Origin of the sequence: Oceanobacillus limi (assembly GCF_900111445.1) — a bacterium.
GTDB classification, from domain to species: Bacteria; Bacillota; Bacilli; order Bacillales; family Amphibacillaceae; genus Ornithinibacillus; species Ornithinibacillus limi.
Genome location: NZ_FOHE01000002.1, coordinates 173,014 through 230,684, shown reverse-complemented (window position 1 = coordinate 230,684; position 57,671 = coordinate 173,014). Strand labels below are relative to the sequence as shown.

The following is a 57,671-nucleotide window of genomic DNA, read 5'->3' as shown; positions in this document are numbered from 1 at the left end:
AGCAACAACCCTTTCAACATATTTTCTTTCTCTCATTCGATTCAACTTGGAAAAAGCTTGAAAATACTTTAGACGGTAATTTTTTGTGGTTACCAGGATTTCAATCAGGTGATGTTCATTCTGAAGAGATGCAAGTATTAATTCGTGAGCAAGTAAAACAAATTGTTGAATTAATAAGGTCTTATTGGTAATAACTAAACAATACATATATTAATTTCCAGGTGAAATTAAAAACTTTTCGTAACAAATGGCATTATTTATTGACCAAGCTGATAGTTTGCGCTATCATGGTAATGTCCTAGTAATCTGATTAAAATATTGTCCGTGATTAATGTAAAGAGGGGGGAAAATCATGAGTGAAGAAAAGCAACAAGTGTCCCGTCGACAATTTCTAAATTACACCCTAACAGGTGTAGGTGGATTTATGGCAGCAGGACTACTAATTTCACCAATACGTATGGCAATTGATCCTGTATTAAAACCATCAAGTGCTGGTGAATATGCGAATGTTGGATTAGCTGTTGAAGATATTACAACAGAACCACAACGTGTCGATTGGAAAATTGACCAGGTGGACGGCTGGTATGAATCTAAGGTAAGTAAGTCTGCATGGGTTTTTAAAGATGATAATGATGAGATAATGGCACTGTCTCCTACTTGTACACACCTCGGTTGTGTTGTTTCTTGGGAAGGTAATGACGATCATCCAAATCAGTTTTACTGCCCATGTCATGATGGACGCTACTATAAGGATGGTACAAATATTGAAGGTACTCCACCTACAAGGCCATTAGATTTATATGATCATAAAGTTGAAAATGGAATGTTATACCTTGGTAAAGCAAATGTCAGAGGGGAGGCGTAATTATTTATGTTGCAAAAAATTTATGATTGGATCGATGAACGTATAGATATTACGCCGATCTGGCGGGATATCGCAGATCACGAGGTACCGGAGCATGTTAACCCTGCACATCATTTCTCTGCGTTTGTTTATTGTTTCGGTGGTCTAACGTTTTTTGTCGTTGTAATTCAAATTTTGTCTGGAATGTTCTTAACGATGTATTACGTTCCAGATATTGAAAATGCCTGGAAATCTGTTTACTACTTACAGACAGAAGTAGCACATGGACAAATAGTTCGAGGAATGCATCACTGGGGTGCTAGTGTTGTCGTTGTAATGCTATTGTTACATACATTGCGTGTATTTTTCCAAGGTTCTTATAAAAAACCACGTGAATTAAACTGGATGGTTGGAGTATTGCTTTTCTTTGTTATGCTTGGCCTAGGTTTCACGGGATATTTATTACCATGGGATAATAAAGCGTATTTCGCGACTCAAGTTGGTTTGGAAATTGCAGAGCAAGTTCCATTTATTGGTGATCAGCTAAAAACCTTACTTGCTGGGGACTCTGAAATTGTAGGTGCCCAGACGTTAACAAGATTCTTTGCGATTCATGTATTCTTCTTACCAGGTGCATTGTTCGCGTTAATGGCTGTACACTTTATACTAATACGTAGACAAGGTATTTCAGGACCACTATAAAAAGGAGGGGAAAGCTGTGCATAAGGGTAAAGGAATGAAATTTGTCGGTGACTCTCGGGTAACCGCCGAACGTACTTCACAAATACCGAAAGACTATTCTGAGTATCCTGGTAGAACGGAAGCTTTTTGGCCTAACTTTTTATTAAAAGAGTGGTTGGCTGGATCTGTATTTTTAGTTGGATTCTTATGTTTAACATTAGCACATCCATCGCCATTAGAAGGTATTGCTGATCCAACGAATGCAGCTTATATACCTCTACCAGATTGGTACTTCTTATTCTTATATGAACTTTTAAAATATGAATTCGCTAGTGGACCATATGTTATTATGGGTATATTAGTACTGCCTGGCTTAGCATTTGGAGCACTATTATTAGCGCCATTTTTAGATAATGGTCCAGGACGTAGACCACACCAACGTCCGATTGCAGTAATTATGATGCTATTAGGTCTAATTTCTGTTAGTTGGTTAACTTATGCATCTGCGGCTCATGTTGATTGGGAAACGCGTGCTGAGGAAAATAAACCAATCCCACCGAGTTCTGTAGAAATAGATACGGAACATGAAGGCTACGCGTTTTACGAAGAAAACTGTATGTCTTGTCATGGTGGCGAGTTGGAAGGTGGCGGAGCTGCGCCCGGATTAATTGGAATTGATTATTCAGCAGAAGAAATTGCTGATATTGCTAGAAATGGTATTAACACAATGCCAGCTGATCAGTTCACTGGATCTGATGAGGATCTAGAGAAATTAGTTGATTTTATAATAACTACAAATGAACAAGCAGAATAGTTTGTTGTGAAAAAAGCACCTTTGCCATTAATCATGGTAAAGGTGTTTTTTATACATGATGTAGAGAGGGTTTAATATATGAGTTATTTTAAATATCTATTACTCGATCGTCGATTTTTAATCATTTTATTTATTATTAATTTATTCGGTACCATATATGGTTACATGTGGTACGAATCTCAATTGGCAGTAACACCAACGAAGTTTTTATTATTTGTGCCAGATAGCCCTACAGCAAGCCTGTTTTTTACAGTGTTTTTATTATTTTTTATCTTCCGTAAAAATGTTCCTTACATTGAAGCACTTGGAATGATAACGTTATTCAAGTACGGTATTTGGGCAGTCGTCATGAATTTACTGATGTTAATCGTAAATGGTTCTTTAAGTTGGGAAGGTTATATGCTAATAGCCTCACACGGAGCGATGGCGATTCAAGGATTGCTATATGCTCCTTACTACAAAATTAAATTAAAACACATTGTAGTTGCAGCAGTGTGGACGTTACATAATGATGTTATTGACTATGTATTTGAAATGATGCCAAGATATTCATCCTTGAATGATTACATGGATCAAATAGGTTATTTTACATTTTGGTTAAGCATAGTGTCTATTTATATTGCTTATCAATTAACGAAGCGAAATCAACAGACATTATTTTAGAACTGTTATATCTAGACTCTCACTCACATATATATAGAATAAATAGGAGTGAGAGGTGATCTCTATGAGAAATATACATAAATATATGACAAAGTTGTGGGGGATTGCATTCATAGGGATTGTATTATTTATTACATCCGGATTATTGATTCAGAATCCAGTATATGCAAAAGGGGATTCTACCAAAGAAAACACGGAAATGATGCCGTTTTATTGGATGATTTTTATCGTTGGAGGGTGTATTGCGATTACATTAACTTACGTTAGTTGGAGAAAATATAGAGGTGAAAAGAAAAAAGGCAAGAAAAAAGGTAAAATGATTGACTAACGGGGTATTTTTGACTAAAATTGACCTTAGAAAGAACATAATTAATAAATGGAGGAATGACAAGTGTTCAGTAGTTTCGGTGGTTATTTGATTTATCTAGCCCTCATACTCATTATTCCGATTTGGGCTCAGTCTAAGGTGAAAAGTACGTATCGTAAGTATTCAAAAAAACCGATATCTTCTATGATGACGGGCGCTCAAGTGGCAAGGAAAATCTTAGATGATAACGGGTTATACAATGTAAATATAGAAGAAACAAGAGGAACTTTATCCGATCATTATGATCCTAGAAAAAAAGTCGTACGATTATCCTCCGATATTTTTCACGGACACTCAATGGCTTCATCTGCAATTGCTGCGCATGAAGTAGGACATGCTATACAAGATGAGCAAGGTTATGCTTTCCTACGTTTTCGAACTTCTTTGGCGCCAGCAGCTAATTTAGGTTCGAACATGTCGTTCATTTTAATCCTAGCAGGAATTATCATGGGCGCAATGAATTTAGTGTTATTTGGCATTATTTTTATGTCCGTTGCCGTTTTATTTCAACTTGTAACGTTACCTGTAGAATTTGATGCATCTAATCGAGCGATGGGTCAAATGGTATCTGCGGGAATCATACGAAATAATGAAGAACGTGAAACAAAGAAAGTGTTAAACGCTGCAGCAATGACATATGTAGCAGCTGCACTTGTAGCAGTAGCAGAGTTGCTACGATTTATTTTAATGTTTGTTAATAACGATTAATATGATAACGAAGTGGCTGAAAACAAATTGTTTTAGCCTAAACAAAACCGAACCAGTTCAATTCATCAGAATTTGAATCCGTTCGGTTTTTATTTGTGCATTTTTATGCATACAATTACACATAACGTATATAATGCGCATAACTTTTGGTTTCATCTAATGGAAATATTGTTAGTTAGCCGCTACGGCAGAACGCTTCGCTTTCAGCGGGCACGGCCTCAGCCTCCTCACGGACAAACCACCGTTGCGGGGTCTTCGGACACGTGCTGTTCCCGCAGGAGTCTACGCATTCCGCCTCCGCTGTTGAAGTGGTTCTTATTCTGCGAGAATATACACATGAAACGATGATTATTGATTGAATAATAATCAAAAAAATACCAGCGAAGGAAATACATGGAGACTCCTGCGGGAACAGCGAAGACGCTGAGACCCCACAGGGAACCGCCCTTTGCGAGCGAGGAGGCTCAGCGCGAGCCCGCGGAAAGCGTAATGTATTTCCGTAGCGATTGTCGAAGCTCTGAACAATCGTCCATTAACCTAAGCTACAAAAAGTACGTCGCATAATATATCAACTGTGTATTTCGTTTGGAGAGTTTCGTTCTGTTGTAAATGCAAATTTACTTACCGTTCAATCGGGTTTTTATTTTCATCTAATGTAAATCCTTCGCCTAATACATCGTGCACGGAACTTACTGCTACAAATGCATGGGGGTCAATAGAATTAATAATGTTTTTTAACCGAACAATCTCATTCCTACCAATTACACAGTAGAGAACGTCACGTTTTTCCCCTGTAAAGCTTCCTTTTCCGTCTAAGACCGTGACACCGCGGTCCATATCCTTCATTATTTTCTTAGCAATCATATCACTTTGCGATGATATGATTGTCGCGCCACGAGCTGAATAAGCTCCTTCCTGAATAAAGTCTATTACACGAGCTGCAATATAAACTGCAACAAGTGTATACATTCCTTCTACTAACTCTAATATGGTGAAAACGGAAGTCGCAATAACCACGAAATCAAACAAAAACATTGTTCTACCCATGCTCCATCCAACATATTTATGGACAATCCGAGCAATGATATCCACGCCACCAGTTGTACCCCCATAACGAAATACAATACCAAGACCTACACCGATAAAAACACCAGCAAAAAGTGCAGCTAATGTCATATCAGATTGCAAATAAGTTGGGAATGGGTTAATTTGGAAAATGCTTAAAAATAATGATACAGCTAGTGTACCAATTATCGTGTAAATGAATGTGTTTCTACCAAGAAATTTCCACCCAATTAACAAGACAGGTAAATTCAAAACAATGTTCATAATAGCAGGATCCCATTTAAATGCAAAATACAAAAGAAGCGTGATTCCTGTAAACCCACCTTCACCTAGGTTATTTTGCATATTAAAATGAACAATACCGAACGAAAAAATCGCCGATCCAACAAGTATGAATAGAATATTCTTTAATTTCAAACCGAAAATCATGGAAATACCTCCTATTCTTTACAAAGAAACTCGTGCACTTTTCCCATTATAATCAAATACGATGTTTAATGGAATGAAAATTTACTTTTAGGGGTAAAAAATTTGTCAAAATGAATCCTATTAGCTAACATTAAGGTAGAAATTGATGAAAAGGGGATTATTATCATTAACCAACCTAATTATCATACGAAAGAAATACAAGAACGAGTGGACGCATATATCTCCCAATTTAAAGAAGGATATTTTTCACCGTTAAGTTTAATGGCTAGACTAACAGAAGAAACGGGTGAATTGGCCAGGGAAGTAAATCATTATTATGGTGAAAAACCCAAAAAAGCTACAGAGAAAAGTAAATCAATGGAAGAGGAACTTGGTGATATTATTTTTGTCCTAACGTGCTTTGCTAATTCATTGAACATCAACCTTTCGGAGGCTTTTCAAATTGCTATGGAAAAAATAGAAACACGTGATAAAGATCGTTGGACTAGAAACGATTCATCGCTGGAATAGGAGGAAGACAACCATGACAATAAATGTAGTAATAGCTGGACCTAGAGGAAGAATGGGAACGGAAGCTGTTAAAATGGTAACAAATGAACCATCCTTTAATTTAGTAGCTTGTATTGATCGCAAAAATGATGGGGAAAAAATGAGAGAATATCCAAATTTGTCTCAGCAAAATATCCCCGTATTTGAAAGTCCAGAGGAATGCTTTCATACAAAAAAAGCCGACGTATTTATTGATCTGACAGTTCCTGAAGCATGTTTTGATCATGCTACTTTGGCGATTCAAAATAACATTCGCACGGTAATTGGTACTTCTGGATTGACTGCCTCACAGATAGAGGAATTAACCATTCTGTCGAATAACAATCAAACTGGTTGTATAATAGCTCCTAATTTTGCTATCGGAGCTGTCTTAATGATGCAGTTTTCAAAAATGGCCGCAAAATATTTTCCTGATGTTGAAATTATTGAGAAGCATCATGATCAAAAGTTAGATGCACCATCAGGGACAGCGGTAAAAACCGTTGAGTTAATTAAAGAAACAAGAACAGCTAAATCTCAAGGTCGTCCTGATGAAGAAGAAACGATGCCAGGAGCAAGAGGAGCAGAGGAAGAAGGAATTCACGTACATAGTGTGCGTTTGCCAGGACATGTAGCTCACCAGGAAGTGATATTTGGTAGCAGTGGACAAACACTAACCATTAAACATGACTCAATCGATCGCCAGTCATTTATGTCTGGAGTGAAGTTTGCAGTGGAAAAAGTAATGGATATGAATAAATTAGTATATGGACTGGAAAATATTCTTGATATTTAATACTATTTTCCAAAGTATATTGAAATAGGGGGATGAATATGAAAATAGCGCTCATTGCTCATGATCAGAAGAAGCCAGAAATGATTCAATTTACGATTGCATATAAAGATATATTAAAAGACCATGAGCTATTTGCAACTGGAACAACGGGTAAGCGTATTAAAGAAGAATCCGAGCTACCTATACATCGCTTTCAATCAGGTCCTTTAGGTGGGGACCAGCAAATTGGAGCAATGATAGCAAACAATGAAATGGATATCGTTATTTTTTTTCGTGATCCACTCACGGCCCAGCCACATGAGCCTGATGTTAGTGCTTTAATGCGATTATGTGATGTGCATTTTATACCTTTAGCAACGAATTTAGCTGCAGCTGAAATTATTATACACGGATTAGAGCAAAATAATTTAGAATGGCGAAATGTTAGAGCAAAAGCAAAGGATATTAAAAAATGAAGATCGGTATTACATGTTATCCAACGGTTGGTGGTTCAGGAATCATCGCAACCGAATTAGGAAAGTTACTAGCAGAATCTGGGCATGAAATTCACTTTATTACTTCAAGTTTACCCTTTCGCCTGAATCGAGTTTATCCATCGATTTATTATCATGAGGTAGAAGTGAACCACTATCCCGTATTTCAATATCCCCCCTATGATCTGGCGTTAGCAACGAAAATGGCTGAGGTAATTGATCGGGAAGAATTAGATATCCTACATGTCCATTATGCAATGCCCCATGCTATTTGTGCGATATTAGCTAGAGATATAGCTGAGCGTAATGTAAAGATCGTAACAACATTACATGGAACAGATATAACTGTTTTAGGTATTGATGATACATTTAAGAAGATGATTAAGTATGGAATCGAAAACTCAGATATGGTTACAGCAGTTTCCAATAGCCTAGTAGAAGAAACGAAAGAAAGACTAGGTGTAGAAAAAGCGATTCATGTAATTCATAATTTTGTAAATGAGCAGGAGTATTTCAAAAAAGAGTTGGCTCCACTTAAGCAACAATATGGCATTGAGCCTGGAGAAAAAGTCGTTATCCATATTTCTAACTTTCGTAAAGTTAAGCGTGTCAAGGATGTTGTACGTACGTTTGCTAAAGTAAGAAAACAGGTTGATGCGAAGCTTTTGCTTGTTGGTGATGGGCCAGAGTATTCTAGTGTAAGTCAATTCGTATCTAAACTAGAGATGGACGAACATGTGTTGTTTTTAGGTAAACAGAAGAATATTAGTGACTTATTGTCGATTTCTGATTTAAAAATACTCATGTCTGAAAAGGAAAGTTTCGGTTTGGTGTTACTAGAAGCAATGAACTGTGAAGTGCCTTGTATCGGAACAAATATCGGTGGAATTCCCGAGGTTATTAAACATAACGAAACAGGATTTATTGTTGAATTAGGAGACACGGGCGGTGCGGCAGATTATGCGGTGAAACTTTTGCAGGATGAGTTTCTATTAAACCGATTCTCACAAAATGCGGTTGCATTCGCAGAAAAGAATTTTCATTCATCACGCATTGTTAATCAATACGTTAAACTCTATCAAGAGGTATTACAATTACATGAAGAAGGGTGATTATATGCTTAAAGGCCCTTTTCTGAAAGCATCAGAAATTATAAAAAATATTGAAGCGAACGGTCATCAAGCATATTTTGTGGGCGGATGTGTTCGTGATTTATTATTAGGTCATCCAATTGGTGATGTTGATATTACAACATCTGCTCCGCCAACGGTTGTACAGAAAATATTTGACGATGTAATCCCTGTAGGAATAGAGCATGGAACAGTTATTGTTAGACATGAAAACGAGTCTTATGAAATAACTACCTTTCGTGTAGAAGGACAATACTCCGACCATAGGCACCCGGATTCAGTAGAATTTATTGATCAAATTGACAAAGACTTGGAGAGACGAGACTTTACTATTAATGCGTTGGCAATGGATTTAAATGGACAGATAATGGACCTCTTTGCAGGTAAAGCAGATTTACAAGCAAAAGTAATACGGACCGTAGGAGATGGTGATACGCGTTTTGTAGAAGATCCATTACGTATCATCCGAGCTTTGCGTTTTTCAAGTCAATTGGGATTTTCTATTGAGGAAGAAACATTAAAGGCTATTGATCGTGTGAAGCCAAAAATTCAGACAATTGCTATCGAACGAATAACAACAGAATTTAATAAGCTCGTGCAAGGAAACTACGTAAATAATGGCATTCATTATTTGAAACGAATGCGTATTGATCATTACTTACCAGTGTTCTCAGACAATAAAGGTTTAATCGAAAAATTGCCTAATAATTTGAAACCGCTAGAGTCAATAGCTGAGTTATTTGCATTACTTCATTATGTAGATCCCAGTATTGATGTACATACTTGGTTTAAGGCTTGGAAGTGTTCCAATCGTGTAAGGAAAGAAGCAAATGATTTAAGTAACGCGATATTTAATTTTTCTCGAAACGGAATTAATCTATGGCTCGTATACCAGTTACCAGTTGAATACCATGCAAGGTTTATTCGATTGGTGTCGATTCTATTACCAAATAAGTTTATTTCAATGGACCAAATGGAAGCTTATACACATCGTCTTCCTATTCGATCCAAACGAGAATTGGAAATCAATGGGAATGACCTAATAGCTTTACATCCAACACTTCCTAAAGGTCCTTGGATTCAAAAGTTACTGAATCAAATCGAATATTTGGTCGTGATGGGAAAGTTAGAAAATAATCGTACTAAATTAAAGGAATGGATAAAATGGAATCCACCCGAAATAAATTAATACATTTATTAGAACAATACAAAGAAACTTATATTTCAGGACAATTATTATCAGAAAAACTTAATATTTCTCGTAGTGCAGTGTGGAAGCATATGAAAGAACTAGAGAAAGATGGCTACGAAATAGAGGGTGTCTCAAAAAAAGGCTATCGTATACTCAATTCACCAAATCGTATGAGTGAGAACACCCTCCAATGGGGGTTGAAAACCGATTGGTTAGGAAAAACAATTGTACATAAAGAAGTGACAACATCCACTCAGCATATTGCGCATCAGTTGGCACAAGAAGGTGCGAACCATGGAACCATAGTTATAGCTGATGAGCAAACTAATGGAAAAGGTAGGATGAATCGACAATGGCATTCCTCGCGTGGAAAGGGAATATGGTTAAGTTTAATCTTACGGCCATCGATTTTGCCATACCTAGCTCCACAACTAACGCTATTAGCTGCAACAGTACTAACTGAGGTTATAGAGACTACTACAACTACAAATCCTAAAATAAAGTGGCCAAATGATATTCTAATTGATAGAAAAAAGGTTGCTGGAATATTAACAGAGCTACAGGCAGAACAGGATCAAATACAATATGTAGTAATTGGAATGGGGATTAATGTAAATCACGAACTGGAAGATTTACCTGTTGAAATTCAGAATAAAGCATCTTCGCTCCAATTACAAACAAAGCAAAGTTGGGATATAAAGAGACTGGTCCAACAACTATTATTTACTTTTGAAAAAGAGTATGAAGCTTATATCGAAACTGGCTTTATGGGAGTGAAGCGGAAATGGGAAGCACATAGTTTTAAAATTGGAGAACAAATCAGAGTATCAACTTTAAGAGACAAGTGGGTAGCTGAGTTTTCTGGTTTAGCGGATGATGGAGCTTTGATTATAACGAATCCAGACCATACCACCCAGAAATTATATTCTGCTGAAATCGATTGGTTTTATGAGTGATAATTAAATATCGAACCTTTGTAAAAAATAATAGAGAAATTCTAGATGGGAGGTGGGAATGTGATGGATAAATATGTGGTAGTAGATTTGGAAACAACTGGAAATATTACACATAGTGATCAGATCATTGAAGTAGGAATTGTAGTAATTGAAGACAATGAAATTACGGATGAATTCTCTACCTTACTACAGCCAGGTAAATCAATCCCACCATTTGTTTCTAATTTAACAGGAATAACAGACCAGGATGTCGCATTTGCACCCAAATTTGCCGAAATTGCGCCTGACATAGTTGATATTTTTAAAGAAAGCTATTTAATTGCGCATAACGTACCGTTTGATTTAGGGTTTCTTAATTCAGAGTTAGAATCAGTGGAGCTCCAACGTCTCACAAACCCTGTAATCGATACGGTTGAGTTGACTAGGATTATGTATCCGCAGGCTCCGGGTTACAAATTGAGTCAATTAGCAGAGTATTTACATATAAAGCATAAGGATCCTCACCGAGCACTATCTGATGCTTACGTTACTGCAAAGCTCTTTTTAAAGCTTTTAGAAAAGCTCAAATCGTTGCCAGCTAAGACCATTGCACATTTGCTACGGCTAGAGAAAGGGCTTAAATCAGATCTTTACCATTTACTTCATGATCAGCAGGAACGGCTTGAAAAATCAATTTCGAATGAAAGACGATATGCTTCCTACAGAGGTGTTGCATATAAATCCCAAGTTGAAGAGCAGTCCTCAAATCATGTTCCTGGTTTAAAGTTTGGAGAATTTTTGGACAGGATATATGAGGAAAACGGAACAATGAGTCGAGGAATAGTAAACTATGAGGAACGAACTGGTCAGCGTGAGATGTCGGAGTATATCTATGATGCTTTTCGAATGAATAATCATGCATTGATTGAAGCAGAAACTGGAACAGGCAAAACGGTAGCTTATCTTTTACCTGCTGTATATGAAGCAGTTAATCATAATCGTCGTATCGTGGTAAGTACGTATACTACCCAATTACAGAGCCAGATTTTAGAAGAAGAAATTCCGTTAGTTGAAAAGCTCATTCCCTTTTCCATAAATGTTGCTTTAATTAAGGGGAAGAACCATTATCTTGATTTGGAGAAGTTTGCTAAAGAATTAGACGTAAGTCAATCCGATAATTATGATATAACATTGACAAAAGCTATGATCCTTGTGTGGTTGACAGAAACTGATACTGGTGACATTGATGAATTACTTTTGCCATCAAGTGGTTACTTGTTTTATCAAAAAGTAGCTACGGATTCAGAGAGTGATCAGAGATCAGAGTCTAGAAAAGAAAATTCTTTTTACTACCAAGCTCGTAGAAGAGCAGAAGAAGCAGATCTTGTCATTACTAATCACGCGTTACTGTGCACGGATATATTTTCAGGAGAGAATATACTCCCAGAATATGACCGAATCATTGTTGATGAAGCCCATCACCTTGAAGACTCAGCATCACGTTTTTATGGAATGAAGCTAGACTATGTTACCTTCCAACATACATTGAATCATATTGGATCCACTAATAGTGCAAAAGCTTTTGATGTAATTTTAGAAGAAGAAAATGCTCCTAGAAATTCATGGATAGAAAACCTATCCAAAACAAAATATGAAGTAGATGAACTATTTCGTACATTATATCAATTTGTTTGGAAAGAACATCATAATCGATTTGCAAGAAGTGATACGGGTAGGATCCAATTTCCATTGGTAAGAGAAAATCTTCAAGGAGAACAGTGGAAGGTAATTATTGAGATGGCAAAACGGGTGATTTTCTTCTTAGGAGAATTAAATCACTTATTAGTTATGGTTAAAAATAAAAGGACAGTTGCAGATGTAGAAATAAGGAATAGTATCGATAAAGTAAATGATCTGAAAGAAAAGCTTAATCATTTGTTTGTTAATGACAATAAAGATACTTTTGTGAACTGGATCGAAATTGAAGCTTTTGGAGCTAAAAATGCTGTCTACTTATACAGTGAACCAAGAGATATATCCAATACTATGACCGAGCTGTTCTTTCAAAAGAAAAATAGTGTGATTCTAACTAGTGCTACGTTAACAATGAAAAATTCTTTTTCTTTTATCCAAAAAAGACTAGGCGTACCTAATGAAGTAGTAAAAAAACGGATTCAATCTCCTTTTTCCTACCAGAATCAGGTTAGATTGATGGTTCCGAATGATTTTCCTAATATTAAATCAGGAAATATTGATGGTTTTTTATATGCTACTTGTGAAACCATTCTTTCATTGGCAGAAATCACTAGTGGTAGAATGATGATACTATTTACTTCGTATGATATGTTAAAGCGAGCCCATGAACTTATTAAAGAGATGAGGGAAATGGATAATTATATACTGATTGCACAGGGGATAACAAGTGGAAGTAGGACAAGGCTAAAGAAAAATTTTCAGTCCTTTGAAAAAGCTATACTGTTAGGTACTAGTTCATTTTGGGAAGGCGTAGATATTCCAGGTGATGATCTGTCCTGTTTAGTGATTGTGCGCTTGCCTTTCCAACCACCAAACCACCCAATATTTGAAGCAAAATCAACATATTTAAGAGCACAAAATCGAAATCCTTTCTATGAACTCGCACTTCCAAATGCTGTACTTCGTTTTAAGCAAGGTTTTGGAAGATTAATTCGGTCTTCAACAGACCGTGGAATTGTATTTGTTTGTGATGCACGTTTGATAAATTCTAGTTATGGAAAATACTTTACGGATTCCATTCCAAATGTTCCGATATCATTTAATTCAACTGCTGCTTTAATGGACCAAGCCAGAGATTGGTTTTAAACAAAAGCGCAAGCGCCTTAGGTAGAGATGTACGGAGTGGGACTGTGCGAATTTCTCGCCCCACCGAAAATCTTTTGCACCAGGCCGTGTTGCTGTATGTTAGCTTAACAAAGCCAAATTTTTTATACTTACTTACCTATAAAAAAAATACTGATGCAGATCGTGCATCAGTATTGTAAAATGGTATGGTATGGGTTAGAGTATTTGTTGATTTAAAGTTAAGAAGGCCAAATACGAATTTTTTAAAAACATAGCATGTATTTCCTCTTAATTAATTCAACGTACAATTAGTATGAGCGAAGATAATGAATATATGAGTAGCAAAAATTGATAACAAAAACAACATTTTTACTGGAGGGTAAAAAATGGTCCGGATTTTTTATACTTACTATGAAAAGCTCCAACGAAAATCAAAAAAAGATAATACTTGTTTGGTAAGATTATGAGCAGTAGATACGGTTATCAAGAAAATGATCGATCAAGTTGGTTGAAGTGGAGCTTATTATGCGTAATAATAATTATTATTTCTGCAGTTATATTTAGCGTTTTTGTCTATCAAGGTACCTTGAAAAACAAAACAGAGGGCTATGATGAAACGGAAAAAAGGGTGTTAGAGGATACAGACATGGTTGAAATTCATGATGTAACTCGATTTCATGGAGAAGAATATTTTCATGTAGTTACAGGGGTAACCAAGGATAAGGAAGAATTACTAATTTTTGTCCCTGTTTTAGAAGATGCACAACGAAATGAAGAGGAATATGTCATTCTTGATAAAAATGAAGTGATGGATAAAAGTAAAGTAAAATCGGAATTGGAACAAACGTGTCCAGATTGTAAACTAATTAATATAAGTCCAGGCATAATTAACAATAACCCGTTATGGGAGCTAACTTATATGGATCATTCTAATCGTTATGTAATTGATTATGTATCCATTTACGATGGATCCCAATACGAACGACTTCGCTTGAGGGAAATTTACAATTAGAAAGGTAGATAATGATGAATATATCAAACAGAGTGAAAACATTAACACCTTCGACCACATTAGCCATTACTGCAAAAGCAAAAGCATTAAAAGAAGAAGGATTTGACGTTATTGGTTTAGGTGCTGGGGAGCCCGATTTTAATACTCCAGAATACATAATCGGTGCTGCAAAAGATGCAATGGATCAAGGATTAACTAAATATACTGCTGCTGGAGGAATCTTAGAACTTAAACAAGCGATACGTAATAAGTTTTTACAAGATAACCAACTAGAATATGGCGCCAATGAAATTATCGTTACAAGTGGAGCAAAACATGCACTTTATACATTATTTCAGGTTATACTTAATGAAGCTGACGAAGTAATTGTTCCTTCTCCGTATTGGGTAAGTTATCCTGAACAGGTAAAGCTAGCTGGCGGAAAGCCAGTGATTGTTGATGCATTAGAAGAAAATAGCTTTAAACTAACACCAGATCAATTAGAAGCTTCAATAAATAATAAAACAAAAGCGCTAATTATCAATTCTCCAAGTAACCCAACAGGTATGATGTATAATGAAAAAGAACTTAGACAGTTAGGTGAAATTTGTTTAAAGCATGATTTGCTAATTATTTCTGATGAAATATATGAAAAGTTAATCTATACAGATGATCAACATATATCAATTGCACAACTCTCGCCAGAACTTAAGAAGCAGACGATTGTTATAAATGGCGTATCCAAATCACACGCTATGACTGGTTGGCGTATGGGATATGCAGCAGGACCGGAGAAGATTATTAAAGCGATGACTAATTTAGCGTCACATTCTACATCTAACCCAACTTCAATAACACAATATGCTGCACTAGCTGCATATCAAGGGGAAGTAGATCCAACAATTGAAATGAGAAAAGTATTTGCAGAAAGATTAAATACATTATATGATTTATTAGAAGAGATTCCAGGTGTTCAATGTATTAAACCAAAGGGTGCTTTTTATCTATTCCCGAATGTAACGAAAGCTGTGAAGAATAATGGCTTTGAAACGGTGGACGAATGGGTAGCAGCGTTATTAGAAGAAGAAAAAGTGGCAGTAGTTCCAGGATCTGGATTTGGTTCACCAAATAATATCCGCCTATCCTATGCTACTTCGGAAAACCAATTAATAGAAGCGGCACACCGTATTAAACAATTTGTTATAAAACACCAGTCATAAGTATAATCAATTAGGATTTTTGGAGGTAATGTTTTTGAAAACAACGATAGCAAACGTATCAGAATTTGAAGGAAAAACGGTTACAATAGGCGCGTGGCTAGCAAATAAACGCTCTAGTGGTAAAATTGCATTTTTACAACTTCGTGATGGAACAGGTTTTATGCAAGGTGTTGTTGTGAAAAATGATGTTGAAGAGGATGTTTTTAATCTTGCTAAGAATATCACACAGGAATCATCCATGTACATAACTGGTACCATTGTTGAAGATACAAGATCACCTTTAGGATACGAAATGCAAGTTCAAGAGATTGAACTTATCCATGAGGCGGTTGACTATCCCATTACACCAAAGGAGCATGGTACAGAATTCTTAATGGACCATCGTCACTTGTGGCTACGCTCTAAAAAACAACACGCAGTTATGAAGATTCGTAATGAAATCATTCGTGCTACGTATCAATTTTTTAATGATAATGGTTATGTTAAAGTAGATCCGCCAATCTTAACTGGTTCATCTGCAGAAGGAACGACCGAGCTATTCCATACGAAATACTTTGACGAAGAGGCTTATTTATCTCAAAGTGGACAGCTTTATATGGAGGCTGCAGCAATGGCACTTGGAAAAGTATTTTCATTTGGACCAACATTCCGTGCAGAGAAATCTAAAACAAGGCGACATCTTATTGAGTTTTGGATGATCGAGCCTGAAATGGCTTTTGTAGAGCATGAGGAAAGCCTAGAGGTACAAGAACAATATGTAAGTTTTATTGTTCAGTCTGTATTGCAGAACTGTAAATTAGAACTTGAAACATTAGGTAGAGATACAAGTAAATTAGAAAATATCAAAGCACCTTTTCCTAGAATTTCGTATGACGATGCGATAGAGTTACTAAAAGAAAAAGGTTTCACTGATATTGAATGGGGAGAGGACTTTGGAGCCCCACATGAAACGGCTATTGCTGAGAGTTTTGATAAGCCAGTATTTATTACGAACTACCCTGCGGAAATTAAAGCATTTTATATGCAACCACATCCAGAAAGACCAGAGGTTGTACTATGTGCAGATTTAATAGCTCCGGAAGGTTATGGAGAAATTATTGGTGGTTCTGAACGGATTAATGATTTAGAATTGATGAAGAAACGCTATGAACAACATGAGTTAACGGGAGAGGCATATAATTGGTATCTTGAATTGAGAAAATATGGTAGTGTACCACACTCAGGTTTTGGTCTTGGATTGGAAAGAACAGTTGCATGGCTATCAGGTGTTGACCATGTCCGGGAAACAATTCCATTCCCACGCTTATTAAACCGTTTATATCCATAAGTGGATAGAACAAAAGCGAAAGCGTCGTAAGTAGAAACGTACGGACTGGGACTGCGATACTCGTCCAGCAGAAAACCATGCCAGGTGGTTCCATGATGCCACGTCCTTGAAAAAACAAATTTTCTGTGTGCGATGTTTCACTCGGAAGTTTTCCTTATCCTTTGGTGCCATCGACACTAGGACTTCCTGTAAGTCGAAGCTGGACGTGGCCGTTGCTGTGTGTTAGCATAACAAAGCCAATATTTTTATACTTTCTTATCTCACGATAAAATCCCTTGCACCTCATGATGCAAGGGATTTTATGTATGCTATACTATGAAGGAGGTGCTTATTCAATGTCGAAATCTATCCCAATTCAACAAATAATCAAAGACCAATTTCCCATACCAGAAACGTTATTTACCTCTTATACTAAGTTTGGTCTCAATGAAATAGAACTAATGGTAATTGTTCATATTTATCGATTTTTATATCAAAATAATTATTTTCCGACACCAAGTGAATTAGCAGCTAATATGACAATCGAAGAAAAGGATTGTGCTAAAATACTGCGAAAATTATTCCAAAAAAATCTGTTAACTATTGAACAAGAACAGAATGAGAATAAACAATTAAGTGAAGTATATTCACTCGATCCACTGTGGGAAAAACTGTATAATGAAGATCAGATTCATACCAAAGAGGACGAGCAGTTGGAAGGAACACTTTTTATCTTGTTCGAACAAGAGTTTGGTCGTCCATTATCCCCATTTGAAATAGAAACAATCAATACTTGGCTGGATGAGGATGAAATATCACCTTCGCTAATAAAAGCAGGCTTAAGGGAATCTGTATTAATGGGCAAGCTAAACTTTAAGTATATCGATCGGATTCTTAGGGAATGGAAACGTAAAGGAATCCATACGGTTGACCAAGCTCGAGAGGCTAGTAAAAATTTTCACAATCAACAAATGAATAAAGGAAAACAGGAACCAAAAAAAGAAAGAGATACTTCATTTTATTACAATTGGTTAGAGGGGGATGATTAGTGTGCTTACAAAGAAAGACATACGTTTTTGTTTGGATGAAATGGAAAAAATGTTTCCAAATGCAGATTGTGAATTAAATCATTCCAATCCTTTCGAACTCGTAATTGCTGTACTCTTGTCTGCTCAATGTACAGATGTATTGGTAAATAAAGTTACTAAGAGTCTGTTTCAAAAATATAAAACACCAAGTGATTACTTAGCTGTTTCATTAGAAGAACTACAAGAAGATGTACGTTCGATCGGATTATATCGAAACAAAGCAAAGAACATACAAAAACTTTGTCGTGTACTAATTGATGAGTATGACGGAGAAGTACCGAATACGAAAGATGAGTTGGAAAAATTAGCAGGGGTGGGACGAAAAACAGCTAATGTAGTTGCTTCTGTTGCCTTTGGGGAACCTGCTATAGCTGTTGATACCCATGTAGAACGTGTTTCGAAGCGGTTGGGAATTTGCCGATGGAAGGATTCTGTATTAGAAGTAGAAAACACCTTGATGAAGAAAGTTCCTAAAAACGAGTGGAGTGTAACCCACCATAGAATGATATTCTTTGGACGTTATCACTGTAAAGCAAAGAATCCAAATTGCTCTGATTGCCCTTTATTAGCAGTATGTAGAGAAGGTCAAAAACGAATGAAAAAGGTAAAGATTAGTTAGAATGTATAAATAAAGAGCGGATATTCTTTGTGGAATATCCGCTCTTTGTTTATTCTTCATCTACATTTTCATCGTCATCTTCGCCACCATTATCTCCTTCCCCCTCACCAGGGGCTTCTTCTGCTGCGGGAACTTCAACCGTAACACTTGTTGATTCTCCTGAAGTTCCTTGGTTCGCTCCATTTGTACCAATTGGAGTGATGGTGAGGGTATAGGTGGTTCCCGGTTCCACGCCAGTTATCTCGATTCCTGTGTTTTGCACCGTTTGTGATTGATTATTTGGTTCAACATATACTTCAAAATTGGCTGGTGGTCCGTTATAACTCCAAGTAACATCGATCATGTTCGATTCTGTGACATAAGATGCCTGGAGGTTGGCAACCGGAGGAATATTTCCGTCTTCAGGATCTTCTTCCTCTCTCATCACAGAAACGCTTGTTGTTCTTGGCTCACTTACGTTTGAATCGTTGTTGTTGCTTATTGCGATTACTTGGATTGTATATTCCTCTGCATCATCTAACTCTGATAGTTCTATAAATCTTTCTTCTGTCGTAGTAAGGCTCTGCATATCTCCACCATCAGAGCTCATACTAACCTCAAAGGAAACATCATCATCGGATTCATAACCCCATTCAACATGTATTGAATCTGTCTCTTCATTATATTCAGCCTGCAAATCTGTAACAGGATCTGGTTGATCAAATTTCTCGGAAGTTTCCTTTGGCTCTGTACCTTTAACAAATAATTCCTTTACAATTTGAGCGCTAGGTGTGTATTCACTTGGTAAAGCTGCTGGATTTGAGCCTTTTTCAACTGCTACTTCAACAACAGAGTCTGGCTTTTCAAAGTCAGGTGTGTCAATATCTTTGCTAATCTCACTCATTGTGTGTCGGAATAGTTGCTGGGCAAAAGATCGATCACCTTCAATAGGCTTGTTATCTGGGTAACCGGTCCAAACAGTAATAGTATAGTTTGTCGTGTAACCACTAAACCAAGAATCTTTAGCTTTTCCTTCTTGTGTGGTTGAAGTACCAGTTTTACCTGCAACAGGTAACCCTTCTACATTTGCTCTTGTACCTCCGCCCTCGGTTACTACCGATTTAAGCATATCGGTTATCATATATGCTGTGAAATCAGACATAACAACTTCAGGTTCTGATTTGAATTCAACTGTTTGATCATCTGGATATACGATCTTCGTTACTGCATATGGTTCGTTATAAATTCCTTCATTTGCAAACGGACGATATGCTCCTGCTAATTGGAGAGGGGACACCTCGGTACTTGTTCCACCAATTGCTTCGCCAATTTGTCTCGTAGTTAATTCGATTCCTAGTCCTTCAGCAAATGGAGTTGCTACGTCAAATCCAGTTTCTTCTAATGTCTTCAGAGCAGGTATGTTATAAGAATGTGCAATTGCAGTTCTCATCGAAACCCAACCATGGAATTGATTATCATAGTTGTTTACTGCATCATCACCAATTTCGTAAGGTTTATCATCATGGATTTGATGATATGTCGATAGTTTGTTTTGTTCAATGGCTGGACCATAAACAACAATAGGTTTTATCGTTGAACCTGGTTGACGACTACCTTGGATTGCGTAATTAAAACCTTTATTCCCTTCATTGTTACGGCTGCCACCTATTGCTCGAATTGCACCACTCTTCGTATCTAAAACTACTAGTCCTGCTTGAAATTCATCATCAGGGTATTTTATAGGATTTTCTTCACTATCTGTAAGTAAGAAATCAACATATTCTTGTGCCTCTGTATCTAAGGTAGTGTGTATTTCTAATCCATCTGTATAAATATTGACTCCGTCTAGTTTCTCTTCTACTTCTTTTTCAACCTGTTGGATAAAAGCATCGTATGCATTTGTATCAGGGGTTTCCTCCACAAGTAGGGAAGGAATATCAACCTCTAATGCTTCATCGGCTTCTTCTTGGGATATCTTATCATGTCTAACCATCAACTTGAGAACTGTTTCCATTCGGTACTTTGTTAAATCAGGATTTTGGAACGGGTTATACGCTGTTGGTCGTTGAGGTAACCCAGCTAAAATCGCTGCTTCTGGTAAAGTTAATTCATGTAGGTCTGTCTTGCCAAAGTATGTTTTAGCAGCTTGTGCAACACCGAACGACCGGCTACCATAGAATATCCGATTTAAATACATTTCAAGTATCTCTTCTTTGGAATATTCTCGCTCGAGTTGAAGAGACATCCATTGCTCTTGAACTTTTAACTTTATCTTTTTTTCAGGGCTAAGAAAGGATTGTTCGACAACTTGCTGTGTAATGGTACTTGCCCCTTCTGATCCAAAGCCGTTTCGTAAATTCCCAACCACAGCTCCACCAATACGTCTAAGATCAATGCCTGAATGCTCAAAGAAACGAGCATCTTCTGTTGCGGTTACTGCGTCAATAAGAACTTGAGGTAGATCATCATATTTTATTTTCGTTCGTTTTTCTTCACCGGCTAAATCCCCAATTACCTCACCATTTTTATCATAAACAATGGAAGATGATGGAACATCTAATTTGGATGCATCAATTTTTGGTGCAGTGGCAATATAATAGGTGAATAGACCTGCAACACCAATTCCAATAACTAAAAAGAATATAAATACGGATAAAAGGATTTTTTTCCATATTGGTTTTTTCTTTGCTTTTTTCTGTTTTCTACGTGCAGTACGAGTTTGGCTGTTTTGTGCCATCGCTCACTACCTCCATTCTAAAAGTAGAGCGTATCTACTATTGATAAATAGTCGACTCTTACTTGATACTGAAATGGGATTAACTTCCCATCTTGTGTGATTTTTTCGTATGGTATAGATTTTCTACCATCTTCTAGCATTTCATACCAGTAGGGAAATAAGTTTTCTCCTGGAAATAAATAGGTTTCATTATAAGAAGAAAAACGAATGATAAAAAAACTTATGCCACCATGTTTAATAATCGATTGCATATGTTTTATTTGGTGTTCATGGATATTTGATAATGGAAATAACGTTTTATTTTTCGTTTCCTTCGCTTCAAAGTCAATGTAATGATTTCGATAAATGCCATTATAGTCCGTAGTTGAAGCTTGTTTAAAATAAGCTTCTGTAATTACTGCGGCACTTCGTTTTGGATATTTTACATTGACAATTTGGACCGGTGTTGGTTTCTTATGAATTACTGCTTTGTCCGTTTCAAGATAATACGTGTTCGTTACATTAATGTCTGCTTCTAATGACATTCCACGATTACTATATCCTTGATTATTTGTTTGTGAGGTGACTTGCTTCACCTTTCTCTTCTTTCCGTTTGGATAATTCATGCTTTGTCCTCCTAATACGTGCAGTTAATATACCATAACACCTACACCGTAAAGCTCGTATTAAGCATCTGAAAGTAGGTATATATAATGGCTCTCGAATGGAGTAAACAGGACTACATATATTATATAACAAAAATGACAAAGAAGCATAATCTAGACAACATTTCACGTACAATTGCCTATCAAAGATTTTACTTACAGTTCCCAGAGATTAAATGGGCTTTGGTTGCAAGCCTCGTCTCACGAAACGCAGGATGGAACATGACAGATTTACTCATACCTACATACAGGGAATTGCTTGAACCAAAAGATAGAGAACGTCTATTTATGACATATGAAAGAGCAAATTGGTTAATATTTTCGGATGCTTATCCTCAGCTTTTACTTTACAAACTATCTGTTAAGCTTCAACATCCACTATTTCATTTGCTAAAACATTATAATGTGTCTACGTTTATGATTAACGAGTGGTTTCATTTTTGGAAAACCAAAGATTGCCAACGTCTAATGATTGCTTTAATAATTAATGAGCAAAATGTGATTCAAAAACCGGTTATCGAGCAATCATTCTTTAAGAAACGTGTATTTCGAAGTCCACCTTATTTATTACAAAACCTATTATCAATGAACGCTGTATTAATACCAACTAAATCTAATAAAATTTTTGGACATTTTGTGAAGGACTTTACAAGAACCTCCAATCGAATTCGTTTAGGTAAACAAATTGCATCTATTCTCTATTCATCAGGCGTTTATCCGAAATATATGTCGTTTGCGTTAGCAGTCGATCATACAGGTTCTAGGAATGATTATGAGCGATATTTAATGCAGCCTTCTTCCGGCAACCCTTATTTAAGAAAGGTCTATCCAGTGATCACACATCAAGATATTATTCGAAAAGACTGGTTAAATTCTGGGGGTATTTCAAAAGCATGGCAGACCCCTATATCCTGTAAGCCAAAGGACATAAGTAGTCGATTTTATAAAAAACGAAGCTTACTTGCAGCGTATTATCATATGAAATGGTTTATTAAATTATAAAAAAAGGATTTGCAGTGACGCAAATCCTTTTTCACTTACTATTAAGTTGATGGACGATTAGGGCCATTCAGCTTTTTATTTCCTTTCTTTAGGGACTTTCCATTTAATTCTTCTTTCATTTTATTTTTCTGCAATTCCTTATTCTTCATGATTTAAACCTCCTCCTTTACGATTAGTTTGTCTTATTTTAGAGAAATAATGAGCATAATCACTTGTTTTGTTTGAATGATTCTAGTTTTGTCGAACAAGAAGGGAAGGAATAAAGAATATCGAATTACTATATATCACCAGTAAAAAAGGAGTGAGGATATGGGATTAGCCAAAACGATAAATGATAGTAACGGTATTCCAAAAAAAGAATTTGAAACTTCATTACTATACTTGAATAATCAAATTAGGATTATTGAGCAAAAACTCTCCTTAAAAGTGGATCATAAAATTGAAACCGAATTTAGTAAATGCCAGCATAAAATAAATGTTTCTAAAGAAACCTTCAATCGAATTTAAGTATAAAGAAGTTAACAATACTTTCCTCTCAATATGAAATTCAAGCTGAATCACTTATCATGAAATTAAAATCTGTGCCTTATTCATCGGAAAATGATACAGTTAGAGGGAATAATGAAAAAGGCAGGTTTACGAAATGAATTTAGCCAATCGCACACAAAAACTGAAAGATGAATTAGATCGTTTAAAGAGAATTTATGAGAAGAATGAACCACCAGAAAATAGAAGTGATAAAGTATTTTTTTCAAAAGTAAAGGAAAATACGACACCTATATATGATTCGTTAGGGATTTGGGAGGAACAAGCGTTAGCGATTGTAAAAGAGAAAAAAATCAATGTACATCCACATCAGATTACTTCGACCAGAGAAAATATGGAATTATTATTAATGCATAGCTATTATGTTGATGTACGAAGAAAACGATATATGGAATTAAATAAATCTGTTCATTATATTTTTGATCAACTTCTACATGAGATTTCCTAATAAAATTTGGTGCATGTAATCGCTTTACAAGTTAACCGTTTTTGTATATAATGACATTCCACAATAGGAAAGGGGACATGGGGATGTCTACGAATACATTAATAGATGAAGCAAAAAAAATACGCGATAAGGCATATGTTCCATACTCAAAATTCCCAGTTGGAGCAGCATTACTTACGAAGTCCGGTAAAGTGTATACCGGTTGTAATATAGAGAATGCAGCATATCCAGTTACATGTTGTGCAGAACGTGTAGCAATCTTTAAAGCCATTGCAGACGGGGAAAAAGAATTTGTTGAAATGGCAGTGATTGCAGATACAGAGAGACCGGTACCACCCTGTGGTTCATGTAGACAAGTAATGAGTGAATTTTTCCGTAGCGATATGATCATTCATTTAACGAATCTTACAAAAGATGTAAAATCAATAAAAATGGAAGAATTATTGCCATTCTCTTTTCAACCAACTGATTTGCAATAATTAAATTTTATAAGAATGAGAAGCTGATTTTCAGCTTCTCATTTTTTTGGTATAATAATTAGCAGATAATGTACATAAAGTATAATAATATCACTATGCATAAAAAATGGACAACACGTGTAGATTTAATATATCAAATATGAGGTGAAATAATTATGAACCCGAACCGTATTCAATTAACAGGTAAGGATATTTTAGAAAAAGATTTTAAAACGGCGATGAGAGGCTATAACCAAGAAGAAGTAGATGAATTTTTAGATGTCATTATTCAAGATTATGAGGCTCTACAGCAAGAGATAGAAAGTTTAAAACAAGAGAATGAGCGTCTTAAGAAACATACCGATCAAACAAGAACGAGATCTTCTAATTCCAACCATCAAGTAAACTACGATATTTTAAAACGGTTATCGAATTTAGAAAAAGCTGTATTTGGTAACAAGTATGCAAATGCCGAATCTTAATCTTACTTATTTTACCAATGACTTTTTTGACGTCATATGATAATATAATACTTAGACAGTGATTGAATACTCATGTAATCGCTGCTTGTTTTAATGCGAGCAGAGGAAAGTCCATGCTCACACAAACTGAGATGTTTGTAGTGTTCGTGCTTGACGAAATCATAAGTCAAGGTAACCTTTATGGTTAACGGCAGGGGAAGTTCCTAAGTCCTTCTGGATATGGAATAAGATCCTTGAAAGTGCCACAGTGACGTAGCCGAAGTGGAAACACTTTGGGTGGAACGAGGTAAACCCCACGAGTGAGCAACCCAAATAATGGTAGGGGCATCTTTTAGTAGGGAATTCAACCGAACAAAGGACAAGTATAACTTGTAGATAGATGATTACAACCAATGGTACAAGGTTGACCACCGTTTGTAGTACTAAGGTACAGAACATGGCTTATCGAGTATTCAATGGTCCATACGTAAAATAGGTAAAACCTTTTCACTAGCTTTTTAGGTAGTGGAAAGGTTTTTTTTACGTCTATATGGTAAACTACTAATAGTACCATCATGTTAAGAAAGGATTATGTTATGGCACAAAAAATCACATTAATTGCAACAGCTGCAATGGGGTTGGAAGCAGTAGTTGCAGATGAAGTCAGAAACCTAGGATATGAAGTGAAAGTAGATAATGGAAAAGTAATCTTTGATGCACCTTTATCAGCCATCCCACGTTGTAATTTATGGCTACGTACGGCAGACAGAGTGAAGATACTAATTGGAGAGTTTAAAGCAACTACTTTTGATGAACTTTTTGAAGGTACAAAATCATTACCGTGGGAACATTATATGGAAGAAGATGGGAAATTTCCTGTTTCAGGTAAATCCGTAAAGTCCACCTTATATAGTGTTCCTGATTGTCAAGCAATTGTAAAAAAAGCGATCGTGGAGCGATTAAAATTAAAATATGGTGTTGTTTCAAAGATGCCAGAAACTGGCGCTTTATATAAAGTGGAAGTATCCTTGTTAAAGGATGTTGTTCAACTAACGTTAGATACATCTGGAGCAGGCTTACATAAACGAGGATACCGTGTTGGACAAGGAGATGCACCATTAAAAGAAACACTAGCGGCTGCATTGCTATTACTTACTAATTGGAAGCCGACCTATACGCTAATCGATCCATTCTGCGGTTCGGGTACAATTGCTATTGAAGCAGCTCTAATTGGGCAAAATATTGCTCCTGGATTTAATCGCGAATTTAATTCCGAAGAGTGGGGATTGATCAGACAAAAGCTATGGGATGATGCTTTTCAAGAAGCAGAAGATCATGCAAATTATGATCAAGCTCTCGATATCATTGGATCTGATATTGATCATAAAATGATTAGTATTGCCACAGAGAACAGTAAAGAGGCCGGATTAGGAGAGTTAATTACTTGGAAGCAGATGCAAGTAAAAGATCTTTCTCCTAGATCAAATAATGGATACGTTGTTTCAAATCCTCCTTATGGACAAAGGATCGGGGATAAGAAAGAAGTTATGCAAATGTATCAAGATTTGGGGGAAATAATGCAAGATAACCCTTCGTGGAGTGTATATATTTTGACTGCATTTGAAGAGTTTGAAAAACTCTATGGGAAGAAAGCAACAAAGAAACGAAAATTGTTTAATGGATTTATCAAAACAGATTATTATCAGTACTTTGGAGAAAAGGTAGAGGAGGAGTAGAATTGAGTAATACAAAAGAAAACCAATTATGGGATCTCCTTAAGGAGCAGAGCGCATATAAGGAAGCAATCGCGTTAACACACTGGGATATGCGTACAAAAATTCCTAAAAAAGGAGTAGAACAGCGTTCAGAGGTTGTAGGGTTTCTTGCAGAAAAATTACACCAACTAGAGACTTCAGATAAATTAAAGGAATTATTAGATGAACTAAAGGATACCGTAACTGATGATGTAATGAAACGGACGATAGAAGAAAGTTTAGAAACGTATGAACGGAGCCGTAAAATTCCAAATGATGAATTCAAAGAATATGTGATGCTTCAATCCAAATCGGAATCTATTTGGCAAGAAGCGAGGGAAAAGGCCGATTTTTCATTATTCCAGCCTTATTTAGAGAAGTTAGTGGATTATAATAAGAAATTTGCGAACTACTGGGGTTATAAAGAAAATATTTATGATGCATTATTACATAACTATGAACCAGGAGTAACAACAAAAACATTAGATGACGTCTTTCCAAAACTAAGAAAGTCTTTAACTGATTTACTTGATAAGATAAATAGCAGCAATGTAGAGCCAGATCCTTCTGCGTTAAAAGCATCTTTTCCAAAATCCCAACAAGAAGCTTTTAGTGTAGAAATTTTAAAGCGAATGGGTTATGACTTTGAAGCAGGTCGATTAGATGACACGATCCATCCATTTGCTATATCACTCAATCCAAATGATGTACGTATTACAACTAGATATGATGAAGAAGATTTCCGTATGGCAGTTTTTGGAACCATCCATGAGGGTGGGCATGCATTATACGAGCAGAACATTGATAAGAAGTTAACGAATACCCCATTAGCAACCGGTACATCTATGGGAATCCACGAGTCCCAATCTTTATTTTGGGAAAATTTCTTAGGAAGAAATGAAACTTTTTGGCAATCTCATTATGAATTGTTCAAAAAATATGCACCAGAACATTTTGAGTCTGTTGATGTGGATACCTTTTATAAAGCCGTGAACGAAGTGAAACCTTCTTTCATACGGATTGAAGCAGATGAATTAACGTATCCGCTTCATATCATGATACGTTATGAACTGGAGAAAGCATTAATTAATGATGAAATACAAGTAAAGGATCTCCCTCATTTATGGAATGAGAAAATGGTGGAGTATTTAGGTATTGAACCACCTAGTGATAGAGAAGGTGTGCTACAGGATATTCACTGGGCAGGTGGCGATTTTGGATATTTCCCATCTTATGCCTTGGGATATATGTATGCAGCTCAATTCAAGGGTGTAATGGATAAAGAAATGAATATAAACCAAATTATCCAATCTGGAAACTATGATTCGATTAGAAATTGGTTGACGGAGAATATACACCAATATGGAAAAATGAAACGTCCGTTAGAAATTATTGAAGATGTTACAAAAGAACAGTTAAATCCCGATTACTTGGTAGACTATTTAACAGAGAAATATTCGGGTATTTATAAGTTTTAATAATTAGAAGGAACTTGAAAGCTTTATTCAGGTTCCTTTTTCATTAGTTGTTTCTAAATATAAACGTAAATTAAAACACGCAGGAGTAATATGTCATCTATGCGTTAACCTTCTTTGAATTTAATTTCCAGGTGGTCATTCGTAGGGACGTGTTTACGCAATACTGAGGAACCTTTGATGTCGTTATTTCTAGCAATTTTATTTGAACTTATAACATCGTTAGAATTACAGAGCGTAATACACCAGCTGTTAGGTTGGTGAGCTACTTATCATTTAATTCAGTTTATTGTAACAATAATTCCAATAAGGTATTCTGGTTGGATGGCTTTATAAAACGGCATACCCTCCGATGCCTTGCAGCTAATGCAATTATTAATAAGGTATAACCCAAAAAGCAACTAATAAATTCTCAGTTTTGGTGGTGTTAGCGGGTTCGATTGTTGAATAAATAGTAGTTTCTTCATAACTGATGGATCAGATTAATCAAAAGAGGGGAAGAGGAATTGTGGAGGGGAAAACGCTTCTAGATATAATTAGAAAATGGGATGAGTATTGTAGCGAAGAAAATTTTATAGGGATTGGCTCAACAAGAAAAGTATTTAAAGTTTTTGACTATGCAGTGAAAGTACATTTACATTCTGTTGGTTATGAACAATCCAAAAATGAGTTAAACATCTACAACAAGATGTTGGAAAGGGAACTAAATGGGTTGTTTGCTCAGACCTATTACGTAGATGAATTTATCTCTATTCAAAAATACTATAACCCCTTAGAAATGAGGGATAATCAATCATTTGAGATAGAAATGGAGAAGGATAAAAACCTCATCCCAGGTATGTATGAAGAAGTTTTAGATTTATTAGATAAGGAATTTGATTGCTTTGATTTGAAGGACAGTAGTAATTACGGATTGAACGAACAAGGCAAACTAACTTTTATAGATTACGGTATGAGTAAAAGTTTATATGAAAAACAATGGGTACCTTTAGCAGAAACAGGTATTCTTCCACAAATTGACTTTGATTTATGTGGTGTTTGTGGAATTAAAAAAGAACTACGTATGTACGGAGATAAAGATAGTGATAAACGGTGTTATTCGTGTGGTAAGGAATAATATAAAATTCCTTTATTACAATAACGAGTGCGATTATTCAATTAGAACAGTTGATTTTTATGCGAACGTTGCAGGATAGTTGAGTAAGAAATTGGGGTTTAAGGCATAAACATTAGCAGGTTTCAATTGCAAATTATGATTGAAATCGATGAAGGAGTAAGGAATGCGACAGGAGATTTTTATCTCACAATAAAATGAAATTGACTTTTTATGAAGAACCAAATGAAGCAGATATCTGTTTACAGGATTTTTGAATTATTTAATTTTGAGGTGTTGACATTGGATTATATTTGGATAATTATTCCTATTATTATTATCTTTTTGATTGCGGGTAATATGGAGGTGTTTTCAATAAGTAAGAGACAAAAACAATTAGATGAGAAGTTAGAAGAATTACATAAGGATTTGAAGGAAGTTTTAAATAAAATCGATAAAAAATGATACCAACAATAATGACTTAGAAGCAGCTTGGTACACCAAGTTGATTTATTGGTCTCACAAATAAATACTCATCCTTTACTAGCACTATTGGCTGGTAAAATAGCATAGTATTTAGCACAACTAATAACAAGGTATTTAAATTGTCTAACCAATGGAGATGCTAAATCCACCCGAGTACGAATAAAACCTTTTAAAACAATAAAAATAGAGGTGCCAATTCACATGCGAATTGGCACCTCTAATTCATTTACTTTTTTATATTTTGTGATTAAAAAACGACCCGTTAGGAATGGCTTTTTATGATATTAATTTTATATTAATTGCTTAATTATTACCAATTGGCCAATCGAATGGAACGGATCCCGGTGGTGAATTTTGAATGATATCTACAAATGGTATTGTGTAAGCAAATAATATTAATGCGATTGTTATACCGATCCATAGCTTCCAATTTTCAAAGAATTTAGGCGTTGGTTCTGCATTTTCTTCTTCGCTTGCAATCGGAAATTCCTCATCTCCTTTAGGGGCAAAGAAGGCTAATTTTACAAAGATGTATACCATTAAAATGATACCTATGAATAATATCGTACCACCGATCGCTTGAGCCAGTTGATATCCAATCCATTCCGTTACTTGCTCACCACCGGCATATTCGGAATAAGCGGAACGTCTTGGTGCTCCTAATAACCCTTGGATATGCATTGCACCTGACATAATAGACATACCAATAGTCCATACAATGGTTTGGATGATACCAAGTTTGTTTATACTTGGTGTTAGTTTTCTTCCGGTTAGATGTGGAATCAACCAGTAACTTATACCAAAAAATGTTAGCATGACAGTTGTTGCTACTGTTAAGTGAAAATGACCTGTCACCCATATGGTGTTATGAATGACCGCATTCATTTGGTGGGAAGCATTAATTAATCCACCCGCACCACCGGGAATAAATGCAAGCATCCCTACAAAAGGCGCTAGAAAGCGAACATCTTTCCATGGTAAGTGTTTGAACCAACCGAATAGACCTCCAAATCCTTTTCTGCGGCCAGTAATTTCGAATGTAGCAAACATAGAAAATGCAGTCATTAAACTTGGAATGGCAACCATAAATGTAAGTGCTACTTGAATGAATTTCCACGTTGCATCAATCCCAGGTTCCACTAACTGATGGTGGAACCCAACCGGAATGGAAAAGAACAAGAATAATACAAAAGACAGTCGAGCTAATGAGTCACTAAATATTTTTCCCCCAATTATTTTAGGGATAATAGCATACCAGGCCATGTAGGCAGGTAATAACCAAAAGTAAACTAATGGGTGTCCGAAATACCAGAACAGTGTTCTACTTACAAGTACATTAATTGTCTCAGCATAGCCTAATGACCAAGGTATGAATTGAATTAGTACAGTTGCAGCAACACCAAGAGATGCGATGAACCATAATAAAGTGTTAATGGTTACCATAAAAGCTAATAAAGGAGTTTTCTCACCAGGATGATCTTTTTTCCAAAGATATACTTGACGCCAATTGACAAAGCCAGCAACCCAGCTACCAACTACAACGAGTGCTAATCCAATATAAAAAATAGGGTGTGCCTTTAGCGGTGCGTAAAAGGTATACAATACACTTGCTTTTCCAAGTAGAATCATCGTGGCTGTCATGATTGTACCGATAACCATGATCCAAAACGCTAACCAAGCAACCTTACGTTGTTTCTGTGATATACCTACTGTTTTTCCCATTAAGGAAAAATGAAATCCAATGATAAAATAAGTAGTTAATACTAATCCAAGAATTACTCCATGTACGGTTAATACTTGATAATAATCAATTCCCCAAGGTAATGTAAATTTTCCAGAGCGTACAAACACCTGTAAAAGTCCCATTAGCCCACCAACAAATAATGAAATAAAAGCTACATACATAAAGGACATATATAATCTAGCTTCCGGTTTTCCAATTGGCAAACTTTCGATTTGGTTAGATAGGTTTAACTTTTTAATAGCCATTATTCATACACCTCCACGGTAGCGTACATCATGTGGTGACCAACACCACAGTATTCATTACATACAATAGTGTATTCTCCTGGATTATCTAATACGGTTTCTAAACTGCTAATATAGCCAGGCTCTACCATCATATTTACATTTGTCCCTGCAACATTGAATCCATGTACAACATCTGGAGTTGTCACTTGAAATAATACAGTTGATCCTTTAGGAATACGGATCTTTCTTACCGGTGCACCTTCTTCATGCACGCCAAGGTTATAATTGAATGCAGAAGCAACAATATTAACGATATATTTATCTTCTTCTACTTTCGTAAGACCTAAGTTCTCTGGTTGAAACGCTTCATGAGATTCAATGTTATTTGGATCGATCGTAGCTCCATGGCTTTGTGGATGTGTACCTTGCCAAAAGGCTCCATAACCAAGTATTAGTAAAAAAACAATTAACGACCCAATTCCAAATACGAGCCAAATTTTTTCATATTTGTGTAAATGCATTTTATTTCCCCCTTACTAATTAGGTTTTTATCTTGAAATAAACAACATAAATGCTCCAACCCAGCTTAATACTAAAAATAATCCTAGCAACATAACCGATATAAACGTGCCTTTTAAACTAGGACTTTCTTTTTCTGTTTTCACTTTGGTTTCTTGCTTCTTCTCGTGTAAATTACTCATGGTTTCAACTCCTTTTTTGGTAATCCGTTATGTTTTCATCATACACAATTTGGAAACCGAATTTATTGGTTTACCAGACGTTTCACAAATTGTTCAATTCCCTTAATATGATTGATTCGATTGGTTTTTCTAACCTTTTTGTTGAATAAGTATGTGAATACATTGTGACGAAAATCGTAATAATTTTTGAAAATGGAGGAGAAAATAAGCAATAAATATTAGTTAGGGTGAGGAAATGGCTTCGATTTGTTCCATTGGATTAGGAGTACCTAAATACAATTTATCTCAGAATAAAATTAAGGGGTTGGTTGAAAATATATTTACCTATTCAACTAGGGAAATAAATCGACTACTCCCAGTATTTGATAATGCAAATATTAAACAAAGACAGTTTGTGGTTGATCAAGAGTGGTTTACAAAAAGTCATAGCTTTGAAGAAAAGAACGATTTATATAAAAAGCTAGCAGTTTCCTACTCATTGGAAGCTATTGATAATTGTTTGAAAAATAAAGACTATTTAAATGAAGAAATTCCGTATGAAGCAATAGACATGATTGTATTCGTTTCTAGTACAGGGATTGCAACGCCATCTATTGACGTGCATTTAATGAACGAGCGTTCTTTTCGGCCAGATATCTCTCGGATGCCTTTATGGGGGTTAGGGTGTGCTGGCGGAGCAATTGGTTTGTCTAGAGCTTATGATTGGCTAAGCTCGCATCCTGATAAGACAGTTCTTGTAGTATGTTGTGAATTATGTAGTCTAACCTTTCAAAAAGATGATAGGAAAAAAAGTAATTTAGTGGGAACAGCGTTATTTGGAGATGGGGTAGGCGCTCTTTTGTTAGCTGGTGAAAAGTCTCCATATATTCATAAAACCCGAACGACAATACCTACGATAGTGAAGACAAGCTCCTATACGCAAAAGGATAGTATGTCAATCATGGGATGGAAGATTACAAATTTAGGATTTGAAGTGGTTTTTTCCAAAAGCATTCCTGCACAAGTAAGAACGATTTGGAAGGATCATGTAACTTCATTTTTGAAACGAACAAATAAAACGCCTGAACAACTCCATTCCTTTATTGCACATCCAGGAGGGAAAAAAGTGCTTGATGCAATGGAAGAATCGTTCGCTATACCAGAAGAAAAACTAAAATACTCCAACGAAGTATTAGCTAATCATGGAAACATGTCCTCACCTACCGTAATTTATGTTTTAGATAAATGGATGAAGGGATATGTTCCAAGGAATGAAAAAAGTATTATTTCAGCATTAGGACCAGGATTTAGTTCTGAATTATTAATGTTAGATTGGAATTGATGATAATGACGACGTGGATGTGGATTTTAATATTTTTCATTATTTGTCAACGACTTGTTGAATTAGTTATTGCGAAGCGGAACGAAAGATGGATGAAAGCAAGGGGGGGAATTGAAAAAGGGGAAGCCCACTACAAATGGTTTATCTACCTACATATTTTATTCTTCCTATCGATATTGATAGAGGTATTGATTCAAGATCGATCGTACCATCAATTAAATTATTTGTTCTTTTTTATTTTTGTGTTGGCTCAACTAGGAAGAATTTGGTGTATCCATACGTTGGGAAGGTTTTGGAATACGAAAATCATCGTACTACCAAGAGTGGCTTTAATAAAAAAGGGACCATATAAATATGTTAAACATCCGAACTATGTAATTGTTGCTGTTGAATTGTTCATTATTCCTATGCTGTTTGGTGCTTATTTATCAGCAGTTACATTTCCTCTACTACACATACTGTTACTAAAGATAAGAATACCTAGTGAGGAGAAGGCGCTGGCAAAGGCTACTTTATCTAAACCTTAAATGAAAGTGCAAACTTGTTCATCAAAAAAAGCGGTAATCCAAAAGATTACCGCTTTTATATGCTTCTTTATTTTTATTGTATTTTATTTCTTTTCAACGTTAGCTGCTTGTGGACCACGTTCACCTTCAACAATTTCGAAGCTTACTTCCTGTCCTTCTTCAAGGGTTTTGAATCCTTCACCTTGGATTGCTGAATAATGCACGAATACATCGTTACCATCTTCAACTTGAATAAAACCATAACCCTTTTCTGCATTGAACCATTTTACTACTCCGTTTTCCATCTAACTAATTCCTCCTAAAAACTTTCACGTAAAACGTGTTAATACAAATCAGATTTAACGAAATAAAAAAGGCAACTTTCCATAGAAGGTTGGATCAAAAATCATCCACTTCTATAGAAGTTGCCGTTCTTTCATGACCCAAATCTTCATTGCTTGTGTTTAATATAGCTTATTTTATTGTCACAGTCAAGAAATTATTATTTAACTAAACTGAATTATTAGTTAAAAATTGTACAATAAAATGAAGCACTTGCTTTCATAAGAAAGCGTTTAATAAAAGTATGTGTAGATATGTTCAAAATATACATAATGCGTTAAACTTATATTATCTTAGTGGTAAAAAGGAGGATTCACATTGCTGACAGATATCGAAATCGCACAAAGGGCGACATTAAAACCAATTAAGGACATTGCTCAAAGTCTGGGCTTGTCGGAGAATGATTGGGAGCCATACGGTCACACAAAAGCGAAACTTTCTGATCAAATTGTTGAAAAGTTATCGGATAAGCCAGATGGTAAAATTGTATTAGTAACTTCCATTAATCCAACCCCAGCTGGCGAAGGAAAATCAACGGTAACCGTAGGTCTTGGGCAAGCGTTAAACAAAACAGGAAAAAAAGCAGTTATTGCCTTAAGAGAGCCTTCCCTTGGTCCAGTAATGGGTATCAAAGGTGGAGCAGCTGGAGGTGGATATTCTCAAGTTCTCCCGATGGAGGATATTAATTTGCATTTTACTGGTGATTTACATGCCATTACAAGTGCAAATAATGCTTTAGCTGCAATGATTGATAATCATATCCATCGAGGGAATGAACTAAACATAGATCCACGAAGAATTGAATGGAAGCGTGTCATGGATATGAATGATCGTGCACTACGACAAGTTGTAGTTGGACTAGGTGGTCCATTACGAGGAGTACCTAGAGAAGATGGCTTTAACATTACGGTAGCATCAGAAATAATGGCTATTCTTTGTTTAGCAAATAATTTAAACGATTTGAAAGAAAGAATTTCCAACATTGTAGTAGGCTATACATATGAGGAAGAGCCAGTGACAGTTAAAGACTTGAAAGTAGAAGGCGCTTTAACTTTATTACTGAAAGATGCAATAAAGCCGAACTTAGTTCAAACAACGGAAAATACTCCTGCAATTATACATGGAGGGCCATTTGCTAATATTGCGCATGGTTGTAATAGTTTGATTGCTACAAAAACTGCTGCTAAATTGGGTGACTATGTGGTAACAGAAGCAGGATTTGGAGCGGATTTAGGAGCTGAGAAATTCCTAGACATTAAAACACGAGCTGGTAATTTTGAACCAGATGCTGTTGTCATTGTAGCTACTGTTCGAGCGCTAAAGATGCACGGTGGAGTAGCAAAAGATAATCTAACTGAAGAAAATGTGGAAGCATTAGAAGTGGGAATGGAAAATCTAGCTAAACATATCGAAACCATTGAAACGTTTGGGCTTCCTTATGTAGTAGCGATAAATAAATTTCCTACTGACACGGATGCGGAAACACGTTTGATTCAGTCATGGTGTGAATCCCGAGGAATCGAAGTTGCTTTAACAGAGGTTTGGGCAAATGGCGGTAATGGTGGGATTGAATTAGCAGAAAAAGTTATTCAAAAAACCCAATCAACGGATCATAATTTTCAGCGCTTGTATGAATTAGATGATTCAATAGAAAATAAAATTCGTAAGATTGCGCAAAAAGTGTATGGAGCAGATGATATTGAATTATCTGCAAAAGCCAAAAAACAAATAACACTTTACGATGAACAAGGTTGGTCGAATATGCCTGTTTGTATGGCGAAAACCCAATATTCTTTATCGGATGATCCATCTTTAGTAGGTAGACCAAAAGGCTTTTCTATTTCCATTCGGGAAATACGTCCATCTGTTGGTGCAGGATTTCTAGTTGTTTTAACAGGTGATGTTATGACAATGCCTGGACTTCCGAAGAAACCTGCTGCTTTAAATATGGATGTAAGCGATGATGGGAAAGCAGTAGGTTTATTCTAAATGACACAACAAGAGCAATTAGAAAAGATCAAAATCTATGTTCATGAACTTTTTTCGAATGATGCTACAGGACATGATTACTTTCATATGAAACGTGTCGCTCGATTGGCGAGAGAAATAGCAGAAAAAGAAGAGGCCGATGAATTTATAAGTGAAGCTGCTGCCTGGCTACATGACGTAGGGGATAAGAAGTTATTCTTAAATAGAGAGAAAGCGTTAGATGACATGAATCAATTTTTACTTGAGGTAAGTTTAACGAAAGAGCAAGTTAAGATGATAAACAGAGCTATTGAAGATGTGTCCTATAGCAAAGGGAAAATTCCTCAAACAATAGAAGGAAAAATAGTACAAGATGCCGATCGGATAGATGCCATTGGTGCAATTGGTATTGCAAGGACATTTGCTTACGGTGGAGCCAATGGACAATTAATTTATCATGATGATGAGACAGAACGGAGTGCTACTTCGATTCAACATTTTTATGATAAATTATTGAAGTTATGTGATTTAATGCATACGACTACTGCGAAAAATATTGCAGAACAACGACACTTGTTCATGAAAAAATATTTAAATCAATTTAAGATGGAATGGTAAAAAAGCAGTATGCTGGGTAATTCCTGCATACTGCTTTTCTTCATTAATGGATAGAAATAAAAGTTTTTATTTAAGGATTTATCTTATTCATAAACTGTTTCTTTTTTGGCTCTACCACTATTTATTAACCAATTATGCTGAAATATTTCAGTTACTGCTAATAAAGCACCTGTTAATACAGCCCCTAAAATCGTGATTTCTGCATTAACAAATAACATGGTACCAAAGTAAACAATAACAGTTGATGCTATAAAGTCCATAAAGATACTTAACCAATTGGTATCTTCACGGAGGATCAGTATTTCCATAAAATAACCAATGAAGGCAAGTATCACACCTAATACAATTGGTTGATACCAATAAGCATAATTAACGTTAGGAAATATCCATGAAGCAATAATAATACCTATCGGACATACAAGTAATTTAACTAATAAACCAGCCATTTTTAACACCACCCTACATAATCGTGTAAGGTTAGTATGTGAACTATAAATATGTTTATTCACAACAAATAGCAAAGCTGCATAACATAAATAAATATATGATTCCTAATGAACTCGCTTTGCACCTAGGTATCGCTGTTGCCAATATGAACTGTTTAGTTCATCTGTTGTTACGCCATTCGATGTACCAGCGTGAATAAATTTTCCATTACCAATATAAATACCCGCATGGGAAGGACCTGGTTTATATGTTTCAAAAAATACGAGATCACCTACTGATGGAGCGTCAACATGTGAGCCAAAATTCCAAATGTCATTAACGGTTCTTGGAATTTCTATATTTTGTTCTTTAAATATATACTGTAAAAACCCACTGCAATCAAATCCATTACGTGATGTACCTCCCCAAACATACGGAGTGCCAATCAATGATTGTGCTAACTGAATGACATTCTTGTGATTAGATCCTTTAACTTCAACTTTTTGAACATTTTCACTTTCCTTTTTAGAAGAGGAATTGTTTATCTCTTCTTCTACTTCTTGTTGTTCTGTTTCATACAGAGTTGATAGGCTTTCGGCCGTTACTTCATTAACTAAATCCATATCATGTTCTTCCTCGGCTTTTTCCAGTGCTTTTTTAGTGAGTGGCCCATATATGCCATCAATTTTTCCTTCGTAATACCCAAAAAACTGTAAAGACTCCTGAACAATTTTTACATCTTCACTATGCAAACCAGGGTAGATCGACTCTGATAAATGGTCCAGTTTCTTTAAATGTTCTTTTAGTTCAACTTGAATCAACGCATAGATTGTTTCTTGATCACCTTGGCCAGTGATTTCGATATTGTGATCATTTTGAAACTTTTTTAAGGCATGTTCCGTTAATAGACCTAAATCACCATCAATTTCATCATCATAATAGGATAATTTATTTAATTTTTGCTGAAGGACTTTAACGCTTTCACCATGGTCTCCAAATTTTATTTCTTCTGCTTCAAGCAATATCTTGTTTTGAAGGACTGGATACGCATCTACATAAACTGCGAACGGCTGACTAATGACATAGCTATAAAGAAACGTATGCTTGGCAATTCGTTCCACAGTACCGTTTAGCATGCTTTTATCCCCTTTCTTTATTGAATCTTCTTAACTAGATTTATGGCTAAAAAATTATTTTTATGAATTACGTTTATGTTACAATAAGATGAATAAAAGATATTCATTATGGGGGATAAATAGATGAACACTGGTGAACAAGCTTATCTAGACTTATGTACGCATATTTTAAATACGGGAACGAAAAAAGAAGACCGTACAAATACTGGAACTTATTCGGTTTTTGGACATCAAATGCGATTTGATTTGCAGCAAGGATTTCCGTTACTGACCACGAAGAAAGTCCCTTTCCGCTTAGTAGCAAGTGAGCTATTGTGGTTTATAAAAGGTGATACAAATATTCGTTACTTACTGCAAAATAATAATAATATTTGGAATGAATGGGCTTTTAAGAAGTGGATAGAAAGTGCAGAATATCATGGTCCAGATATGAATGACTTCGGTAACCGCAGTCAAACGGATGAACATTTTAAAAAGCAATACGATCATCAAATGGAGATATTTAAGAAAAAAATTCTAGAAGATGATGCCTTTGCAACTAAATTTGGAGACTTAGGATCTGTGTATGGGAAACAGTGGCGTGACTGGCGAACGTCTCGAAATGAAACAATTGATCAATTAAAAGACGTCATTCACTCCATTCAAACAAAACCGGATTCTAGAAGACACATCGTTTCCGCTTGGAATCCAGAAGATATTCCAACCATGGCTCTACCTCCGTGTCATACTTTATTTCAATTTTATGTAGCGGAAGGAAAACTTTCATGTCAATTATACCAACGTAGTGCAGATGTATTCTTAGGTGTACCTTTTAATATTGCTAGTTATGCATTGTTAACGCATATAATCGCACATGAATGTGACCTTGAGGTTGGTGAATTTGTTCATACATTCGGTGATGCGCATATTTATTCCAACCATATCGAACAAGTAAAGACTCAGTTAGGTCGGGACATACGTACAATGCCTAAGTTACAAATTAACAAGGAAAAAGAATCGATTTTTGATTTGGAATTAAGTGACTTTGAAATCATTGGCTACAATCCACATCCAACAATTAAAGCTCCAATTGCAGTATAAAATATTAATCTAGGGTAGAGGAGGGATTCAGTTGATTTCACTATTAGTAGCAATGGACCGTAATCAAGTTATTGGAGTAAATAATGATCTACCATGGCGCTTACCCAATGATTTAAAATTTTTTAAAGAACTAACAGTTGGGAATACGATTATTATGGGAAGAAAGACGTTTGATTCAATTGGTAGAGCACTTCCTAAACGAAGGAATGTCGTCTTATCACGTAACCAAATTTCTTTTCCAGAATCTGTTGAAGTTATTCGTGATATCGAAACGATTGTTGAATGGAATAATCAAAATCCAAATGAGGAGTATTTCGTTATTGGTGGCGCAGTACTATTTGAGCAACTATTACCATATGCTGATAGAATGTATATCACTTGGATTGATTATGATTTTTCCGGGGATACATACTTCCCAACTTTCTCCTTATCGGATTGGGAGCTAACCTCGAAAGTAAAAGGGGAGAGAAACGAAAATAACCCATATGACTATTACTTTTTACAATATGATCGAAACTAAAATGTATATGGGGGATTGATATGAAGGTTTGCAGTGTGGTTCTATCAGGTGGGAATTCTTCTCGAATGGGGACCAATAAATCGTTATTGAAATTAAACGGTAAGACGGTGATTGAGTCTATTATTAAACAACTGGAACGATGTAGTGACGAGATTGTAGTTAGCGCGAATAATAATAAGGATTATGATTTTCTTTCTGTCCCAATTATAAATGATCGATTTAACAATAAAGGCCCATTGGCGGGAATGGAAGCAGCGTTATATTATATAAAAGCAGACTATTACGTAATTGCTGCTTGTGACATGCCATTCGTTGATTCAAAAGTTTATCGCTATCTAATTAATAATATAGGTAGTCATGATGCAATTATCCCAGTATATCAAGGACGGATTCATCCGGTTTCGGGTGTGTTTAAGAGGGATGTACTACCACATATTCAACACTTGTTAAATCGTGATCAGTTGAGTATAAGGAAATTATTTAATCATATAAATGTAAAATTTATGGAGGAGTTTACTACGATACCTTCAAGCCAATTGGAAAATCATTTCTTCAATATGAATAAGCCCGCTGATTATGAGAAAGCAAAGTTCCTTTCTGGGTTGTTGTGAAAGATAGGATGAACATGTTAGAATGAAACAAGGAATAGCAAAAATATGAACATTATATGTATTTTTTTATATTACATAGATGGATCATGCCATTTGCATTATAATGAAGTTAATTATATAAAGAAGGTGTTTCTATGTTTTCTAGTATCGGTTTTCCAGGTTTAATATTAATACTAATTATTGCACTTGTTATTTTTGGCCCGAAAAAACTTCCAGAAATCGGAAAGGCTGCAGGGCAAACATTAAAGGAATTTAAAAATTCTACAAAAGATCTAACAGATGATGTCTCCGATGAAATTAAAGATGCAAAAGATATTGTTCAAGGTAAAGAAAATAAATAAGTCTTTGGGAGTGAACGTATATGTTTAGTAGCATTGGTGTCCCAGGGTTAATTTTAATACTTATTGTTGCTTTGGTTATTTTTGGACCATCAAAACTACCAGAAATAGGAAAGGCATTTGGTTCTTCCTTAAAAGAATTTAAAAATGCTACCAAAGATATTGTAGATGGAGATTCATCAAAGTCTAGACAAGATGATCACACATCCACTAGGAAATAATGTTCTAAGTAGTTGTTTATAATGTTAGATTTAACATGAAAGGTGTAAGGGATAAAACCTTGCATCTTCTTTTATGTTTATCGCCTTTAGATATTGTTCAAAAGACCGGTAATATCAGTTTGATTAAGAAAAGTATTGTATGTAGCTTTTGTTTATTAGTAGGAGTGTGAGTAATGGTACGTAAAGGCAAGGAAGTAAATGATAAGGAAATGAATCTTACAGGGCATCTTTCCGAATTAAGAAATAGATTAATTGTCACAATGATTTTTTTCGTTTCGTTTTTTGTGGTTGGATTTATCTATGTTGAGGAAATTTATCAATTCTTTACAGCGAATTTAGAGTTTGAATTAAGTATCTTAAGCCCAGGTGAAGCAGTTTGGTTGTATTTCACTATAGCTGGTTTGGTTGCTCTAGTTGGTACTCTCCCAATGCTAGCTTACCAAGTTTGGGCGTTTATTAAACCGGCATTGACTCCTAGTGAGCGTAAAGCTTCTTTACCATATATTCCAGCAATATTCCTTTTATTTATTGCAGGATTAGTATTTGGCTACATCATGTTTATTCATTTAATATTACCTTTCTTGTTAAGTTTAAGTGAAGGTATGTTTAATGAAATGTTTACAACGGAGAAGTATTTTAAATTTGTGCTGCGTGTAACACTCCCGTTTGCAATATTATTCGAAATTCCGATTATTTCCATGTTCTTAACTAGTTTGGGTATTTTAACACCAGAATTTATGCGAAAAACACGAAAATATGCCTACTTTGTGTTAATCATTATTGGAACAATGGTAACACCACCGGATTTGATACTTCCAATACTTATTGCCATTCCTTTAATTATTTTGTATGAAGTGAGTATTTATTTTTCCGGTGTTGTTTATCGCAAAAAACTTGCGAAGCATGAAGAATTTATGAATCAGGATACGGTTTAATAAGGAGGAGAAGCATTTGAGATCTTTTTATCATTTTATGATGTCCTATCGCGGAAAGAAAACACCAGATGATCAAAGTAAGCTAGCAGACTGGATGTTTCAGGATCACAATTTTCCTAAACATGCAACCTCCTATGATGAAGTCAGTAATTACTTGGAGTTATATAGTCCTTTTATGAATGCCATCACTGTGTTTGATGATTTATGGGATGTGTATCAACAAGTTGAGAAGGATTAGAAGGGCTATTCAATGAATTAATAGTATATTTTGAAACAGGGATGCTATCCATGATGTGGTTAGCATCCCTGTTTTTGTTGATATATTAATTGTTTTAATATCATAATGGTTATTAACTGTTCAATTTATGTACAACGGTCGATGCTCTATATGTAAAAACCTATCTATATTGCAGAAAATAATAATGACTCAGAAGTTTGAAGGGATTTATGTTAATATGTGATGTGAAGAATCACATAGGAGTTCATGCGAAGGGTATAAAAGCACCAAGAAATTATTGGGGGGATGTACATGGGTAAAAAAGTAGTTTGGAATAACGATGAACTATTTGGTTGCGAGTACCTTACCTTAAAGAGGACCACCGAAAATCTCGTTGTTCAAAGTACAGTAATATACGTAGATGAAAAAACGGATAATGCTCATAATTTGGATTACAACGTTGAATTAGATAAACACTGGCTAACTAAGAAGCTAAGTATTAATGTTGATAATATTGATAGATTAGAATTACATACTGATCGAGAAGGAAACTGGTTTAATAGTGATGGAGAAATAATTGGAAGTCTTAATGGTGCCATTGACATAGATATTTCAGCTACTCCTTTTTCCAACTCTTTACCAATTAATAGAATTAATTGGAGAATTAATCAAATAAAATACTTTCATATGGTCTATATATCAGTTCCATCTTTAGAAATAAAAAAGGTACCCCAATCCTATCATTACATTCGTAAAGAAGGTGAATTAAGATATTTCAAATATCGTTGTTATGATTATGAGACAATAATTAGTGTCGATTCCAATGGGTTAGTTGTTGATTATCCAAATATATTTAGTAGGGTCTTTTAATTTTTATATTGTAATTCAATTTACTTAAATGAACGGCTACAATAGCTTAACAAGTCGATTATAGTTGAACATTTAGTTTGATGATACCATCCCGATTTTGGAAGTACTTTAATTTGAAAATATGATAGTAAAGAAATTTATGCAAGCAAAGGGGAGATTCGTTGACGCAAATAAAGAATATAGGGAGTTTTTGTCAAACAGATGCTAAAGGTTATATAATAAATAATTCAAAGTTAAGTAATATAAACTCTGAATTTTGCAAGGTGATCGAAGAGGTAATAGAAAATTACCAAATTCATTTAAAAGAAAATTTACATAGTATATATATTAGGGGTTCAATCCCTCGTGGACTAGGTATAAAAAGTGTTTCAGATTTAGATACAATCGCAATTACGAACAACAATACAATTGTTACAGATATGATGTGGGTGGACAAGATTGAATATGAATTGAACAAAAAATACAATTGTATTAATGGAGTGGAATTTAGTTTCTATCACATTCAAGAGATATTGAATACTACTACGTTTTCAATAATTCCATTTATGATAAAGACACATAGTGTTTGTGTATTTGGGGAAGATATAAAGGATTATTTACCTCATTTTAAAGCAGATAAAACACTCGGTAATGAACATCTTATCAATTTGAAAAATCAAGTTAACCAGGCAAAAGAGGACCTTGTTGGTAATGAGGATATTGAAGATATTTTAGATTGTTGTGGTTGGATTATGAAAATCATAGTTAGGGCAGGGCTAGCACTTGTAATAGAGAAAGAGCATCGATATACAAGAGATTTATTCCCGGCATACAAAGTATTTTCTAAATACTATCCAGAGAAAGAATCTAACATGAAACTCGCACTTAAATATGCGATTAACCCTGTAGGAAACCCAAATAATATAATTGACTTTTTAGAGGAGTTCGGAAATTGGATGATAAATGAGTCTGAAAAGTGGATACAAATTCACAATCCTAAAAGGTTACGTAAAATGGAAATATAGATAAAACATATTGTTTCTCTGTAAGATATTTCGCTGAACAAGAGGATTTACATATGATGTTTAAAACGCTCAGATTTTTTCTGAGCGTTTCTGCTTACTACTTCATATTGCTAATTAGCTGTTTTGTGATCGTATTTTCTTTTTAGCTAAATCCTTATCATGTGAGGGCTGCTTTTTATTCCACAGAAAGAATATTTTCAAATGAAAAGGTATGACGATTTAATTTGATTGTTTTTTCCATTTTATTGATTTGAACCGATCCTGAATATTTTTGTATAATCCCATCTTCATATACGGACACTTCAATAGTACTTCCTTGTTCATCAGCATGAATTAATTGTTGATTTATATGTTCTATTTCCTGTTCATCTAAAATAGGTTTAGTTACTTTTTTATTGCTTTCATGTATTCCCCTTAACAGCTCTACATGCTCTGGGAGCATTAAGGATGTCCATTTAATTGAACCTCTATCATTGACCATTGGAACACCTCCCATATTATTATACACGAACATTCGTTCTTTAATCAACTGTAAAAAGTGGAGGATAAAATAATATTTTTTATATTTTTCGAACTTTTTCGACTCCTTTTGTACTTATTATCATAAAAAATGTTGTTTCTTGCGGTTGCCCGGGAAATATGTGCTGGCTTTTGATCATATTTCCTAATTGTTTATAAATAATTTGCATACCGTTATTTTCGCCTACACCCATTTACTTCGTTCTTCGTACAATAAGAAGGAAACATATAATAATAGTTGAAGATTAATGAATAATATAGTGTGCTAAATTTTAATGGGGGAGGGGAATAAATATGGTTTTTCCACCACAGAGACCAACAAACTTCCAAGGTGGTATGGGACCAGGAAATTTTATGTTTCCACACCACACAATGAATCAAATGAATCAAATGCCACAGGGTGGTTTGCAAGGAATTATTCAACGTTTTTTACAACCCAATTCTTCTGTTACAGGAACGGCTGCCAATAGTGTTGGAGGATTATCTAACACGCTCAATAATGTTCAACAGGTATTAAAAATGGTAGAACAGACAGCACCAGTTGTTCAACAATATGGACCAATGGTAAAGAATTTACCTGCGATGTTTAAAATGATGAAAGCTCTAAAGGATTATGAAAGTACAGATGAAGATGGAAGTGAAGCAGAAAGTTCAACATTAGAAAGCTTAAGCCTAGAGAGTTCACTCACGGAGAGTTCGAAGGATGAATTGGAAAGCATGTTAGAAAGTTCGAGTTATTCTCCAAGTCAAAAGTCTAGTGAAGATACCATTAAGAAAAAGAAAAGAAGCGGTAATGGAGACTCTACACCCAAATTATTTATATAAAACAAAACACCCCACTTGATTTTTAAAGCAAAAACGTGAAAAATGAAGATAGAATTCTTATATTTGGAGGTAGTGACATGGCTACAACTGAAATAGCAACATTTGCAGGTGGGTGTTTTTGGTGTATGGTAGAACCGTTTGATCAACGTCCTGGTATCATTGACGTTGTTTCTGGATATACAGGTGGATCGATCGAGAACCCAACCTATGAACAAGTATGCTCGAATACGACAGGGCATGTAGAAGCAGTTCAAATTACATTTAACCCTGAAGTTATTCCTTATGAATACCTAGTAGAGACTTTTTGGCAGCAAATTGATCCAACAGACCCAGGAGGTCAATTTAATGACCGGGGAGAATCGTACCAAACAGCGATTTTTTATCACAATGATAATCAAAAACAAATTGCTGAGCGTTCGAAGGAAAAACTCGATCGTAGTGGAAAGTTCTCTAAGCCCATCGTAACAAAAATCCTTCCAGCTAAACCATTTTATGAGGCTGAAGAGCAACATCAGGACTATTACAAAAAGCAATCATTCCATTACCGTTTATACAAGAAGGGATCTGGAAGAGAGGATTTTATTAAAAAAAATTGGAAAATGGATAAAGGTAATTTAACAGAACAACTAACTCCCATTCAATACCATGTGACACAGGAAAATGGCACGGAGCAACCATTCCAAAATGAATATTGGAATAATGAAGAGGAAGGAATTTATGTCGATGTCGTATCTGGCAAACCTTTATTTTCTTCAACTGATCAATATGATGCTGGGTGCGGATGGCCAAGCTTTACGAAGCCAATTGATCGCTATGAGATAGAAGAGAATACGGATACATCCCATGGAATGATCCGTACGGAAATACGTAGTAAAACAGCTGATTCACATCTTGGACATGTATTTGATGATGGCCCAACTGATCAAGGCGGCTTACGGTATTGTATGAACTCTGCTGCGATGCGCTTTATTCCAAAGGAACAGATGGAGGAAGAGGGATACGGTCATTACTTATATTTATTTAAAAACAATAGTTGAAATGCATAAATTGGAGGAAAATTAAAATGATTCATTATAACTGGGATACAAAATCAACCATTAAACAGATTGAATGTGTTCACGCAGATGCGAAAAAATTTATCGTTCATAATAAATTAACGCCTGGAAAAAAATACGATGTTAAAAATGAAACAGATGAGTTTTATTTTATCATCGATAATAGTGATCGTATTGGCGGTTTTCTAAAAGAATACTTTAAGGAAGTAAAATAACAGGCTGATGTGGCCTGTTATTTTTTTGTCCTAACCTACATAAACTACAGTTAATGGAAACATTTAAAAGGAATGAGAAGTTACAAAAAGGTGAATATACGATTAAATACTTGAAAGAAAATAGGATGTTCGGTAGTATATAATTACTATATTATGCCATTATTGAGGTTAATTGTTGATACAAGGAGGGGTCCACATGGCTTTTGTAATTACATCACCCTGTAAAACAGAAAAAGCGGGTGAATGTGTAGAAGTATGTCCGGTTGATTGCATTGAAGAAGGAAAAGATATGTTTTATATCGATCCTGATATTTGTATAGATTGTGGTGCGTGTGAAGCAGTATGTCCGGTTGAAGCGATCTATATGGAAGACGAAGTACCGGAAGAAGAGAATGAATATATTGCTCTAAACCGTAAATTTTTCGAAGAGTGATTTAGAGAAACCGCTACTTGGGTAGCGGTTTTAGTGTTTTATATGAAATTCTTGATATCCTACTTCTTTGTCTAAGGGAGTTAGGATCATATCTGTAACCTTTATCGCTGGATGAAAGCCCCTTTTTAGCTCACTTAGAAAGGAATCCATTTCACTCTTTTTTCCTTCTACTTCGATTTCAACCGTTCCATCAAGCTTATTTTTTACCCAGCCGCAAAGATTGTGCTTAACAGCGTATTGTTTTGCGGAAAATCGAAATCCTACCCCTTGCACTCTCCCGTGGATTATACCATGTATTCTCATATTGATATCCTCCCTATTTCAAGCAAGTCCTACTCTAATTATTACATGTTATCAAGTAAAAAGAAAACTATTTCACTAACGTCATGTATTTTCTATATCTGGTAATACTAATCGTATCTAGAGTAAAAGGAGCGATTAAAATGGTAGAGCAACCAAAAATTCCAGAATACCCGGAATCTTACTGGCGAGACTCTGTGAAACAACTACCTCATTTTTCTCAGTTACAAGAATCGATTCGTACGGAAGTGGGGATTGTTGGAGGTGGCATAGCTGGTATTACCACAGCATATTTATTGTCTAAACAAAATGTTAAGGTTACTTTATTAGATGCTGATGAGCTTTTAAATGGAACAACAGGACATACAACAGCTAAAATTACCGCTCAACATGGAATTATTTACGATGAATTCATACAGCATTTTGGCCTAGAGAAAGCATTGCAGTATTACCAGGCTACGACAGAAGCAAAAGAATTAATAGAAAAACATATAGATGAACTGGGAATCAATTGTGATTATACAAAAGAGGATGCATACATTTATACGAATTCAGACGACTACATATCACAATTAGAAACTGAGAAAAAAGCATATGATCAATTAGAAATTGATAGTGATTTACTTGATGATATTCCTTTGGATGTGCCGCTGAAATCTGCACTCGTCATGAAGAATCAAGCGCAATTCCATCCATTGAAATATTTAACGGAATTAGTAGAGGAAGCTAAGAACAATGGGGTCCAGTTTTTCGAAAACACAACAGCTATTGATGTGGAATATAATAAAAATCCATCAATTATCACAAAGGAGGGGAATCGAGTCACATGTGAGCATGTAGTTGTTGCTTCACATTTCCCTTTTTATGATAGACAAAGTTTTTATTTTGCCCGAATGTACCCAGAGCGCTCCTATGTTTTGGGAGCGAAAATGAAGCAGGAGTTTCCTGGTGGAATGTATATTAATGCGGAGTCACCTACAAGGTCAATTAGAACTACTACATTGAATGGTGAAAGGTTATGGCTTATTGGTGGAGAAAACCATAAGACTGGACAAGGAAAGTCAACGATTGAACATTATAATGCATTAAAAGATTTTGCCAATAATATGTTTGAAGTTGAAGAAATACCGTATAGGTGGTCAGCACAAGACTTAACAACAATTGATAAACTTCCGTATATTGGACAAGCCACGGAAGGAGAGGAAAATGTATTTGTTGCAACCGGATTCCGAAAGTGGGGGATGACGAATGGTACGATTGCAGCAAAAATACTAACGGATAAAGTCGTTCACGGAAAAAGTAAATATGAGGATTTATATTCACCTACTAGATTCCAAGCGGATCCTACTCTAAGGAAATTTACAAGTATTAATGCAGATGTAGCCAAGCATATGATAAAAGGCAAGTTAGAATTTGGCCATAGAGGTATCGAAGAACTATCTGCAGGTGATGCTACTGTAACGAGAATAAACGGAAAACGTGCAGGAGTGTATAAAGATAAGGATAATAAAGTATACGCATTAGATACAACCTGCACCCATATGAAATGTGAAGTAGAATGGAATTCTGGAGATCGAACCTGGGATTGCCCATGTCATGGATCAAGGTTCAGTTATAAAGGGGATGTATTGGAAGGACCGGCCAAAAAACCGTTACCGATAGTTGATGTTCGTCCAAATAAATAAGGTTCGAAATACAAACAATGGACCATTATAACGAGATGTAGCTATGTAGATTTTCCGTTTAGCAGTGCATACTATCCTTCTCATACAAATTCGCACAGTAATTCAAAATGAATTCACTGTGCGAATTTATTTTAATAACAAGTTTTTCAATAACTTTAATTGCGAGCTTCTCGTATATAGAATAAATACTTTAGATAGAGTGAATTAAATGTGAAAATGATAACCAAGAATTTTATGTTAGAATTTAACTAGATATTGTGAAACACTAACGCCACAGGTTAGTTGAAAGTCTTTTAACAACGGAAAGGGGTGACGATTTGTGTTAAATCAAATAAGGAAATTCCTTAGTAAAGGTAACGAAATCCGTTTTGAGTTAGATACATGGCATAAGTGGTATAAGGAACCTAAGAAATTTCATGAAGAAGTCGTATCACATCTTGAAAAAGAAGGGAAAAAAGTTCAGACAATATTTATTGTTAAAAATATAACAAGTAATAAAGTTTCTGACTTACTCATTGATGACGTGCACTATGAACTTACTGTTGAAACTATTACGTTTTTAGGTCCGGCTCAACGCGTTGTTTTAAAGGGAATTTTAAACTAAAATTATCAATTGATGACGATTTAAAAACTATTTGTGTAATCATAAAAGAAAGTGGAGTTTTACAATGGATATTTTATTTCCTATTGGCTTAGGATTTGTAATAAATGTAGTCGTTTTTATTATTTCTAGAATTTTAAAACAAAACAATAGTAGGTCATTCCTAATTTGTTTCATAGCTTTTTTAGCAGTTCTTTTGACATCATTTATAATTGGTTCTTGGTTGGGAATGGGTATTGGTGTCATTAGTTTAGGTATGTTAATTTTCGTGATTATGATCGGTATCATGCATTTCTTTTTTACGAAATAGACTTCAGATATTAATTTGACTCTGAGTGTACGCAATACAAAGGGGAAGGTGGCTTTTATGAAGGTGACACTTATTCATACAGGATATTTCTTTGCTCTTCTATTCCCTTCTTTCGTATCTTTTTTTGTAATACTTGGTGCAGGGTTTGGGGGCAATAGTAACATATTTAGCTTAACCTATTTTAAGTGGTTTATAAACTAATATTAGCACCAAAAACGGTATAAGTAACTAAAAATGTAACTTTGATTTTGGGAATGGGTTTTGGTTCCTGAAATAAATAGAAAAGGATTATTTTCCAAAGGATTAATCCCTAGTTCCATAAACGACCGTTTTTGGTGCCTGATTGCGTGTGATTTATTAATAAAGTTTAATCATTTTTAAAAAAGTTGCACACGTTTTTTCCTATGGATATGACTATAAAGGGGGTGTTTTTATAATAAAAAGATATAAAAATAGATGTAGGGGGTACTTATTGAATCAAAGTTATAAATATTCAAGTTTGTTTTAATATAATTGCAGGAATATTACAATAATACGTCGAAGTACTAATACAACACCTAAAATGAAAGGAGGCTATTGTCATACAACATGATTTTCTATGTTTGTAAGACGAATCACAATTTAAAGTTTAGGGAGATGTTACTATGAAAAAGTTTAAAGTGTTTGTTCTTGCATCACTTATTGCCTTATTAGTTCCGACTTCTGCATTTGCTTCTACTGATAATCTAGCACCTATATCTTCTAAGAATACCGCATTAAGTGATCCTTCTGGTTGGCAATTTAAAGGTTCTGATGAAGTGAGCCTTTATGTTGGCGGAAGTACTAGTAGCGGTTGGGTTACGAGTGAAGGTGGGAATGCCCAAGTTCGTGTTAGAAATATTTCTTCTGCTAACTGCTATACATTTTCATTATGGGAATATGATCCAAATAATGCAAATGATCAAATTAGTCAAAAGAAACGTTATTGTGGAGAACAAGACTTAACAATCTACGATATAAGTGGTTGGAAAGATGGTTCGGATAATGATCTTGAAATTTATGCGAAATTAGAACAACCAGGCACCAATGATAGCAGTGTATATTTATACTTTTATGATTGATAACTAACATTGTTATTTTATAAGATGCTGTCTCAAAAGGTTCGCCTGAGTTGATTAAATCCCAAAAAAAACATCCCGTATCACTAAAAAAGTGGTGCGGGATGTTATCTATTTAACATTGAATTTATTAGTTAAAATTTACTTTAAACTTTCGGGACAGCCTATGCGTTTTATTCAACTTTAAAATCTACGGTCCATTGTCCTTCTTTATCTAATATAACGTCAGTATTAAATTTCACACTAAATGGTTTATCTTTTGTGTTAGGCATGTCTAATTTTACTGTTCCTTGATATTTTTGATTGTTGACTTTTTTATACCATTGAGTACTTCCCTCATTTATTCGCTTTTTGTCAATAAAAACATCTGGGGTTTCAATTAAACTTGAAGTTTTGTCGATATGGTTAGATCCATTTGTCTGTACAGTAAAGTTCACGATTAGTTCGTGTCCGTTTACGGAATAATTATCCACTGTAAGTTTAATATCTTTATCTGTTGCTGATTGATTTACATTATTTTTATGTGTTTCATCTGCGGAAATAAAACCTGTGCTAATGAATAAACAAGAAAATAATGTGATTACCATAAAATAATATTTCATCTTTGCACCACCTACTTTTATTTTTATAATAACCATCATTTTTTTTTTTTATTCATTTTTTATTTTAAGGTGGCTTTTGTTATTGCAAAAACAACCGAATTTGATAAAAGCGACGGTGAATTAATGGGTTACACTAAAACGCACTCTTAAAAACAAAATTTCATCGACACAGACAAAAATCATTTTTGGTTGTCTTAGCGTAAACAAAACATGAAATTTTCTTGTCAGAACTCACTTACCGTACAAAATTTCCGAAATGTTGGCGGTACCCCATTACAAGAGAAATCCGTTTAATGTTAAGAATCCCGTTTAGGTTGATCTGGATAGGTAGGAAATGTGTAAAGGGGGAGGGGATTGTATTGAAGCAAAATATCTATGATAATCCAACGTTTTTTAATGAATATAAAAAGCTTCGTGAAAGTGGAATAACATACAATGACTTCATCGAACAACCGGCAGTAAAATCAGCTATTTCCTGTTTGGAAGGTAAAACTGTTTTAGACTTGGGATGTGGAACTGGAGAGTTTGTAAGATATTGCTTGGAGAATAAAGCTTCTTATGTATTAGGGGTGGATATTTCCAAAAAAATGATCGAACAAGCAAAAATAAAAACGGAAAACGGAAAAGCTGATTTCATTTGTGCACCTATTGAAGATATAAATATAACCGACCAAAAGTTTGACGTCATTATTAGTTCTTTAGCCATTCATTATATTGAAGATTACGATGGCCTAATTAATAAGGTTCGTAATCTATTAAACTATGATGGTGTATTTATTTTCTCAACCGAGCACCCTATTGTTACTGCTCGTAAAGAAATGGATAATTGGATAAAAGATGGAGAAGGGAATAAATTATATTGGGCATTAGATGATTATCATGAAGAAGGGAAAAGAGAGCAGCATTGGTACATAGAAGGTGTGATTAAATATCACCGAACGATTTCAACTCTAGTTAATACATTAATAACTAATGGTTTCAAAATAGAAGAAATTCAGGAACCACAATCAACTTCTGAGGGATTAAATAAAATGCCAAAATTAGTGAATGAGAAGCGGAGGCCATCCTTCATTGTAATAAAAGCACAAAAAAGCTGTGTTACCTGATTAGCAGTTAAAAACTAGGGGTGGTTTTTTTGAAAAAAATATATGTAATTAGACACTGTAAAGCTGAAGGACAGCTTCCTAATGCACAGCTTACCGAGGAGGGGCGGGAACAAGCAAAGAAACTAGCAGAATTTTTTTCGGGTCAAGATATTGACCGCATTATTTCTAGCCCATTTCAACGGGCTATCCAATCGATTGAGCCACTATCTAAAGCATTACATATAGAAATTGAATTGGATCAACAGTTGACCGAAAAAGTATTAAGTAACAAAGATATGTCTGATTGGTTATTAAAATTAAGGGATACATTTACAGACATGACATTAAGGTTCGATGGTGGGGAATCAAGTCAAGAAGCGATGAACCGAATAGCTGGTGTAGTTAACCGGCTGTTTGATGATGATAAAAGTAATGCTGTTATTGTAACCCATGGTAACTTATTGGCTCTGTTACTAAAATATTATAATGATGAATTTGGTTTCGAAGATTGGAAAAAACTTAGTAATCCTGATGTATTTCAACTAACCAAACAAGCAAACTCTGTTACTTATGAAAGGTTATGGATTGAATAAATTGATTTGATAGATAGGGCTAGGAACAAGGATGTGATTTCCTTGTTTGTACGATGTATTACAAATATAACTGTCAAGATCTAAGCATACGTCATAGAGGCATGGCGTATGCTATCCTATTACTCGTTATTATAAAATTGTCTTGACCATTTTGTTAACTATAGTAAACATTAGTGATAAAGTCCGTAAGCTCATTATCGACAACGTGTTCATGTTTGTAGATGATATACATAGCTGCCTTAGGAGGAGTGAAAGCGTTTATTGGTATCTCTAACAATCTACCTTCCATTAATTCCTTATGGATAATAGATTTAGGAAGAAAACTTACTCCTATTCCTTCCAGTACAAATCGCTTTGTTATATGAGATTGATTCACTTTCATAAAACGAAGATTTGGAATCAACTCATTTAGTTGTCTTTTTAACGCATCCCAATAGACTGGGTGATTATCTGTAAAAATTATATTTTCTTCTAGTAAATGTACTGCATCAATGATTGGGCCTGACTCAGCATCATATCCGTCGTGTTTACAAATAAGACTTACAGGCTCCTCATGAAATTTAATAGATGTAATATTTGCATAACCGGGCATACAAGATAAACCAAGATCCACTTCACGGCTCTCGACTGCTTTGATTAAGTCAATAGATTCCTTCACACTAATGGAGAATTCTACGTTTGGATGTAAATCAATGTATTTATGAATTACCGAAGGAAGAATTGTATCCGCAAGCATAGGGGAGATGCCAAGACGAATCGTTTTAAGAAACCCTTGTTTGTGTCGATTAAGAGCTGCTTTACTTTTATTATACTGATCTACGAGCTTTTTGGCTTCATGATAAAACACCCTCCCATATTCAGTTAAATAAACATTTCTCCCTTGTTTGATAAATAATTTGTCTCCTAACTCTTTTTCGAGTTGTCTAATTTGGAACGTTATAGCTGGTTGTGTGATGAATAATCTCTCGGCAACGATACGAAAATTTTCATGCTCCGCAGCCAAAATAAAAGTCTGTACCGATTTCATATCCATAAAATCAACTCCATTAATAAAATATATTTATCATTATACTAAAAATTATTAAATTTTAATAATCATTTATGGAGTTTATAATGAAAGGAGAAGGGAAGGGGAGGTAATTATGTATCAACCAGGTTTAAAGGGTGTTATTGCAACAGAAACGGAAATAAGTTTTATTGATGGAGAGCAGGGAACGTTATTGTATCGAGGACTTCCAGCATATACCTTTGTACAGTACTATACTTTTGAAGAGACAGCGTTTTATATATTGTATGGAAAGTTTCCGAACGAATCCGAATGCGATCAATTTGAATCTAAACTTGTCAATAACCGACATATTCCAAAGTACGTTAAAAAGATTATGGATCAATTGCCTGAAAACCTAGGTATTATGGATGTACTGCGAACGACGATTTCATCTTTGGATATGAATGAGGAAGAGGCAGAACTGAAACTAATTGCAGTTATCCCAACAATTATCAGTTACCGCTATAGAAAAATGAAAAAATTGCAGGAGGTAGAGCCGGATCCTTCGATTCATAGCCATGTTGAGAATTTTGTTTATATGTTAACTGAAAAAAAGGAGAAAAATGTTGTTGCTATTCTTGAAACATATCTAATTCTAACAATGGAACACGGATTAAACGCTTCAACATTTGCTGCAAGAGTCACTATTTCAACAAAAAGTGATCTGATTGCAGCAATAACAAGTGCACTAGGTACAATGAAAGGCCCTTTACACGGTGGTGCGCCAACAGGTGTCATACGTTTATTGGATGAAATAAATACAATCGACCGTATCCATGATGTGATTTTGGCAAAATTGAAGAAAAAGGAACGCATCATGGGATTCGGGCATCGGGTTTATAAAACAGTCGATCCACGCGCGACAGCTTTAAAAGATACGATTACAAATATGGATGAAGTCCCATTATGGATGGAATTAGCAATTGAAACAGAGCGTGAAACAATTAAATTATTGAATGAATATAAACCAAACCAGAAGCTTTATACAAATGTAGAATATTATGCAGCTGCAATTATGAAAACATTAGACATAGATTCTGAATTATTTACAGCAATATTTAGTTCAAGCAGAATTGTCGGCTGGTGTGCACATGCGATTGAACAATCCAACAACAATACCATTTACAGGCCGGCTGTAAAATATGTTGGAAAAAATAACCCAAACGCACGTTGAGCTTCAATGTGCGTTTTTTTTAATTTTGTCTCACTATCTTAAGTATACTTTGAAATTGAGATTAAGTTACCCCTTTTATCAATAACTTCCGATAATGTATATTATGTAAACTAGGGGAAAGTTATGTTTCTTAATTTTACTTTGTTGCAGTGGTTTCATTTCTACATACGAGATGTTATTTGTGTAACTCTTTTTTATGTTCAAGCCCCCTTTAGTTAAATAGTGAGATGCAAAATAAAAATTGAGCAGTCGCCGCATTTAGTTAAATAGCACCTTATTTATAAATTCTGTTTTTGCTTCGGTATATCCCTCTCGGTCATTATTAAATTCCTTTGCTAATTGTCTCTTAATAGTAGCGTATTCTTCAACAAGGTGTGCATTAGTTTTTAATTTATCTCGAAATTTAAGTTGTTTTGCCCAACGTTCTTCTCCCTCCTCCATTAGATGTAAATGAGCAACTCGTTTATGTTTCAGATATTCCGTTAGTTTCTTCTGAATTGAATCTGTGATTTGAACCGTATTGATTTTCTTCTTATTCTTTGCCTTGTCAATGACAAGATGATCAAAATTAATTTGTAATACGGTGAGCTTACATAGTTCATTTGCTCTTAACCCTACAATTTTTTGTGGTAAAATAATCAAAAAGTATTGTTGAAAAAAAGGGTCTAAATCAAAAAACACTTTAAACAGCTTTAAACATTCCTGTTCACTTAATGCTCTGTTTTGAAAGGATTCATAGTATTTTAACCTTGTAGAATGTAGAAAAGGTAGTATTAAGCTTGATGATTGAGCAAAACTTCCGAATGTCCCTCGTAGAACCGTCCCTGTTTGTTAAACCATTTATGTTATAATAAACATAATCCTATAAAGAGTCGGCTTTTAACATCATTTACTTGAAGAAAGGATGGGTTTTGGTGAAGGATAATATTGTTGAGTTCATTTTTAACGATAAAAAATTCAAAAAAACTAGAGTCTTTATATCAATTATTCTTTTTGTTTCAATTTATTATTTAGCTTACATCCTAGTCGAACCTTCTTTAGTAATTAAATTTGTGTTTATACCAGTGTTCATGTTTTTTTTTATGTTATACCTATTAAAAATCATATGGTACAACAAAGTGGAAAATAATAAGACAAGTAAGATGGATTGGGCAGCAGTTTTTGTTCTTTTTATAGTTTTACTAGTCTGTAAGGATTATTTAAACTAAAAGTGGATTACTAAAAAGCGCTATCATGTACAATTGTAGCATAAATAGGAGTGTAGAACGTTAAATATTCGAAATTCCTTCTGGATACATACAAAAGATCAGAGAATGCATTCCCTGATCTTTTGTATGTATTTCTTAATATATTGTATTTTATTCATACCAAATTTCTCGATTCCACATAGGGCCCCTTTCACGTTTTGTTGTTGTTTCTAAAATACCTCTATAATCGTTAGTTCTATATCCTGTATAGATTGTTTTTGTGTTCGTCCAATCATCGGTATGATAATAAAGTTGTTCTGACCAATATGCGGTACTTTTCCCTGTGGCATCCAAATAAGTTTTAAAAGCTAAAACTAGGCCAACCCATGCTGGAAGCCCCACTAC

66 protein-coding genes and 1 other RNA gene (2 of these 67 only partly in view) are annotated in these 57,671 nt (G+C 35.1%); 52 read left to right on the top strand and 15 right to left on the bottom strand.

The window, feature by feature from the left end; all coding sequences use genetic code 11:
- The 7 genes from BMX40_RS03500 to BMX40_RS03470 all read left to right on the top strand — a co-directional run.
- On the top strand, positions 1-191 hold the 3' end of the coding sequence (locus BMX40_RS03500; RefSeq protein WP_090866886.1) for a YpiF family protein. 268 nt of this gene lie to the left of the window's left edge; 191 of the gene's 459 nt are visible here — the last part of the coding sequence; the start codon falls outside the window, past its left edge; its stop codon occupies positions 189-191.
- Positions 192-352: 161 nt separating this feature from the next.
- A complete protein-coding gene (locus BMX40_RS03495) occupies positions 353-865 on the top strand; it encodes a QcrA and Rieske domain-containing protein (protein ID WP_090866884.1) in 513 nt (170 codons plus the stop codon).
- Between the two features lie 6 nt (positions 866-871).
- Positions 872-1,546 carry a menaquinol-cytochrome c reductase cytochrome b subunit gene (qcrB, locus tag BMX40_RS03490; protein ID WP_090866883.1) on the top strand — a complete coding sequence of 225 codons (675 nt, stop codon included), beginning with the start codon at positions 872-874 and terminating at the stop codon, positions 1,544-1,546.
- 16 nt (positions 1,547-1,562) lie between these two features.
- Positions 1,563-2,339, top strand: a complete 777-nt coding sequence (locus BMX40_RS03485) for a menaquinol-cytochrome c reductase cytochrome b/c subunit (RefSeq protein WP_090866882.1) — start codon at positions 1,563-1,565, stop codon at positions 2,337-2,339.
- A 78-nt stretch (positions 2,340-2,417) separates the two neighbouring features.
- A complete protein-coding gene (gene lhaT, locus BMX40_RS03480) occupies positions 2,418-3,002 on the top strand; it encodes a lipoprotein heptaprenylglyceryl N-acetyltransferase LhaT (protein WP_090866881.1) in 585 nt (194 codons plus the stop codon).
- A gap of 64 nt (positions 3,003-3,066) precedes the next feature.
- Positions 3,067-3,330 (top strand): sporulation protein YpjB, encoded by a 264-nt coding sequence (locus tag BMX40_RS03475; protein ID WP_090866880.1) that lies wholly within the window; start codon positions 3,067-3,069, stop codon positions 3,328-3,330.
- 63 nt (positions 3,331-3,393) lie between these two features.
- Positions 3,394-4,077, top strand: coding sequence for a zinc metallopeptidase (locus BMX40_RS03470; protein WP_090866879.1), 684 nt, complete (start codon positions 3,394-3,396; stop codon positions 4,075-4,077).
- Positions 4,078-4,698: 621 nt separating this feature from the next.
- Here BMX40_RS03470 and BMX40_RS03465 read toward each other — a convergent pair.
- Positions 4,699-5,571 (bottom strand): YitT family protein, encoded by an 873-nt coding sequence (locus BMX40_RS03465; protein WP_090866878.1) that lies wholly within the window; start codon positions 5,569-5,571, stop codon positions 4,699-4,701.
- A gap of 114 nt (positions 5,572-5,685) precedes the next feature.
- Between BMX40_RS03465 and BMX40_RS03460 the strand changes: the two genes are divergently transcribed.
- The 12 genes from BMX40_RS03460 (at position 5,686) to nth (ending at position 18,669) form a co-directional block, all read left to right on the top strand.
- On the top strand, positions 5,686-6,081 hold the full coding sequence (locus BMX40_RS03460) for a nucleotide pyrophosphohydrolase (protein ID WP_139177904.1): 396 nt from the start codon (positions 5,686-5,688) through the stop codon (positions 6,079-6,081).
- 13 nt (positions 6,082-6,094) lie between these two features.
- Positions 6,095-6,895: a 4-hydroxy-tetrahydrodipicolinate reductase gene (dapB, locus tag BMX40_RS03455; RefSeq protein WP_090866875.1), complete on the top strand. Its 801-nt coding sequence runs from the start codon at positions 6,095-6,097 to the stop codon at positions 6,893-6,895.
- 38 nt (positions 6,896-6,933) lie between these two features.
- The gene (locus BMX40_RS03450; RefSeq protein ID WP_090866873.1) at positions 6,934-7,350 is read left to right on the top strand and encodes a methylglyoxal synthase; all 417 of its coding nucleotides are present in this window, start codon (positions 6,934-6,936) and stop codon (positions 7,348-7,350) included.
- Complete coding sequence (gene bshA, locus BMX40_RS03445) at positions 7,347-8,480, top strand: N-acetyl-alpha-D-glucosaminyl L-malate synthase BshA (protein WP_090866871.1); 1,134 nt, start codon at positions 7,347-7,349, stop codon at positions 8,478-8,480. The genes BMX40_RS03450 and bshA overlap by 4 nt, the downstream gene beginning before the upstream one ends.
- Positions 8,467-9,687, top strand: a complete 1,221-nt coding sequence (locus BMX40_RS03440; RefSeq protein ID WP_244513333.1) for a CCA tRNA nucleotidyltransferase — start codon at positions 8,467-8,469, stop codon at positions 9,685-9,687. Before bshA ends, BMX40_RS03440 begins: the two co-directional genes overlap by 14 nt.
- Positions 9,663-10,646, top strand: coding sequence for a biotin--[acetyl-CoA-carboxylase] ligase (locus BMX40_RS03435; protein WP_090866869.1), 984 nt, complete (start codon positions 9,663-9,665; stop codon positions 10,644-10,646). Before BMX40_RS03440 ends, BMX40_RS03435 begins: the two co-directional genes overlap by 25 nt.
- 63 nt (positions 10,647-10,709) lie before the next feature.
- On the top strand, positions 10,710-13,466 hold the full coding sequence (gene dinG / locus BMX40_RS03430; protein ID WP_090866867.1) for an ATP-dependent DNA helicase DinG: 2,757 nt from the start codon (positions 10,710-10,712) through the stop codon (positions 13,464-13,466).
- A gap of 442 nt (positions 13,467-13,908) precedes the next feature.
- Positions 13,909-14,457, top strand: a complete 549-nt coding sequence (locus tag BMX40_RS03425) for a cell wall elongation regulator TseB-like domain-containing protein (protein ID WP_090866865.1) — start codon at positions 13,909-13,911, stop codon at positions 14,455-14,457.
- 14 nt (positions 14,458-14,471) lie between these two features.
- Positions 14,472-15,656 carry a pyridoxal phosphate-dependent aminotransferase gene (locus BMX40_RS03420; RefSeq protein ID WP_090866863.1) on the top strand — a complete coding sequence of 395 codons (1,185 nt, stop codon included), beginning with the start codon at positions 14,472-14,474 and terminating at the stop codon, positions 15,654-15,656.
- Positions 15,657-15,690: 34 nt separating this feature from the next.
- Positions 15,691-16,983, top strand: coding sequence for an asparagine--tRNA ligase (asnS, locus tag BMX40_RS03415; RefSeq protein WP_090866861.1), 1,293 nt, complete (start codon positions 15,691-15,693; stop codon positions 16,981-16,983).
- A 335-nt stretch (positions 16,984-17,318) separates the two neighbouring features.
- Complete coding sequence (locus BMX40_RS03410; protein WP_090866859.1) at positions 17,319-18,011, top strand: DnaD domain-containing protein; 693 nt, start codon at positions 17,319-17,321, stop codon at positions 18,009-18,011.
- Between the two features lies 1 nt (position 18,012).
- A complete protein-coding gene (gene nth, locus BMX40_RS03405) occupies positions 18,013-18,669 on the top strand; it encodes an endonuclease III (RefSeq protein WP_090866857.1) in 657 nt (218 codons plus the stop codon).
- A gap of 49 nt (positions 18,670-18,718) precedes the next feature.
- Here nth and BMX40_RS03400 read toward each other — a convergent pair whose 3' ends face one another.
- Together BMX40_RS03400 and recU are read right to left on the bottom strand one after the other, a co-directional pair.
- Positions 18,719-21,385 (bottom strand): PBP1A family penicillin-binding protein, encoded by a 2,667-nt coding sequence (locus BMX40_RS03400; protein ID WP_090866855.1) that lies wholly within the window; start codon positions 21,383-21,385, stop codon positions 18,719-18,721.
- 17 nt (positions 21,386-21,402) lie between these two features.
- A complete protein-coding gene (gene recU / locus BMX40_RS03395; protein WP_090866853.1) occupies positions 21,403-21,990 on the bottom strand; it encodes a Holliday junction resolvase RecU in 588 nt (195 codons plus the stop codon).
- A gap of 135 nt (positions 21,991-22,125) precedes the next feature.
- Here recU and BMX40_RS03390 point away from each other — a divergent pair, with 135 nt between their 5' ends.
- The 10 genes from BMX40_RS03390 (at position 22,126) to BMX40_RS03345 (ending at position 29,731) form a co-directional block, all read left to right on the top strand.
- On the top strand, positions 22,126-23,031 hold the full coding sequence (locus BMX40_RS03390; protein ID WP_244513331.1) for a DUF2515 family protein: 906 nt from the start codon (positions 22,126-22,128) through the stop codon (positions 23,029-23,031).
- A 309-nt stretch (positions 23,032-23,340) separates the two neighbouring features.
- Entirely contained in the window at positions 23,341-23,538 is a 198-nt protein-coding gene (locus BMX40_RS03385) for a hypothetical protein (protein WP_090866849.1), read from the top strand.
- A 136-nt stretch (positions 23,539-23,674) separates the two neighbouring features.
- A complete protein-coding gene (locus BMX40_RS03380; protein ID WP_090866847.1) occupies positions 23,675-24,025 on the top strand; it encodes a DUF1798 family protein in 351 nt (116 codons plus the stop codon).
- 83 nt (positions 24,026-24,108) lie between these two features.
- Complete coding sequence (locus BMX40_RS03375; RefSeq protein ID WP_090866845.1) at positions 24,109-24,504, top strand: cytidine deaminase; 396 nt, start codon at positions 24,109-24,111, stop codon at positions 24,502-24,504.
- A gap of 155 nt (positions 24,505-24,659) precedes the next feature.
- On the top strand, positions 24,660-24,965 hold the full coding sequence (gpsB, locus tag BMX40_RS03370) for a cell division regulator GpsB (protein ID WP_090866844.1): 306 nt from the start codon (positions 24,660-24,662) through the stop codon (positions 24,963-24,965).
- Between the two features lie 66 nt (positions 24,966-25,031).
- Positions 25,032-25,414: RNase P RNA component class B (rnpB, locus tag BMX40_RS03365), an RNA gene on the top strand.
- Between the two features lie 126 nt (positions 25,415-25,540).
- Entirely contained in the window at positions 25,541-26,680 is a 1,140-nt protein-coding gene (locus tag BMX40_RS03360) for a THUMP domain-containing class I SAM-dependent RNA methyltransferase (protein WP_090866842.1), read from the top strand.
- A 2-nt stretch (positions 26,681-26,682) separates the two neighbouring features.
- On the top strand, positions 26,683-28,176 hold the full coding sequence (locus tag BMX40_RS03355; protein WP_090866840.1) for a carboxypeptidase M32: 1,494 nt from the start codon (positions 26,683-26,685) through the stop codon (positions 28,174-28,176).
- Positions 28,177-28,645: 469 nt separating this feature from the next.
- Complete coding sequence (locus BMX40_RS03350; RefSeq protein ID WP_170840649.1) at positions 28,646-29,290, top strand: protein kinase; 645 nt, start codon at positions 28,646-28,648, stop codon at positions 29,288-29,290.
- Positions 29,291-29,500: 210 nt separating this feature from the next.
- Positions 29,501-29,731 carry a hypothetical protein gene (locus BMX40_RS03345; RefSeq protein ID WP_090866835.1) on the top strand — a complete coding sequence of 77 codons (231 nt, stop codon included), beginning with the start codon at positions 29,501-29,503 and terminating at the stop codon, positions 29,729-29,731.
- 324 nt (positions 29,732-30,055) lie between these two features.
- On the opposite strand, the gene BMX40_RS03340 is transcribed toward BMX40_RS03345, so the two are convergent.
- Genes BMX40_RS03340 through BMX40_RS03330 form a run of 3 tightly spaced genes read right to left on the bottom strand, consistent with a single transcriptional unit; the run spans position 30,056 to position 32,424 of the window.
- Positions 30,056-31,741: a b(o/a)3-type cytochrome-c oxidase subunit 1 gene (locus tag BMX40_RS03340; protein ID WP_090866833.1), complete on the bottom strand. Its 1,686-nt coding sequence runs from the start codon at positions 31,739-31,741 to the stop codon at positions 30,056-30,058.
- Positions 31,741-32,244, bottom strand: a complete 504-nt coding sequence (locus BMX40_RS03335) for a cytochrome c oxidase subunit II (protein WP_090866831.1) — start codon at positions 32,242-32,244, stop codon at positions 31,741-31,743. The genes BMX40_RS03340 and BMX40_RS03335 overlap by 1 nt, the downstream gene beginning before the upstream one ends.
- A 27-nt stretch (positions 32,245-32,271) precedes the next feature.
- Positions 32,272-32,424: a cytochrome c oxidase subunit 2A gene (locus tag BMX40_RS03330; protein WP_090866829.1), complete on the bottom strand. Its 153-nt coding sequence runs from the start codon at positions 32,422-32,424 to the stop codon at positions 32,272-32,274.
- A 235-nt stretch (positions 32,425-32,659) separates the two neighbouring features.
- Between BMX40_RS03330 and BMX40_RS03325 the strand changes: the two genes are divergently transcribed.
- Together BMX40_RS03325 and BMX40_RS03320 are read left to right on the top strand one after the other, a co-directional pair.
- On the top strand, positions 32,660-33,745 hold the full coding sequence (locus BMX40_RS03325) for a type III polyketide synthase (RefSeq protein ID WP_090866827.1): 1,086 nt from the start codon (positions 32,660-32,662) through the stop codon (positions 33,743-33,745).
- Between the two features lie 17 nt (positions 33,746-33,762).
- Positions 33,763-34,272: an isoprenylcysteine carboxyl methyltransferase family protein gene (locus tag BMX40_RS03320; protein WP_342028664.1), complete on the top strand. Its 510-nt coding sequence runs from the start codon at positions 33,763-33,765 to the stop codon at positions 34,270-34,272.
- An 83-nt stretch (positions 34,273-34,355) separates the two neighbouring features.
- Here the strand turns inward: BMX40_RS03320 and BMX40_RS03315 are convergent, their stop codons facing one another.
- Entirely contained in the window at positions 34,356-34,556 is a 201-nt protein-coding gene (locus BMX40_RS03315; RefSeq protein ID WP_090866822.1) for a cold-shock protein, read from the bottom strand.
- Between the two features lie 355 nt (positions 34,557-34,911).
- On the opposite strand from BMX40_RS03315, the gene BMX40_RS03310 reads away from it, so the two are divergent.
- Positions 34,912-36,582, top strand: a complete 1,671-nt coding sequence (locus tag BMX40_RS03310; RefSeq protein WP_090866820.1) for a formate--tetrahydrofolate ligase — start codon at positions 34,912-34,914, stop codon at positions 36,580-36,582.
- On the top strand, positions 36,583-37,179 hold the full coding sequence (locus BMX40_RS03305; RefSeq protein ID WP_090866818.1) for an HD domain-containing protein: 597 nt from the start codon (positions 36,583-36,585) through the stop codon (positions 37,177-37,179).
- A gap of 83 nt (positions 37,180-37,262) precedes the next feature.
- Here BMX40_RS03305 and BMX40_RS03300 read toward each other — a convergent pair whose 3' ends face one another.
- Both BMX40_RS03300 and BMX40_RS03295 read right to left on the bottom strand, forming a co-directional pair.
- Complete coding sequence (locus BMX40_RS03300) at positions 37,263-37,625, bottom strand: DUF2512 family protein (protein WP_090866816.1); 363 nt, start codon at positions 37,623-37,625, stop codon at positions 37,263-37,265.
- 105 nt (positions 37,626-37,730) lie between these two features.
- Positions 37,731-38,741: a C40 family peptidase gene (locus BMX40_RS03295; protein WP_090866813.1), complete on the bottom strand. Its 1,011-nt coding sequence runs from the start codon at positions 38,739-38,741 to the stop codon at positions 37,731-37,733.
- A 123-nt stretch (positions 38,742-38,864) separates the two neighbouring features.
- Here BMX40_RS03295 and BMX40_RS03290 point away from each other — a divergent pair, with 123 nt between their 5' ends.
- The 9 genes from BMX40_RS03290 (at position 38,865) to BMX40_RS03250 (ending at position 44,537) form a co-directional block, all read left to right on the top strand.
- A complete protein-coding gene (locus BMX40_RS03290) occupies positions 38,865-39,821 on the top strand; it encodes a thymidylate synthase (protein ID WP_090866811.1) in 957 nt (318 codons plus the stop codon).
- 31 nt (positions 39,822-39,852) lie between these two features.
- Positions 39,853-40,341: a dihydrofolate reductase gene (locus BMX40_RS03285; protein ID WP_090866809.1), complete on the top strand. Its 489-nt coding sequence runs from the start codon at positions 39,853-39,855 to the stop codon at positions 40,339-40,341.
- Between the two features lie 20 nt (positions 40,342-40,361).
- Complete coding sequence (gene mobA / locus BMX40_RS03280) at positions 40,362-40,952, top strand: molybdenum cofactor guanylyltransferase (protein WP_090866808.1); 591 nt, start codon at positions 40,362-40,364, stop codon at positions 40,950-40,952.
- A 134-nt stretch (positions 40,953-41,086) separates the two neighbouring features.
- Positions 41,087-41,293 (top strand): twin-arginine translocase TatA/TatE family subunit, encoded by a 207-nt coding sequence (locus tag BMX40_RS03275; RefSeq protein ID WP_090866806.1) that lies wholly within the window; start codon positions 41,087-41,089, stop codon positions 41,291-41,293.
- Between the two features lie 20 nt (positions 41,294-41,313).
- A complete protein-coding gene (locus BMX40_RS03270; RefSeq protein WP_090866804.1) occupies positions 41,314-41,511 on the top strand; it encodes a twin-arginine translocase TatA/TatE family subunit in 198 nt (65 codons plus the stop codon).
- A 173-nt stretch (positions 41,512-41,684) separates the two neighbouring features.
- Positions 41,685-42,446 (top strand): twin-arginine translocase subunit TatC, encoded by a 762-nt coding sequence (gene tatC, locus BMX40_RS03265; RefSeq protein ID WP_090866802.1) that lies wholly within the window; start codon positions 41,685-41,687, stop codon positions 42,444-42,446.
- 16 nt (positions 42,447-42,462) lie between these two features.
- Positions 42,463-42,684: a YozE family protein gene (locus BMX40_RS03260; RefSeq protein WP_090866800.1), complete on the top strand. Its 222-nt coding sequence runs from the start codon at positions 42,463-42,465 to the stop codon at positions 42,682-42,684.
- A gap of 291 nt (positions 42,685-42,975) precedes the next feature.
- Positions 42,976-43,533, top strand: coding sequence for a putative glycolipid-binding domain-containing protein (locus BMX40_RS03255; RefSeq protein WP_170840648.1), 558 nt, complete (start codon positions 42,976-42,978; stop codon positions 43,531-43,533).
- A gap of 161 nt (positions 43,534-43,694) precedes the next feature.
- Positions 43,695-44,537 (top strand): nucleotidyltransferase, encoded by an 843-nt coding sequence (locus BMX40_RS03250; RefSeq protein WP_090866796.1) that lies wholly within the window; start codon positions 43,695-43,697, stop codon positions 44,535-44,537.
- Positions 44,538-44,712: 175 nt separating this feature from the next.
- On the opposite strand, the gene BMX40_RS03245 is transcribed toward BMX40_RS03250, so the two are convergent.
- Complete coding sequence (locus BMX40_RS03245) at positions 44,713-45,018, bottom strand: YolD-like family protein (protein ID WP_090866794.1); 306 nt, start codon at positions 45,016-45,018, stop codon at positions 44,713-44,715.
- 332 nt (positions 45,019-45,350) lie between these two features.
- Between BMX40_RS03245 and vrrA the strand changes: the two genes are divergently transcribed.
- The 4 genes from vrrA (at position 45,351) to BMX40_RS03225 (ending at position 47,584) form a co-directional block, all read left to right on the top strand.
- On the top strand, positions 45,351-45,881 hold the full coding sequence (gene vrrA, locus BMX40_RS03240) for a VrrA/YqfQ family protein (protein ID WP_090866792.1): 531 nt from the start codon (positions 45,351-45,353) through the stop codon (positions 45,879-45,881).
- Between the two features lie 77 nt (positions 45,882-45,958).
- On the top strand, positions 45,959-46,918 hold the full coding sequence (msrA, locus tag BMX40_RS03235; RefSeq protein WP_090866789.1) for a peptide-methionine (S)-S-oxide reductase MsrA: 960 nt from the start codon (positions 45,959-45,961) through the stop codon (positions 46,916-46,918).
- 26 nt (positions 46,919-46,944) lie between these two features.
- A complete protein-coding gene (locus BMX40_RS03230) occupies positions 46,945-47,151 on the top strand; it encodes a DUF6501 family protein (RefSeq protein WP_090866786.1) in 207 nt (68 codons plus the stop codon).
- Between the two features lie 196 nt (positions 47,152-47,347).
- Positions 47,348-47,584: a DUF362 domain-containing protein gene (locus tag BMX40_RS03225; protein ID WP_090866784.1), complete on the top strand. Its 237-nt coding sequence runs from the start codon at positions 47,348-47,350 to the stop codon at positions 47,582-47,584.
- 30 nt (positions 47,585-47,614) lie between these two features.
- Here the strand turns inward: BMX40_RS03225 and BMX40_RS03220 are convergent, their stop codons facing one another.
- Positions 47,615-47,887, bottom strand: coding sequence for an acylphosphatase (locus BMX40_RS03220; protein WP_090866782.1), 273 nt, complete (start codon positions 47,885-47,887; stop codon positions 47,615-47,617).
- Between the two features lie 140 nt (positions 47,888-48,027).
- Here BMX40_RS03220 and BMX40_RS03215 point away from each other — a divergent pair, with 140 nt between their 5' ends.
- The 3 genes from BMX40_RS03215 to BMX40_RS03200 all read left to right on the top strand — a co-directional run bounded on the left by BMX40_RS03215 (position 48,028) and on the right by BMX40_RS03200 (position 51,580).
- Complete coding sequence (locus BMX40_RS03215) at positions 48,028-49,569, top strand: FAD-dependent oxidoreductase (protein ID WP_090866779.1); 1,542 nt, start codon at positions 48,028-48,030, stop codon at positions 49,567-49,569.
- Positions 49,570-49,888: 319 nt separating this feature from the next.
- Entirely contained in the window at positions 49,889-50,173 is a 285-nt protein-coding gene (locus tag BMX40_RS03210; RefSeq protein ID WP_090866777.1) for a hypothetical protein, read from the top strand.
- 951 nt (positions 50,174-51,124) lie between these two features.
- Entirely contained in the window at positions 51,125-51,580 is a 456-nt protein-coding gene (locus BMX40_RS03200) for a hypothetical protein (RefSeq protein WP_090866773.1), read from the top strand.
- A 170-nt stretch (positions 51,581-51,750) separates the two neighbouring features.
- On the opposite strand, the gene BMX40_RS03195 is transcribed toward BMX40_RS03200, so the two are convergent.
- Positions 51,751-52,179, bottom strand: coding sequence for a DUF4179 domain-containing protein (locus BMX40_RS03195; protein WP_090866771.1), 429 nt, complete (start codon positions 52,177-52,179; stop codon positions 51,751-51,753).
- A gap of 359 nt (positions 52,180-52,538) precedes the next feature.
- Between BMX40_RS03195 and BMX40_RS03190 the strand changes: the two genes are divergently transcribed.
- Together BMX40_RS03190 and BMX40_RS03185 are read left to right on the top strand one after the other, a co-directional pair.
- Positions 52,539-53,285, top strand: coding sequence for a class I SAM-dependent methyltransferase (locus BMX40_RS03190; RefSeq protein WP_090866769.1), 747 nt, complete (start codon positions 52,539-52,541; stop codon positions 53,283-53,285).
- A 20-nt stretch (positions 53,286-53,305) separates the two neighbouring features.
- A complete protein-coding gene (locus BMX40_RS03185) occupies positions 53,306-53,857 on the top strand; it encodes a histidine phosphatase family protein (protein WP_342028663.1) in 552 nt (183 codons plus the stop codon).
- A 154-nt stretch (positions 53,858-54,011) separates the two neighbouring features.
- Here BMX40_RS03185 and BMX40_RS03180 read toward each other — a convergent pair whose 3' ends face one another.
- The gene (locus tag BMX40_RS03180) at positions 54,012-54,890 is read right to left on the bottom strand and encodes a LysR family transcriptional regulator (protein ID WP_090866765.1); all 879 of its coding nucleotides are present in this window, start codon (positions 54,888-54,890) and stop codon (positions 54,012-54,014) included.
- Positions 54,891-54,999: 109 nt separating this feature from the next.
- Here BMX40_RS03180 and BMX40_RS03175 point away from each other — a divergent pair, with 109 nt between their 5' ends.
- Positions 55,000-56,079 (top strand): citrate/2-methylcitrate synthase, encoded by a 1,080-nt coding sequence (locus BMX40_RS03175; RefSeq protein ID WP_090866763.1) that lies wholly within the window; start codon positions 55,000-55,002, stop codon positions 56,077-56,079.
- Between the two features lie 258 nt (positions 56,080-56,337).
- Here BMX40_RS03175 and BMX40_RS03170 read toward each other — a convergent pair whose 3' ends face one another.
- Together BMX40_RS03170 and BMX40_RS03160 are read right to left on the bottom strand one after the other, a co-directional pair.
- Positions 56,338-56,760 carry a GrpB family protein gene (locus BMX40_RS03170; RefSeq protein ID WP_090866761.1) on the bottom strand — a complete coding sequence of 141 codons (423 nt, stop codon included), beginning with the start codon at positions 56,758-56,760 and terminating at the stop codon, positions 56,338-56,340.
- Between the two features lie 677 nt (positions 56,761-57,437).
- On the bottom strand, positions 57,438-57,671 hold the end of the coding sequence (locus tag BMX40_RS03160; protein WP_090866757.1) for a hypothetical protein. The gene runs 522 nt beyond the window's last position; 234 of the gene's 756 nt are visible here — the last part of the coding sequence; its start codon lies off the right edge, out of view — the gene reads right to left on this strand; the stop codon is at positions 57,438-57,440.

Bases quoted from the DNA above. Each gene is read 5' to 3' on its own strand.
- BMX40_RS03450 (WP_090866873.1), top strand. From the start codon at position 6,934: ATGAAAATAGCGCTCATTGCTCATGATCAGAAGAAGCCAGAAATGATT.
- BMX40_RS03225 (WP_090866784.1), top strand. From the start codon at position 47,348: ATGGCTTTTGTAATTACATCACCCTGTAAAACAGAAAAAGCGGGTGAA.
- dinG (WP_090866867.1), top strand. From the start codon at position 10,710: ATGGATAAATATGTGGTAGTAGATTTGGAAACAACTGGAAATATTACA.
- BMX40_RS03325 (WP_090866827.1), top strand. From the start codon at position 32,660: ATGGCTTCGATTTGTTCCATTGGATTAGGAGTACCTAAATACAATTTA.
- BMX40_RS03330 (WP_090866829.1), bottom strand. From the start codon at position 32,424: ATGAGTAATTTACACGAGAAGAAGCAAGAAACCAAAGTGAAAACAGAA.
- BMX40_RS03180 (WP_090866765.1), bottom strand. From the start codon at position 54,890: ATGGATATGAAATCGGTACAGACTTTTATTTTGGCTGCGGAGCATGAA.
- BMX40_RS03195 (WP_090866771.1), bottom strand. From the start codon at position 52,179: ATGAAATATTATTTTATGGTAATCACATTATTTTCTTGTTTATTCATT.
- BMX40_RS03400 (WP_090866855.1), bottom strand. From the start codon at position 21,385: ATGGCACAAAACAGCCAAACTCGTACTGCACGTAGAAAACAGAAAAAA.
- recU (WP_090866853.1), bottom strand. From the start codon at position 21,990: ATGAATTATCCAAACGGAAAGAAGAGAAAGGTGAAGCAAGTCACCTCA.
- BMX40_RS03340 (WP_090866833.1), bottom strand. From the start codon at position 31,741: ATGGCTATTAAAAAGTTAAACCTATCTAACCAAATCGAAAGTTTGCCA.
- BMX40_RS03275 (WP_090866806.1), top strand. From the start codon at position 41,087: ATGTTTTCTAGTATCGGTTTTCCAGGTTTAATATTAATACTAATTATT.
- BMX40_RS03440 (WP_244513333.1), top strand. From the start codon at position 8,467: ATGAAGAAGGGTGATTATATGCTTAAAGGCCCTTTTCTGAAAGCATCA.
- BMX40_RS03360 (WP_090866842.1), top strand. From the start codon at position 25,541: ATGGCACAAAAAATCACATTAATTGCAACAGCTGCAATGGGGTTGGAA.
- mobA (WP_090866808.1), top strand. From the start codon at position 40,362: ATGAAGGTTTGCAGTGTGGTTCTATCAGGTGGGAATTCTTCTCGAATG.
- lhaT (WP_090866881.1), top strand. From the start codon at position 2,418: ATGAGTTATTTTAAATATCTATTACTCGATCGTCGATTTTTAATCATT.
- dapB (WP_090866875.1), top strand. From the start codon at position 6,095: ATGACAATAAATGTAGTAATAGCTGGACCTAGAGGAAGAATGGGAACG.
- BMX40_RS03270 (WP_090866804.1), top strand. From the start codon at position 41,314: ATGTTTAGTAGCATTGGTGTCCCAGGGTTAATTTTAATACTTATTGTT.
- BMX40_RS03245 (WP_090866794.1), bottom strand. From the start codon at position 45,018: ATGGTCAATGATAGAGGTTCAATTAAATGGACATCCTTAATGCTCCCA.
- BMX40_RS03220 (WP_090866782.1), bottom strand. From the start codon at position 47,887: ATGAGAATACATGGTATAATCCACGGGAGAGTGCAAGGGGTAGGATTT.
- BMX40_RS03255 (WP_170840648.1), top strand. From the start codon at position 42,976: ATGGGTAAAAAAGTAGTTTGGAATAACGATGAACTATTTGGTTGCGAG.
- BMX40_RS03495 (WP_090866884.1), top strand. From the start codon at position 353: ATGAGTGAAGAAAAGCAACAAGTGTCCCGTCGACAATTTCTAAATTAC.
- BMX40_RS03385 (WP_090866849.1), top strand. From the start codon at position 23,341: ATGGGATTAGCCAAAACGATAAATGATAGTAACGGTATTCCAAAAAAA.
- BMX40_RS03290 (WP_090866811.1), top strand. From the start codon at position 38,865: ATGAACACTGGTGAACAAGCTTATCTAGACTTATGTACGCATATTTTA.
- BMX40_RS03410 (WP_090866859.1), top strand. From the start codon at position 17,319: ATGTCGAAATCTATCCCAATTCAACAAATAATCAAAGACCAATTTCCC.
- vrrA (WP_090866792.1), top strand. From the start codon at position 45,351: ATGGTTTTTCCACCACAGAGACCAACAAACTTCCAAGGTGGTATGGGA.
- BMX40_RS03420 (WP_090866863.1), top strand. From the start codon at position 14,472: ATGAATATATCAAACAGAGTGAAAACATTAACACCTTCGACCACATTA.
- BMX40_RS03350 (WP_170840649.1), top strand. From the start codon at position 28,646: ATGGATCAGATTAATCAAAAGAGGGGAAGAGGAATTGTGGAGGGGAAA.
- BMX40_RS03380 (WP_090866847.1), top strand. From the start codon at position 23,675: ATGAATTTAGCCAATCGCACACAAAAACTGAAAGATGAATTAGATCGT.
- BMX40_RS03425 (WP_090866865.1), top strand. From the start codon at position 13,909: ATGAGCAGTAGATACGGTTATCAAGAAAATGATCGATCAAGTTGGTTG.
- BMX40_RS03320 (WP_342028664.1), top strand. From the start codon at position 33,763: ATGTGGATTTTAATATTTTTCATTATTTGTCAACGACTTGTTGAATTA.
- BMX40_RS03230 (WP_090866786.1), top strand. From the start codon at position 46,945: ATGATTCATTATAACTGGGATACAAAATCAACCATTAAACAGATTGAA.
- BMX40_RS03465 (WP_090866878.1), bottom strand. From the start codon at position 5,571: ATGATTTTCGGTTTGAAATTAAAGAATATTCTATTCATACTTGTTGGA.
- msrA (WP_090866789.1), top strand. From the start codon at position 45,959: ATGGCTACAACTGAAATAGCAACATTTGCAGGTGGGTGTTTTTGGTGT.
- gpsB (WP_090866844.1), top strand. From the start codon at position 24,660: ATGAACCCGAACCGTATTCAATTAACAGGTAAGGATATTTTAGAAAAA.
- BMX40_RS03390 (WP_244513331.1), top strand. From the start codon at position 22,126: ATGACAAAGAAGCATAATCTAGACAACATTTCACGTACAATTGCCTAT.
- BMX40_RS03345 (WP_090866835.1), top strand. From the start codon at position 29,501: ATGAAGAACCAAATGAAGCAGATATCTGTTTACAGGATTTTTGAATTA.
- BMX40_RS03375 (WP_090866845.1), top strand. From the start codon at position 24,109: ATGTCTACGAATACATTAATAGATGAAGCAAAAAAAATACGCGATAAG.
- BMX40_RS03315 (WP_090866822.1), bottom strand. From the start codon at position 34,556: ATGGAAAACGGAGTAGTAAAATGGTTCAATGCAGAAAAGGGTTATGGT.
- BMX40_RS03435 (WP_090866869.1), top strand. From the start codon at position 9,663: ATGGAATCCACCCGAAATAAATTAATACATTTATTAGAACAATACAAA.
- tatC (WP_090866802.1), top strand. From the start codon at position 41,685: ATGGTACGTAAAGGCAAGGAAGTAAATGATAAGGAAATGAATCTTACA.
- BMX40_RS03475 (WP_090866880.1), top strand. From the start codon at position 3,067: ATGAGAAATATACATAAATATATGACAAAGTTGTGGGGGATTGCATTC.
- BMX40_RS03300 (WP_090866816.1), bottom strand. From the start codon at position 37,625: ATGGCTGGTTTATTAGTTAAATTACTTGTATGTCCGATAGGTATTATT.
- BMX40_RS03305 (WP_090866818.1), top strand. From the start codon at position 36,583: ATGACACAACAAGAGCAATTAGAAAAGATCAAAATCTATGTTCATGAA.
- qcrB (WP_090866883.1), top strand. From the start codon at position 872: ATGTTGCAAAAAATTTATGATTGGATCGATGAACGTATAGATATTACG.
- BMX40_RS03175 (WP_090866763.1), top strand. From the start codon at position 55,000: ATGTATCAACCAGGTTTAAAGGGTGTTATTGCAACAGAAACGGAAATA.
- BMX40_RS03295 (WP_090866813.1), bottom strand. From the start codon at position 38,741: ATGCTAAACGGTACTGTGGAACGAATTGCCAAGCATACGTTTCTTTAT.
- bshA (WP_090866871.1), top strand. From the start codon at position 7,347: ATGAAGATCGGTATTACATGTTATCCAACGGTTGGTGGTTCAGGAATC.
- BMX40_RS03335 (WP_090866831.1), bottom strand. From the start codon at position 32,244: ATGCATTTACACAAATATGAAAAAATTTGGCTCGTATTTGGAATTGGG.
- BMX40_RS03200 (WP_090866773.1), top strand. From the start codon at position 51,125: ATGAAAAAGTTTAAAGTGTTTGTTCTTGCATCACTTATTGCCTTATTA.
- BMX40_RS03215 (WP_090866779.1), top strand. From the start codon at position 48,028: ATGGTAGAGCAACCAAAAATTCCAGAATACCCGGAATCTTACTGGCGA.